This window comes from Bradyrhizobium sp. 199 (assembly GCF_023073355.1).
Classification (GTDB): Bacteria; Pseudomonadota; Alphaproteobacteria; order Rhizobiales; family Xanthobacteraceae; genus Bradyrhizobium.
Map to the genome: position 1 here is coordinate 343,668 of NZ_JADPJI010000008.1, position 56,772 is coordinate 400,439.

The following is a 56,772-nucleotide window of genomic DNA, read 5'->3' on the forward strand; positions in this document are numbered from 1 at the left end:
GCATGCTCCATGAACAGGTTCGGCGCGATGATCGGCACGCGGCTACTTGCCAGCGCGTCCTCCTCCAGCACGCCACGGGCGCCGCCCCAATGGTCGGTGTGGGTGTGCGTGAAAATGACGGCCGCAACCGGCCTCGAACCTCGATGCCTGAAATAGAGATCGAGCGCGGCGCGGGCACCCTCGATCGAGGTCAGGGTGTCGACGACGATGACGCCGTTGTCGCCCTCGATCAGCGTCATGTTGGCGATGTCGAGTCCGCGCACCTGGTAGACGCCGGGCACGACCTCGAACAGGCCGTGCTGCATGTTGAGCCGCGACTGTCGCCACAGGCTCGGATTGACCGTGGGCGGCGCCTCTTCAGTGGACAGGAAGCCGTAAGGCGCGAGACTCCAGACCGTCCGCCCCTGCGCGTTCGTGATCTCTGCATTCTCGATCGTGCCGAGAAAGCCACGCGCGGCATCATCGAAATCCCGCGTGTCGGAAAACGGCAGCGCGTTCAACATGGCTTGTTGCTGCGCGATGACAGAGGGTGTCGCGTCCTTGGGTTCGCTGGTGTGCTCGGTCATGCTTGCTCCTCCGCGAAGGTCTTCTCTTCCCTTCTCCCCTTGTGGGAGAAGGTGGCGCGAAGCGCCGGATGAGGGGTATATCTCCGCGAACGCAACGAGAGTTGGGCGAGCGGAGAGAGACCCCTCACCCGTCTCGCCGCTACGCGGCGAGCCACCCTTCTCCCACAAGGGGAGAGGGTTAAGCAGCTACATCCCAAGCAACCGCGGCAGCCACAGCGACAGACCGGGCCAATACGTCACCACCACGAGGAATCCCAGCATGGTGAGGAGCCATGGCCACACCGCGACCGTGAGTTCGGTGATCCCCATCTTGGCGATGCCCGAGGCGACGTAGAGGTTGAGGCCGACAGGCGGATGGCACAGGCCGACCTCCATGTTGACCGTCATCAGGATGCCGAAATGAATGGGATCGATGCCGAGCTTGATCGCGACCGGAAAAAGGATCGGGGCCAGGATCAGGATAATCGAGGACGGCTCCATCACATTGCCCGCCACCAGCAGCAGCAGGTTGACGAGCAGCAGGAAGCCGATCCAGCCCAACCCCAGGTCGATCATCCATTGCGCGAGCGCCTGCGGCACGTTCTCGTAAGTCATCAGGAAGGAGAAAAGCACGGCGTTGGTGATGATGTAGAGCAGCATCGCCGAGAGGTTCGCCGATGACAGCAGCACCCGCGGCACATCCCGCAGCTTCAGGTCCTTGTAGATGAACACCGCGACGATGAAGGCGTAGACCGCGCTGACAGCGGCAGCTTCGGTCGGCGTGAACAGGCCGCTGTAGATGCCGCCGATCACGATCACGATCAGCAGGATGCCCCAGATCGACTTGCGGAAAGCGTCGAAGCGTTGGAACAGCGTCGCTTTAGGCATCCGCGGATAGTCGTTGCGCCAGGCCCGATAGAATGTCGTTGCACCAAGCAAGGTGGCAAGCAGAAACCCCGGCACGATGCCGGCGATAAAGAGCTTGCCCACCGAGCTGTTGGTGGAGACGGCGTAGAGGACCATCGGGATCGACGGCGGAATGAGAATGCCGAGCGAGCCAGACGTCGTGATGACGCCCGCCCCGAACCGCTTCGGGAATCCTTGCGCGACCATCGCCGGGAGGATCACCGAGCCGATCGCCACCACGGTTGCGGGCGATGAGCCGGAGATCGCCGCGAACAGCGCGCAGGCGACCACCCCCGACAGCGCGAGACCGCCGTACCAATGGCCGACCAGCGAGGTCGCGAAGGTGATCATCCGCCGCGCCACCCCGCCATGGGTCAGGAAGTTGCCGGCGAGGATGAAGAACGGGATCGCCATGATCTCGAAATTCTCGATGCCGGTGAACAGCTTCAACGCCACCGATTCCGTGCGCACGTCGGTCAGTGCAAACATGTAGCTGAGCACGGTGAGGCCAAGAGCGATCGAGATCGGCATGCCCGTCAGCATCAGCGAGAGCAGCAGCGCGAACACGATGAAGACACGCAGGCCCTGCGGCAGCGTAACGACGTGGGCCGCATGGGCGAAGCACAGCGCGACGATCAGGACCGGAAGCAGCATCAGGATCCAGCCGAGCGGGCTGCGCTCGTCCCGGACGACCTGGGTGGGCGTGACCGGGGCCGGATGCACCGGGTCCACTTCGACGCCCTCGACGTCGGCCATATCGTGATGCGGCAGCTCACCGGTACGATAGAACGACCAGGCGACCTGCAGGAAGCGGAAACACATCAAGCCGGAGCCGAGCGGGATGGTGAGATACACCATCCACATCGGCGCTTCCAGATCGTTGGACTGCTGACCGGTCTGCCACATCTGGCCGACGAAGGCGGCGCCGAAATAGCCCACGATCGCGGTGAACAGCGCGCCGCACAGCAGGCCGAAAGTGATGACGCGGCGGCGCGATCCGCCGGGAAGGATATTGACGAGCACGTCGACGCCGACATGGATGCCGGTCCGCACGCCGTAAGCGGCGCCAAACTTCGCCATCCAGATGAACATGTAGATGCAGAGCTCCTGCGCCCAGGACAGGTCGAGCGCGGCAAGCCAGACGAACGCCGCGCGCGCCGGGACGGCCAGGAAAGCCATGTTGCGGGCTTCCGCCCATTTGGCGATGTCGATCGACAGCCCGGCGCCGTAACGGTGCAGCACGGCGACAAAGATGAGCGACGTCGCAGCCGCGATCATCGTCGCGATCAGCCATTCCTCGAGATGATTGAGAAAACGATTCAGCGCACGCAGCAACTTGGTTCCCCCAGCATTGGCTCGTCGGTTCGGATGCGAAACGGCCGGGAGTGCGATCACCCCCGACCGTTGCTATTGTTCTTATTCGGGCGCGGCCGTCAGTTCATCTTGACGTCGAGTTCCTTGGCGATGAGATCGAGCACTTCCTGCCCGACCCTGCCCTTTGCCCATTTGTAGGTCGGCTGCATCGCCTCCTGCCACGCCTTGCGATCGGCGTCGGTGAGGTAATGCAGGTTGGTCTTGCCGGTTTTCTTGATCTCGGCGAGCGCGTCCTCGTTCTCCTGGCGCGCGATCGAGTTGGTGTAGTCGGTCGCATCCGCCATCGCCTTGTCGAGCTGGGCGCGGATGTCGGGCGGCAGACCGGACCAGAATTTTGAGTTGACGATGACGGCATATTGCAGGTGCGCGTGATAGGACACCGTGATGTCCTTCTGCACCTCGTAAAACTTCTGCGTCAAATAGTTCGATGCGGTGTTCTCGCAGCCGTCGACCACGCCGGTCTGCAGCGCCTGGTAGACTTCGGAGAACGCCATGATCTGCGGGATCGTGCCGACCAGGCGGAAATACTGGTCGGCGACCTTGGATCCCGAGATGCGGAACTTGAGGCCCTGGAAATCCGTCGGTTTCATCAGCGGACGATTCGAGGAGACCATATGGAAGCCGTTGTCCCAATACGCGAGGCCGGTGATGCCTTTGGCCTCGAGCTTCTGGAATAGCCACTTGCCGATCGTGCCCTTGATCGCGTTGGAATAGGTTTGATCGTCCTTGAACAGCCAGGGCAGATCGAGCGCCTCGAACTCCTTGATCCCAAGGGGCGCGAATTTGGCGGTCGAGGGGGCAAGCATGTGCACCGAGCCGAGCTGCAGCGCCTCGATCTCCTCCTTGTCCTTGTAGAGCGTGGAGTTCGGGTAGACTTCGACCTTGACCTTGCCGTCGGTGTATTTCTCCGCGAGCTCCTTGAACTTCAACGCGCCCTTCCCCTTCGGGGTGTCGTTGGCGACGACGTGGCTGAACTTGATGATGATCGGAGCTTGGGCGTGTGCAATGGCAGGGGTCAAAACGAGCACGGCCGCCGCGATCGCGAGAAGCAGTTTACGCATGAAGACCTCCCCAACAACCTCGAAAACCGGGTTCTTTTTGTTTTGCAGGTCAGTAGTGGCAGCAATCCACAAGCCGAACAACTAGACCTAAGCCCAACCTGCCGCAGCCAAGCTAGCTTGACGAGTGCTGTCTACGCAACCCGGCCTCCGCGCCCGGCCACGGGAACGAGCGCTTATGTCGCATTGCGGCAGTGCATCAGCCTTTGCGCTGGGCAACCATGAAGAGACGGCGGAACGGGAATAGGGTCTGCCCCGCTGCATTCTTCGGATAAGCCTTCGCAACGCGCATCCCATAGGCGGCTTCGAACGCGATCTTCTCGTCGCCTGCGAGCACGTCGAGATAGCGCGTCAGCCAGGTCCCCTTGGTCCATTCCTTGACGGGGTTCTCGCCTTCGAGCACTTGCAGATATTCCGTCTCCCAGATGTCGATGTTGGCCGACATCGGCGCAAGAAGATCGTGATAGAAGGCCGGCCCCTCGACCGGCGGCGGCGTGACGAGGTGCTCGACCTTGGGCCGCCACGGACCATCGAGCGCGGTCTCGCCAATCAGGACATGCGAAGGCGCTGTAAAGTTGCGCGGCATCTGCACGGCAAGCATGCCGCCAGGCGCCACCTTCTCCATCGCCGCGGGAAACAGTGCCGCATGATCGGGCAGCCAGTGCAGTGCGGCATTGGAATAGATCAAGTCGTATTGCCTGGCCGGGCGCCAATGGCTGAGGTCCTGGTGCGACCATTCCACATCCGGCGCAGCCTTGCGTCCGGCCGCGACCATCTCGGCCGACCCCTCGATGCCGGACACGGCGGCATCCGGCCAGCGCTCTTTGATCAGTTTTGTCACGTTGCCGGCGCCCGCGCCAAGATCGGCGATCGCGCGCGGGCCAAAATCAGGAATTCGCATCAAGAGGTCAACAGCGGGCCGGAGCCGGTGACCGGAGAATTTCAGGTATTGCTGCGGATCCCAGACCATCATCCGACGCCTTTTCTTTTGATGTTTCCTTCGCCAGGGCTCTTGGTTACCACTGCTCATCCCGGTCGGGCAAATCACCCAGGCCGGGGACAGGGCAGGAATCGAACAGCAACAAGCAAAAGCAAATAAGTGAGCGTGTGACCATGGACCTCGGGCTCAAATCGAAAACCGCTGTTGTCACGGGAGCGAGCATCGGCATCGGCCGCGCCATCGCCAAGGGCCTCGCCGCCGAAGGCGTGCGCGTCGTCGGCGTGGCGCGGCGCACCGATCTGCTTGCCGAGTTGGTGCAGGAAGTAGGCACCGGGCTGATCACGCCGTTCGAGCAGGACGTCATGGCCAAGGACGCGGCGGAGAGGATCGCGGCCTTTGCGCTCAAAGAGCTCGGCCATGTCGACATCCTCATCAACAACGCCGGCGGCAGCCGGCCGCTGCCGGTCGATGCGCCCGACAGCAAATGGGACGAGGCGATCGCGCTGAACTTCACCAGCTACCGCCGCATCGCGCATGCGCTGCTGCCGCAGATGATCGAACGCAAATGGGGCCGCATCGTCAACATCACCGGCAAGTCCGAGCCGGAAGGCCTCAACGCCGCCTTTGCCGCCAAGGCCGCCGTGCACGCCTGGGCCAAGGGCCTGTCGCGCGAGATCGGCGAGCACGGCATCACCATCAACTGCATTCCGCCCGGCCGCATCATGAGCGAACAGATCCGCCGCAACTACGCGCCTGACTATCGCGAGCGCTTCGCGGAGGAAGAGATCCCGGTCGGCTATTGGGGCGAGCCGGAAGATCTGGCGGCACTCGCGGTATTTCTGGCCTCACCGGTGGCGCGCTACATCACGGGCACGGTGATCCCGGTGGATGGCGGATTGCGGAGGTATCAGTTTTAGACGCGCAATGGCTCAGGTTGAGGCGATTGGCCGGGGCGCGTTCACTCTCCCGCTTGCAGGAAAGGCACAGGCCGCCTGGAAGCTTGACTGCAACCATCCTTCGAGACGCCCGCCTACGGCGGGCCCTCAGGAGGAGGGGTGAGTACGCGGCTGCATTTCAACGAAGACCAATGCAGCTAAGCCTCGTCTTGAGGAGATCGCGAAGCGGTGGTCTCGAAGGACGGGCGCTAGCTCAGGCGCCGCTGAGACGTCATGTGCGATAGCCCTGCCCGCTCATCCGCGAGGAGCACACAGGCTGGCCTTTTGCGGCAGGTGCCACGTTAGCATCCTGCCAGTGTTTTGCCCGACGGGTCAACGTCATCGCAGCAGCGAATCTCGTCGCGGCGTGATTCGGAAATCCCTTATCGATCAAGGGGCTTTCTACTGTGCATGGGGTTGTTTTGGAGTTTTCTGTTTTTTGGTCATCGCTACCGAGAGTGGAAAATGATCGAGAAGCGGCTCGCCTGCTGCTCCCGGCCAGCCTTCGCGCATACACCGCATGCAAGCATATGCCTGTGGAAGGCGGCCGCGCCGTAGTACACGCCAAACGTCGCCTTCGCCGGAGCAATGCGCAAACGCAATGACAATCACGTTACCCGCCGCGGTGCGCGAGCCCGACCATCCCATTGCCGATGGCCTGCCGGCCGCACAGCGGCGCTGGGCGATCGCCGCGATCTTCACCGCGCTGGCAATGGCCTCGCTCGACACCGCGATCGCCAACATCGCCTTGCCTGCCATTGCCGCCGACCTGCATGTCAGTCCGGAGCAGTCGGTCTGGGTGGTCAATGTCTACCAGATCGCGCTGGTAGCGACGCTGCTGCCGCTGGGAGCGCTCGGCGAGATCGTCGGGCACCAGCGCATCTATCTGGGCGGCCTGATCCTGTTCACCATCGCCTCGCTGTTCTGCGCGGTGGCATGGTCGCTGGAGAGCCTGCTGGTGGCGCGCACGCTGCAGGGCCTCGGAGCCAGCGGCATCATGAGCGTCAACACGGCGCTGGTGCGTTTCGTCTATCCCGGAAGGATGCAGGGCCGCGGCTTCGGCCACAACGCCCTCGTGGTTGCGACCGCTTTCACCTTCGGACCCTCGATCGCATCGGCGATCCTGGCGCTCGGCCCGTGGCCGTGGCTGTTCGCCGTCAACATCCCGTTCGGCCTGGTCGCGATCGGGATCGGCTTTGCGATGCTGCCCAAGACGCCGCGTGCCGATCACGGCTTTGATTTCCTCGGCGCCATGCTGGCGTCGGCCTGCCTCGGCCTGTTCATCACCGGCATCGGCAGCGCCGCGCATAGTCTGTCGCCGGTGATCGTGGCCATCGAGCTGGTCTCGGCGCTCGCGCTCGGCTTCATCCTGACGCGCCGCCACGCCGATCATCCCGCGCCGATGCTGCCGATCGACCTGTTCGGCCGGCCGATGTTCGCGCTGTCGGCAGCGACCGCCGTGTGCTCGTTCGCGGTGCAGGGCCTCGCCTTCGTCTCGCTGCCGTTCTATTTCGAGGATGTACTTGGCCGCTCGCAGGTCGAGACCGGCTTCTTCATGACACCCTGGCCGCTGGTGGTCGGCATCATGGCGCCGATCGCGGGACGCCTTTCCGACCGCCACGCGGTCGGCCTGCTCGGCGGCATCGGCCTCGTTCTGCTCGGCCTCGGCATGGCGCTGCTCGCGACGCTTCCGGCCAACCCCGCCATTGCCGACATCATCTGGCGGATGGTGATCTGCGGCATGGGGTTCGGCTTCTTCCAGGCGCCGAACATGAAGGCGGTGATGTCCAGCGCGCCGCCGCATCGCAGCGGCAGCGCCTCCGGCATCGTCGCGACCGCGCGCCTGACCGGACAGACCACGGGAGCAGCACTCGCCGCTCTCTGCTTCGCGCTCGCTGGCCACGACGGCGCGACAGTGGCGTTGGCCCTCGGCGCCGGCTTTGCCGCGCTCGGCAGCGTGATGAGCTTCCTGCGGCTCGCGGTGAAGTAAGACGTCAGGCCAGCGGTCAGGCCGCCGTCACCCCAACAGCCGCCGCAAGGTCCGTGTTGTCGTCCAGCGCCGCCAAGCGGGCATCGATAGCTTCGATGACCTTGCGCGAGAACGGTCCGAGATGCGCATAGGCGGCGATCATCTGCACGGCGATGCGCGCCGACGCCGTGTCGCGCTTGGCGCAGTTCATGAAGGTTTGCCAGAGCGGCCCGCGCGCCTCGGGAAGGGCGGTGACCACCTTGTGAACCGTCTCCATCGCCCCGAGCCTGGCGCGGATATCGCCTTCGGCGAGGTCGTGGCGCTGCCTTGAACGGTCGAGCAGCGTCATCAGGCGGTCGACGCGCCCTGCATACGCAGCCGGGCTGTAGACGTGCTCCAGCACCCGCTTGTAGTCCATCAGGATGTCGCGGAGCGGACGCACCGGATCGAAGTTGATCCCGGCCGTGCACTGATCGGCGCCGATCGTCGGCGCCACATCGTGGCCCGGGTGGAGCCGGCCTTCGCGCTCCAGGCGGCGCGTGAGCTGCGTGTTCGGCAGCGCATAGAGCAGGCCGACCATGCTGACGGGAATCGCCGCCTCCTCGATGAAATCGATCATGGCGTCCGCCATCGCGACCTTCTCATTGTCGAAGCCGACGATGAAGCCCGCGGTGACGAGCATGCCGGCGGCGTAGATCTTGTGAATGCTCTCCGCGATGTTGCGGCGGGTGTTCTGCTTCTTTCGCATCGCGACGAGGGTGGCAGGATCCGGACTTTCGATGCCGACGAAGACGGCGAAGAAATTGGCCGCGCCCATCAGCTCCAGGAGCTCGGGATCGTCGGCCAGATTGACCGAGGCTTCGGTCGACAATTCGAAGGGATAGCCGTGCGCGCGCTGCCACTCGGCAAGCTGGGGCAGGAACAGCCGCAGCGACTTCTTGTTTCCGATGAAATTGTCGTCGACGAAGTCGAGATGGCCGCGGTAACCCATCGCGTAGAGGGTATCGAGCTCGCGCAGGATCTGCTCGTTCGTCTTGGTCCGGGGCACGCGTCCGTAGAGCTCTATGATGTCGCAGAACTCGCAGGTGAACGGGCAGCCGCGGGAATACTGCACGCCGAGATAGAGGTAGTCCTCGAACTTCAGCAGGTCGAAGCGCGGGACCGGGGTCTTGGTGACGTCCGCCTGGAACTTCGGCGCGGTGTAGACGCCGGACCGGACGCCGCTGTCCCAGGCCGCGATGAATTCGTCGATGACGCTCTCGGCCTCGCCGAGCACCCGAAAGTCGGCCCGCTCATAGATGTGGGGGCTCGAGGTGGGATCGGGACCACCGATGACCACCGGCTTGCCCGCTGCACGGCAGATTTCGATCAGGCGCAGCGTGTCGGCCTGCTGCGGCAACATGCCTCCGGTGAAGACGACGTCGGCCCAGGCAAGATCATCGTCGCTGAAGGGCGCTGTGTTGCAATCGATCAGCCGGACCGTCCAGCTCTCGGGCAGCATCGCGGCGACGGTGATCAGGCCCAAAGGGGCGGCCGGGCGCTTGACGCCGAGCACTTTGCAGGATTCGCCAAAGCTCCAGAAGGACTCTGCCGAGAACAGCGGATAGAGCATCAGCACGTTGCAGGGACTCGGCACGTTCATGGAACTCCTCTTGGCTTTGGCGCAGTGTAGCAAAGTGCCCTCGTCCTGTACCCCTGCAAAAAGGCCAAACTGTCGCCGCCAGCCCAGTCGTGATGGAAGTTTGGAACCGGCTTCGCAAGCGGATGTCGCCCCAAGCCGCGGATTGGCAGCCGCGGCCGGGCCAAATGGGGGTGAGGCAAAACATCGCGCCATGGTCTTGCCACGGCGCCGTTCAGCGCAGGGCCACCCCTCGGACTGTTGATTTGAAGAGCTCCAATTTGCACGACACAGTGCGCCCCTGAGTTCAATCGGTGGATTGGGCCAATCAGGGGACTGCGATGGCAAACCTAACAATCAACGGAAAAACCTTCACCCTCGACGTCGAGCCGGATACACCGCTGCTCTGGGCGATCCGCGAGAATGCCGGCCTGACCGGCACCAAATACGGTTGCGGCATTGCACAATGCGGCGCCTGCACCGTTCACGTCGATGGGGTGGCGATGCGCTCTTGCGGGGTTTCGGTCAGCGAGGCCGAAGGCAAGAAGATCACCACGATCGAAGGGCTCGCCTCGGGCGATACCCTGCACAAGGTGCAGGAAGCCTGGGTCGCCCAGGACGTGCCGCAATGCGGCTATTGCCAGAGCGGCATGATCATGGCGGTTGCGGCGCTATTGATCGAGAAGCCGAAGCCGACCGACGCCGATATCGACGAGGCCATCACCAACATTTGCCGCTGCGGCACCTTCCAGCAGGTGCGCGAAGCGATCCACACGATTGCAAGCGCGTAAGGATCCCCAACATGAACAAGCATGTTTCGCCGCGGCTGAACCGCCGCGCCTTCGTCATCGGCACGGCCGCAGTCGGCGCCGGTCTCGCAATCGGCCTCGACATTCCCTTCGGCGGCCCCGCCGTGGTCCGCGCGGCCGACGGCTCGCCGGAGATCGGTGCCTGGGTCGTGGTCAGGCCCGATGACACCGTCGTGATTCGCATCGCCCGCTCCGAAATGGGCCAGGGCTCGCTGACAGGCCTCGCCCAGCTCGTTGCCGAGGAGCTTGAATGTGACTGGACCAAGGTCACGACCGAATATCCGACCCCCGGCCAGAGCGTCGCGCGCAAACGCGTCTGGGGTGATTTCTCGACCGGCGGCAGCCGCGGCATCCGCTCCTCGCAGGACTATGTCCGCAAGGGCGGCGCCACCGCGCGCGTGATGCTGATCCAGGCCGCCGCCGAGACGTGGAAAGTGCCGGCCTCCGAATGCACGGCGGCCAACAGCGTCATTACCCATACGCCGTCGGGCAAGACCACGACCTACGGCAAGGTCGCCGAGGCCGCGGCGAAGCTGACGCCGCCGGCGGACGTCAAGCTGAAGGACCCGAAGGACTGGAAGCTGATCGGCAAGGGCGTGAAGCGGCTCGACACCGTCGACAAGACCACCGGCGCCATGATCTACGGCGCCGACGTCAAGCTGCCGGGCATGCTGAACGCCGCGATCAAGGACTGCCCGGTGTTCGGCGGCAAGCTGAAGAGTTTTGACGAAGCCAAGATCGCCGGCATGAAAGGCGTCAAGAAGGTCGTCAAGGTCGGCGATACCGCAGTGGCAGTCGTTGCGGACACCTGGTGGCACGCCAAGACCGCGCTGGAGGCGCTGCCGATCGTCTGGGACGAAGGCGACAACGCCAAGGTTTCCAGCGAGTCGATCGCGAAATGGCTGGCCGAGGGCCTCGACGACAAGCAACCGGCCTATGTCGGCAACAAGAACGGTGATGCCAAGGCGGCGATTGCCAGCGCGGCCAAGAAGGTCGAGGCCGTCTACAGCTATCCCTATCAGAACCACGCCACCATGGAGCCGATGAACGCCACCGCGCTCTACACGGCGGACAAATGCGAGGTCTGGTGCGGCACGCAGAATGGCGAGGCGGCGTTTGCGGCGGCGCTGGAGGCTTCCGGCCTGCCGGCCGAGAAGTGCGACGTACACAAGATGATGCTAGGGGGCGGCTTCGGCCGGCGCGGCCAGACCGACTATGTCCGTCAGGCGGTCCTGATCGCCAAAGAGATGCCGGGCACGCCGATCAAGCTGTTGTGGTCGCGCGAAGAGGACATGGCGCATGGCAGATATCACCCCATCACCCAGTGCAAGATGACCGGCGCATTCGACGCCAACAACAATCTGGTCGCGCTGCACTACCGCCTGTCCGGGCAATCGATTCTGTTCTCGCTCCGCCCCGAAGCGCTGCAGAACGGCATGGACCCGGCCGCATTCCAGGGCGTCGCCCAATCCGGCGAGGCGGCGTTCGGCTATTCGGTGCCGAACCTGTTGGTGGAGCATGCGATGCGCAACCCGCACGTTCCGCCCGGCTTCTGGCGCGGTGTCAACGTCAATCACAACGCCATCTACATGGAATGCTTCATGGACGAGCTGGCCCAGGCCGCAGGCCAGGACCCGCTCGAATTCCGCCGCAAGCTGATGGGCAATCATCCCAAGCATCTGGCGGTGCTCAATGCGGTCGCCGAGAAGATCGGCTGGGACAAGCCGGCGCCGCAGGGCGTTTATCGCGGCATCGCCCAGGTCATGGGTTACGGCAGCTATGTCGCTGGCGCGGCCGAAATCTCGGTGACTGACGGCAGCAAGATCAAGGTGCATCGTATCGTCGCCTCCACTGACCCCGGCTACGTCGTCAATCCGGCGCAGGTCGAGCGGCAGATCGCGGGCTCCTTCGTCTATGGCCTGTCGGCTCTGTTCTATGGCGGCTGCACCGTCAAGGACGGCAAGATCGAGCAAACCAACTTCGACACCTACAATTCGATGCGCATCAACGAGATGCCGCGTGTGGAATCGGTGATGGTGCCGAGCGGCGGCTTCTGGGGCGGTGTCGGCGAGCCGACCATCGGCGTTGCGGCGCCGGCCGTGCTCAATGCGTACTTCGCGGCGACGGGCAAGCGCATCCGTTCGGTGCCTCTGCGCGACCAGAACATCACCTTTGCCTAAGAGAGCGCTGCGGCTGCCACAATGGCAGCCGCAGCATTTTTCCGGACAAGACTCATGAATGTGCCGGTGACACGGCGGAATGCCGTCCTCGGCATCACCGTCGCGGCCACATCGCTCATCGCACCTTCGATCCTGCGCGCGCAATCCGCAGGCCGCATCGTCGTGGTCGGCGGCGGCTTTGGCGGCGCCGCCTGTGCGAGGGCGCTCAAACGCGCCGACCCGAGATTGCAGGTCACGTTGATCGAGCCGAACAAGACCTTCGTCTCCTGCCCGCTCAGCAATGCGGTGATCGCTGGCCTGCGCAAGATGGAGGCGCAGCAGTTCGGCTATGACATGCTCGCCGCCGAAGGCATTGCCGTGGTCGCTCAGGCTGCAACGGCCATCGACACGCAAAAGCGCAGCGTGACCGCGGCCGATGGCACGGCGTTTGGCTATGACCGCCTCGTGCTCTCGCCCGGCATCGACTTCCATCTCGAAGCCCTGCCCGGCTATGACGCCGCTGCATCGGAGAAGATGCCGCACGCCTGGAAGGCCGGCGCCCAGACGCTTTTGCTGCGCAAGCAATTGGAGGCGATGGCGGACGGCGGCACGGTCGCCATTGCAATCCCGGCCAATCCCTCGCGCTGCCCGCCTGCGCCTTATGAGCGCGCCAGCCTGATCGCGCATTATTTGAAGACGCACAAACCACGCTCGAAAGTTCTGATCCTCGATGCCAAGGATAATTTCTCCCAGCAACGGCTGTTCGAGACGGCCTGGAAGGAGCTCTATGGCGACATGATCGAACGCGTCGCGCTGTCGCAAGGCGGCCGCGTGACTTCGGTTGATCCGGCGACCATGACCATCGTGACCGAGTTCGGCAACTACACGCCCGACGTCGCCAATGTCATCCCGCCGCAGCGTGCGGGACGCATCGCCGAAATTGCGGGGGCTATGGACGCCACCGGCTGGTGCCCGATCGATCCCGTGTCCTTCGAGTCGAAGCTCGCCCCGAACATTCACGTCATCGGCGATGCCTGCCTTGGCGGCGGCATTCCGAAATCGGCATCCGCTGCAAGCTCGCAAGGCAAAGCCTGCGCCAGCGCAATCGTCGATCTCCTCGCCGCCCGCGCGCCGGAGGCCCCGCGGCTCGCGGGTGTCTGTTACAACACCGTCGCCCCCGGTTACGGTTTTTCGCTCGCCGGCAATTACCAGCCGAAGGGCGACATCTTCGCCGAGGTCGAGGGCGGCACGACCAGCCCGGTCGACGCGCCGCGCGATCTGCGGGCGCGCGAGGCCGCGGAGACGGAACGCTGGTTTGAAACCATCACGGCAGACACCTTTGGCTAGAGCATGATGAGACCAAGCTGTCGCCACCAACCCGGTGCGCCCCCTCCCCCGCGTGCGGGGGAGGGCTGGGGAGAGGGTGCATCCGCAATCGAGAACCCCCAAGGGGAAAGAGCCCTCACCCGGCGCTGCGCGCCGACCTCTCCCGCTTGCGGGAGAGGTAAGAGGAGTTCGTGGCGATGTCTTTCGTCTCACACACGATCGGTGATCGCCGCGCTGATCAGCGGCAGCCTCGCGGTAGTTTCCGTGGCGAAGGCCGATGAACTCCTGCCCTACAACATCTCGGGCGACGGCATTGCGGAATCACTCACGGGATCGCCCGGCGACGCCGCGCGTGGCCGCGCGCTGGTGCTCGCGCGCACGACGACCTGCATCCTCTGCCATTCCGGGCCGTTTCCGGAGACCCGGTTCCAGGGCGACCTCGCGCCCGACCTCACCGGCGCCGGGAACCGCTGGACGGCGAGCCAGTTGCGGCTTCGACTGGTCGATGCGTCACGTTTCAACGCACAGACCATCATGCCGGCCTATTATCGCAGCGACGGCCTCGTGCGCGTCGGACGCAACTTCGCCGACAAGCCGATATTGTCGGCTGCGGAGATCGAGGACATCGTGGCTTTTCTTGCAACGCTTCGCGACTAGGACTGTTCATGCCGCCCACGCGACGACAATTCCTGAGCCTTGCCGGAGGCGTCACCGCCGCCGGGGCGATACCGATCGTCACCCTGCATCCACTTCAGGCGACGCCCGCGACGCTTAATTCCGCGATCCGCAACGTCGTCGGCGAAGCACAAATTCGCAACGGCAGGGTGAAGCTCGACATTCCGCCACTGGTCGAGAACGGCAACACGGTGCCGATGACCGTGAGCGTCGCAAGCGCGATGACGGCTGATGACCACGTCAAGAGCATCCACGTCTTCAACGAGAAGAACCCGCAGCCGAACATCGCCAATTTCTATCTCGGCCCCTCCTCCGGCCGCCCGCAGGTCTCGACCCGGATTCGGCTCGCCGACACCCAGAAAGTGGTCGCGATCGCCCGCCTCTCCGACGACACCTTCTGGCAGATTGCCGCAGACGTGGTCGTGACGCTGGCCGCCTGTACCGAGGAGATGAACTGATGCCCGCGCTGATCAACGTTCCGGCAAAGGCCAAACGCGGCGGCGTCATCGAGATCCGCACGCTGACCTCGCACATCATGGAAACCGGCTTCCGCCATACCGTGGACGGCAAGCTGGTGCCGCGCGACATCATCACAAGCTTCACCTGCCGCTACAACGGCGACGAGATCTTTCGCGCCGATCTGTTTCCGGCGATCGCGGCCAATCCTTATTTGTCATTCTTCACGGTCGCTAAGGAGAGCGGCAAGTTCGAATTCGAATGGATCGGCGACAACGGCTATTCGTCCACCGCGTCGGCATCGATCATTGTCGAATGAGGGTTTGGCGCGCGATAGCAGCGGCGGCATTGCTCGCCGCGGCCCCTGCCCTGCTTGCCGGTGAAATCCCGATCGATGCGCGCCGGTCCGGCTATTCGTTCATGGGGCCCGACACGCGCGCGATGCAGGACGACGACACTTCAAATCCGGGCATGCTGTTCGTGCTCGAGGGCGAGGCGCTGTGGGGAAAGAAGACCGGCAATGCCGAGAAGTCCTGCGCGGATTGCCATGGCGATGCGCGCAGCAGCATGAAGGGCGTCGCGGCGCGCTATCCCGCCATCGACAAGGCGCTGGCGCGCCCGGTCACGCTCGACCAGCGCATTAATCGGTGCCGCACCAATCATCAACAAGCTACGCCTCTGCTTTACGAGAGCCGCGATCTCCTGGCGCTGTCCGCCTTCGTCGCCCATCAATCGCGCGGCGTCGCGATCAGCGCCGGCGACGATCCGCAGGCAAAGCCCTTCGTGGAGCAAGGCCGCGAGCTCTTCATGCAGCGCGAGGGCCAGCTCAATCTCGCCTGCACCAATTGTCACGACGACAATTTCGACAGGCGCCTCGCGGGCGCGCCGGTCACGCAAGGACAGCCGACTGGCTATCCGCTCTACCGGCTGGAATGGCAAACGCTGGGATCGCTGGAACGGCGGCTGCGCAGCTGCATGAGCGGAGTCCGCGCCCAGGCCTACGATTACGGCTCGCCCGAGCTGGTCGCACTCGAGCTCTATCTGATGTCGCGGGCGCGCGGCCTGCCGATGGAGACGCCGGCGGTGCGGCCCTGATCGTCGATTAGGGCTAGGCAGGCGTGGAACGGCCGCTAGTATCCCTCCCAAAGAAACTGAATCAGAGGGAGGACTCAATTGGCCAACCACACCATCTCGCGCCGCACGCTGCTAGCGGGTACCGCCGCGGCCGGCGCATTCGGCCTGACCGGTTTTCCGGCGCGCGCCGAGGTCAACTGGAAGAAATACGCCGGGACCAAGCTGGAGGTGATCCTCGCCAAGGGCCCGCGCGGCGACAACCTGCAAAAGAACATCAAGGAGTTCACCGAGCTCACCGGCATCCAGGTCGAATCCGAGCAGATCCCCGAACAGCAGCAGCGCCAGAAGGTCGTGATCGAGCTCACCTCGGGCCGGCCGAGCTTCGACGTCGTCCATCTCAGCTATCACGTGCAGAAGCGGCAGTTCGAGAAAGCCGGTTGGCTCGCCGACATGACGCCCTTCATGAAGGATCCGGCGCTGACTGCGCCCGATCTCGTCGAGAGCGATTTCTCGGCCGCAGGTCTGCAATACGCAAAGAACGACAAGGGCCAGATGCTGTCGCTGCCCTGGTCGGTCGATTATTTCATCCTCTACTACAACAAGGAGCTGTTCCAGAAGAAGGGCGTCGCTATCCCCAAGACGCTGGACGAGATGGTCGCGGCCGCCGAAAAGCTCACTGACGCCAAGGACGGCACCTACGGCTTCGTCGGGCGGGGCTTACGCAATGCCAACATGACGTTGTGGACCAACTTCTTCCTCAACTATGGCGGCGAATTCCTGGACGCCAAGGGCAACATCCTGACCGATGGTCCGGAAGCGGTCGCGGCGACCAAGCTCTATCAGACGCTGCTGACGAAGGTCGCCCCGCCCGGCGTCGCCGGCTTCAACTGGATGGAGTCGATGGCCTCGTTCACGCAAGGCAGATCCGCGATGTGGATCGACGGCGTCGGCTGGGCGCCGCCGCTGGAGGATCCCGCCGCCTCGCGCGTCGTCGGCAAGGTCGGCTACACCGTGGTCCCTGCTGGACCGAAGGGCCAATATTCGGCCACCTATGGCGACGGCATCGGCATTGCCGCCGGAAGCAAGAACAAGGAAGCCGCCTATCTGCTGTGTCAATGGGCGGTCTCGAAGCAGCAGGGCGCGCGGCTGTTGCAGTCCGGCGGCGGCGTACCGTTCCGCAACTCGATCCTGAACGATGCGGAGGTCCAGAGCGGCGTGAAGATGCCCAAGGAATGGCTGCAATCGGTGATCGATTCCGCCAAGATCAGCAAGCTGGGCCTTCCCGTCGTCATCCCAGTCGCCGAATTCCGTGATCTCGTCGGCGCCGCGCTGACCTCGACACTGTCAGGCGCCGATCCCGCGACCGAGCTGAAGAAGGCGCACGAACAGTACCGGCCGATCCTGGAGCGCAGCGAAAAGGCGTGAGTGCGTTGACACAATCGACTCCGGGTGCGGCACAGTCTGATGCCGCGCCGGAGATAGAGTTGCGGCCGCCGTCCTACTGGCCGTTCGTGGTGCCGGCGCTGGTCGTCGTGCTCGCGATCATCATCTTCCCGTGGGTCTTCACGATCTGGATGAGCCTGAACGAGTGGAAGGTTGGCTCGTCGACCACCTTCGTCGGGTTCTCCAACTATCTGCGGCTGACGAAGGATCCGCGCTTCATTGAGGCCATCGGACATACACTGGTCTACACCGCACTGTCCGTGCTGCTGCCGCTGGTGCTGGGCACCTTTGCGGCCGTGGTGTTTCACCAGAAATTCCCCGGCCGCGGCTTCCTGCGCGGCGTCTTCATCATGCCGATGATGGCGACGCCGGTGGCGATCGCGCTGGTCTGGACCATGATGTTCCACCCGCAGCTCGGCGTGCTGAACTATTTGCTGTCACTGGTCGGGATCCCCGCGCAGCTCTGGGTATTTCATCCCGCGACCGTCATTCCTTCGCTGGTGCTGGTCGAGACCTGGCAATGGACTCCGCTGGTTATGCTGATCGTGCTTGGCGGCCTCGCCGCCATCCCGAGCGAGCCCTATGAAAGTGCACAGATCGATGGCGCCAGTATCTGGCAGGTGTTCCGCTTCATCACGCTGCCGCTGATCATGCCGTTCCTGTTCATCGCCGGCATGATCCGCATGATCGACGCCGTGAAGAGTTTCGACATCATCTTCGCGATCACTCAGGGCGGCCCAGGCTCGGCGTCGGAGACGATCAACATCTATCTCTACAGCGTCGCCTTCTCCTATTACGACCTCGGCTACGGCTCGGCGATCGCGGTCGTGTTCTTCCTGCTGATCGTCCTGCTTGCGGCGGTGATGCTCTATGCGCGCCAGCGCATGCTATGGACCGAGATCGCGAGCGGAACATGACTCCGAGGCAAATCATCGGCAAGATCGGCCTGTGGTTCTCGGTGTTCGTCATCGTGTCGCCGGCAATCCTGTTCTTCCTCTGGATGGCGTCGCTGTCGCTCAAATTCGAGATCGACAATGCCGCCTATCCGCCGGTGTTCATTCCCGAGCATGTCGCCTGGAAAAACTATGCCGACGTGCTCGCCTCCAACCGCTTCCTGACCTATTTCATCAACAGCCTGGTCGTGACAGGCAGCGCGACGTTGCTTGCGCTGCTCGTGGGTGTCCCCGCCGGTTACGGCATCGCGCGGATGGCCGCGCACAAATCCGCGATCGTGATCCTGATCGCCCGTATCACGCCGGGATTGTCCTACCTGATCCCGCTGTTTCTGATGTTCCAGTGGCTGGGACTGCTCGGCACGCTGGTGCCGCAGATCATCATCCACCTCGTGGTGACGGTGCCGATCGTGATCTGGATCATGATCGGCTATTTCGAGACGACACCGCTGGAGCTGGAAGAAGCAGCCCTCATCGACGGCGCCACACGCTGGCAGGTCTTCCGCCATGTCGCCCTGCCGATCGCCAAGCCCGGCATCGCCGTCGCCTTCATCCTGGCCGTGATCTTCTCCTGGAACAATTTTGTGTTCGGCATCGTGCTGGCCGGACGCGAGACCCGCACTTTGCCCGTCGCCGTCTACAACATGATCTCGTTCGATCAATTGAGCTGGGGCCCGCTGGCGGCCGCCGCGCTCATCGTGACATTCCCGGTGCTGCTGCTGACGGTGTTCGCCCAGCGACAGATCGTCGCCGGGCTCACCGCAGGGGCTGTCAAGGGCGGGTAGCTATTCCGCGGGTGCCGCCGTCATCTCCGCATGCGGCATGTAGTTCTCGCTGGTTCGCCGGCTGAGAGCGTACAGGCCGGCGGCCATCACGGCGTAGGCGAAAGCGACGGCTGGCGTGACGCCGAACCCTCCGCCGATGCCGACGGCCTCGCCGTGCATGAAGCCGAAATAGGTCAGGACCGCACCGACCAGCGCGAAGCCCGATGCCTTCTCGAACTCGTGTTCGATGATGAAGACGCCGATCGCGCCCAGGATGAGGCCACCGAGGATGGACCCGCCGCCCATGATCTCGAGTCCGTGATAGAACACGCCCTGCTGAGGCAGCGCGGCGATCGCGGCCGCTTTCACTGCGTCGGCCTTGTCGGCGGCCATGCCGCCGACGGTTGCCGCCGCATTCATGGTCGAGGCCAGCACGGTGTCGACCTGGAGCTTGGCCCACGCGGCCAGATGCGGCGTCAGCGCCAGCACGATCGCAGGCGCGTGCTTGATCGGCGTGGTCTGGAACGCCTGAGCGCCGATGAGCATGCCGATGTAGAGCAGGATCGGCGAGATCGCGACGACGGGCACGAGCGCCAGCAGCACCGAGATGATGCCGAACCACGCCAGCACGATCACCATGATGCCGGTTGCGGCCGAGTAGCCGATGCGGCCGCCCATCGCCTTCCAGCCGGGATGGCCGATATAGACGGCGTTGATGAAGGGGTTGCCCATCAGGCAGCCAATCAGGCTGACGACGCCGTCGGCCGTGAGTACCCGCGTGGTCGGATATTCGTCGCCGGCGGCTTCCGCACTCTCGACATTGTCCATGGCTTCGACGAGGTCGTAGATGCCGAATGGGATCGCGGTGACGAGAATGATGCCGAGGAATTCGAAGCCGGAGAAGACGTAGCCCACGGCGGGAAGCGGCACCGAGAAGCCAAAATTGGCAAACGCTGCGCCAACACCCGCGATGCTCAATCCACCGAGGCCCAGCCCGAACAGGTTCGAGCCCCATGCGATGATCATGCCAACGGCGATGGCGATCAGGCCTGCGGGAATGCCGCGCGGATATCTCACGCCGCCGAACCAGCTCACCAGGATGATGGCGAAGCAGACGAGGCCGATCTGCGGCGTCATGTACATTTCCAGCGCCGGCCGCATCGAGATGAAGGTGACGGAGACGCCAGCGAGCGTGCCAAGCAGCGCCGCGCGCGGCGTGATCCTGCGAATGAACGGCGCAATGAAGCCGCCGATCATGAGGATGAAGCTCTGGAAAAACACCCAGACCAGGCCCGCGGACCAGCCCTTGAGCGGGTCACCGGTTTTCAGCGTGATCGGCAGCATGATGACGAAGGTGACGATGAACATATGCGGCACGCTGACGCCCGAGGGCAGCGCGCAGACATCGTTGCGGCCGGTCCTTTGCGCCAGACGGTAAGCGAGGTAGGCATAGTAGAAAGTCGAGAGGCACATCATCAGCCCGAGCGCGGGCAGGATGCGGCCGAACACCAGACTGTCCGGCATCTTCAAGACGAAGCGCAACAGTCCCGTGAGCACCAGCATGTTGACGAGAATGTTGGTGCCGAAGCCGAAAAACGCATTCCAGTCGCCCGACGTCCATAGTGCCGGCTTGAACCCGGACGTCTTGATCTCAGACTTGCCCGCGGTCCCCGTCAATGTGCTCATGATGTCACCCCTTTGGTCGAAGCCTTCATTGCCTCCAAGACTGCGGCTGAGGTTGCGACCCAGCCGAAGATGCCGCCCTGGGCCTTGATCATCTTCAGGCCCATCTCGTGAAACTCGGGGAAGTAGGACGCGCAGCCGTCCGACATGACGACGCAGCGGTAGCCGCGGTCATTGGCCTCGCGCACCGTGGTGTTGACACACACTTCGGTGGTGACGCCGCACACCAGCAGATTTTCGATGCCGTATTTCTCCAGCACGTCGGCAAGCTCGGTGGCGTAGAACGCGCCCTTGCCGGGCTTGTCGATCACGACCTCGCTGTCGAGCGGATAGAGCTCGGGAATGATGTCGTGGCCGGCCTCGCCGCGGATGAGAATGCGGCCCATCGGGCCGGGATCGCCGATGCGAAGGCTCGGCGCGCCGCGCTCGACCTTCGCCGGAGGCGCATCGGAAAGATCGGGCAGATGGCCCTCGCGGGTGTGGATCACCAGCATGCCGGTATCGCGCGCAGCCGTCAGCACCGCGCCGATCGGCTTCACCGCGCGCGCGAGCTGGCTGACGTCGTTGCCAAGCGTCTCGCCGAAGCCGCCCGGCTCCATGAAGTCGCGCTGCATGTCGATGATCAGAAGCGCGGTGGCGGTCCAGTCGAGCTCGATCGGCTCAGGCTCGGCGCTGATAACGCCCAATGTCGGCTTGCTTGAACTCAGCATGACACCCGCCCTCGCGAGAACTGTGCCAGGAGTTCTGCAAGCGCCGTGCCATTGTGTACAATTGCGGTGGCGCGTGGACGGCAGGGGAATTCGCAGCACGCTCAGAAACTTACGCGAAAAGCCGACGCCTGCTTATTCTCTGTGCGCCGGCTTTGCGACGTGCATTTGCTTAAAGGATGAGCGCCCTCCGCTCGTCATTCTGGGGCGACGCGAAGCGTCGAGCCCGGAATCCATCAGGCGCCAAGGCCCGCGGTAAAATGGATTCCGGGTTCGCACGACGCGCGCCCCGGGATGACGATGAGACTACCGCCCCGTCCCATACAGCTGCCGATACTCTTCCTCATACGGCGCATAGGACTCCTTCAGCGTCGCCATGTTGAGCAGCATGGTTGCCACCAACGTGCCCGCCTTGTCGAACACGCGCGTCTTGGCCCAGGCGCTTTCGGTGCGGCGGCTGCCGGAGAGCGCGACCACCTCGCGCTCGACCTCGTACTCTTCGTCGACGAACAGCGGGCCCTTCACCATCCGGATCTCCTGGTCGGCGAACAGGCCGACGGCCGGGCCTTTGGCGGGCAGCGGATCGTCCTTGGAGCGATACTGGAATAGCACGCTCAGCATCTCCATCGGAATGATGGGCTTGCGCCACGGATTGTCGGCGCTGGAGTAGTACGGCGAGCTCTCGGTGATGACAGCGAGCTTCTGCCGGAGGGAGAACGGATAGAGCTCGCCCATGATCTGGTCGAACGCCATCCGCACGGTCTGGCGCTTGCTGGTCTGCGCCACTTTCAGGTCACGCAGAATCACGGGATCGGCGAGCGGCTTGAGTTCGGCAAGGCGCGCTTCGAGCGCGGTCGCCGCGTACGGCTCGCCGACCGAGGCCGTGCCGCGCAGCACCTCGGTGCCGTCGCGCTTGACCATCTGGATCTGGCACTGGCGCGTAGCGGGCGACGGCTTTGACAGGATGGCCTGCACCTCCTCGCCTTCGTAACAGACGCTGCGGTAGTGCGCGGAGAGACATCCCGTTTCGAACCACGCCCGTCCCCATAGCCGTTCGCCAAGCGGTGCAAACTGGCTGAAATGGGTCGGCCCCTCGATCGTACCGCCCTTGAAGCCCAGCTTCTGGGCGGTGGCATCGTCATGGATCGAGGCGTGCGCGTCGTACGTTTGCGCCTGCAGCATCTGGCGCGGCTGCCGCCACGGGCCGATCAGCGCCTCGGCGCTCTCGGCGATCTCGGTGTCGAATGCGTTTGCAGTCATGGTGCTCTCCAATCGCAGCCATGACTAGCAGGAGCGCCACGGATGCGGCCAGCGATATTGACTTCGCCCGCCCATGCTCTTGACTGTCACAATTCGCGTCGCGCAGCCGCCTATCCCTCCCGCCGCGCAAACCCTGCGCCGAACAAGAAGACGAGGACTCCTGAAATGACGCTGTTGCAGGTCGAGCTGGACGATAAATACCGGCTCGAATCGAAGCGGATCTTCCTGTCCGGCACACAAGCCCTGGTCCGCCTGCCCATGTTGCAGCGCGAACGCGACCGGCTTCAGGGGCTCAATACCGGCGGCTTCATCTCGGGCTATCGCGGTTCCCCGCTTGGCATGTACGATCACGCCCTGTGGCGCGCGAAGTCGCACCTTCAGCAGCACGACATCGCCTTCGTCCCCGGACTGAACGAGGACCTTGCGGCGACCGCCGTCTGGGGCAGCCAGCAGGTCGGCCTGTTTCCCGGCGCCAAGGTCGATGGCGTGTTCGGCATCTGGTACGGCAAGGGGCCCGGCGTCGACCGCTCGGTCGATGCGCTCAAGCATGCCAATGCGGCGGGTACCTCGCGGAATGGCGGCGTGCTGGCGCTGGCCGGCGACGACCATGGCTGCCAGTCCTCGACGCTGGCGCATCAGAGCGAGCAGGTGTTCGCGGCGGCGCTGATCCCGGTGATCAATCCCGCGACGCTCCAGGACTATCTCGACCTCGGCATCGTTGGCTTCGCGCTGTCCCGCTTCTCCGGCTGCTGGGTCGGCTTCAAGGCGATCAGCGAGGCCGTCGAGAGCTCCGCCTCGATTGACAGCGATCCCGAACGCATCCGGATCAAGCTGCCCGATGATTTCGAGATGCCCCCCGGCGGCCTCAACATCCGCTGGCCGGATCCGCCGCTGGAGGCCGAGAGGCGCCTGTTCGGCCCGAAGATGGCCGCAGTGCAGGCCTTTGCCCGCGCCAACCAGCTCGATCGCATCGTGCTCGATTCAAAGCCGGCGCGGCTCGGCATCGTCGCGACCGGCAAGGCGTATCTCGATCTGCGCCAGGCACTCGCCGACTTGGGCATTACCGACAAGGGCGCGCAGGATCTGGGCCTTCGCATCTACAAGGTCGCTTTGACCTGGCCGCTGGAGGAAAGCGGCGCGAAACGTTTTGCCGAGGGTCTCCAGGACGTGCTCGTGGTCGAGGAGAAGCGCGGCTTCATCGAAGACCAGCTGATGCGCATCCTCTACAATATCGATGCATCCAGGCGCCCGACTGTCACCGGCAAGCGCGACGAAACCGGCGCGCCGCTGTTGCCGAGCGAAGGCGAGCTGACGCCGACCATCGTGGCGGGCGCGCTGGTGGCACGCTTGCGCAAGCTCGGCCATCACAGCCCCTTGCTGGAGCAGCGCCTCGCGCGCCTCGAAGCCTTCGACAACTCCGTCACGTCAAGCGCGCCGATCAAGCTCGCGCGCACGCCGTTCTTCTGCTCGGGCTGTCCGCACAACACCTCGACGCGCGTGCCCGAAGGCAGCCGCGCCATGGCCGGCATCGGCTGCCACGGCATGGCGCTGAGCATGCCGACCCGTCGCACCGATCTGATCTCGCATATGGGCGCCGAGGGGGTGAACTGGATCGGCCAGTCGCCCTTCACGACCGAGACCCACATCTTCCAGAATCTCGGCGACGGCACCTACACCCATTCCGGGTTGCTCGCCCTGCGCGCGGCATCGGCCGCCGGCATCAGCATCACCTACAAGATCCTCTACAACGACGCCGTCGCGATGACCGGCGGCCAACCGGCCGAAGGCGCGTTCAACGTCGCGCAGATCGCACATCAGGTCTGGGCCGAGGGTGTCAAGCGGCTCGCGATCGTCTCGGACGATCCCGGCAAGTACCCGCAAGGAAACTACTTCCCGCAAGGCGCGACCACCCATCATCGCCGCGAGCTCGACGCGGTGCAGCGCGAGCTGCGCGACATCAAGGGCCTCACGGTCATCATCTACGACCAGACCTGCGCCGCGGAAAAACGTCGCCGTCGCAAGCGCGGGCTCTATCCCGACCCCGCAAAACGCGCCTTCATCAACGAGCTCGTCTGCGAAGGCTGCGGTGACTGCTCGCAGGCCTCCAACTGCGTCTCGGTGCAGCCGCTGGAGACCGAGTTCGGCCGCAAGCGCCAGATCGACCAGTCGAACTGCAACAAGGACTATTCCTGCGTCGAAGGCTTTTGCCCGAGCTTCGTCACCGTGCACGGCGGCACGCCGAAGCGCATGAAGACGTCGGCCGTCGATTCCGGACAATTGTTCGCCGACCTGCCGCTGCCGCCCATGCGTGAGCTTGATCGACCCTACAACATCCTCGTCACCGGGATCGGCGGCACTGGCGTCATCACCATCGGCGCCCTGCTCGGCATGGCCGCGCATGTCGACCGCCGCGGCTGCTCGGCGCTGGATTTCACGGGCCTGTCGCAGAAGAACGGCGCGGTGATGAGCCATGTCCGCATCGCCCCGAAGCCGGAGGACATCTCAGCGGTTCGCATCACCACCGGCGGCGCCGATGTCATACTCGGCTGCGACATGATCGTCTCGGCGGGTCCCGCCGCGCTCAGCCGCGCCGAACGCGGCGTAACGAAAGCGTATATTAACGCCGATCTGCAACCGACCGCGAGCTTCGTGCAAAACCCCGATCTCGATTTCGAGATGGGCACGATGCAGACCGTGCTGCGCGACGCCGTCGGCGACAAGAATCTCGACATCATCGACGCGACGGGCGTTGCTTCAGCGCTGATGGGCGATTCTATCGCGACCAATCCCTTCATGCTCGGCTTCGCCTTCCAGAAGGGCGCGATCCCGCTGTCGCTGGAAGCCCTGCTCCGCGCCTTCGAGATCAACGGCGCGGCGATCGAGATGAACAAGCTTGCCTTCACCTGGGGGCGCCTTGCCGCCCACGATATGTCGCGGGTGCGCAGCGTGCTCCAGTTCAAGGACAGGGCATCAGCGCCGGTGAAATCGCTCGAAGACATCATCGCGACCCGCGCCGAATTCCTGACCGGCTATCAGGACAAGGCCTATTCCGACCGCTACGTCGCGGCCGTTGCCAAGGTGCGCATGGCCGAGAATGCGGCCTCGCCGGCGTCCACGGAGCTGACCGAGGCCGTCGCGAAAAACCTGTTCAAGCTGATGTCCTACAAGGACGAGTACGAGGTCGCGCGGCTCTACACCGATGGCAGCTTTGCGAAGAAAGTGTCGGAGAAATTCGACGGCGACTTCGCGCTGAAGTACCACCTCGCTCCGCCGATCTTCGCCAAGCGCGACAAGACAACGGGTCGTCTTCAGAAACAGGAATTCGGCGGCCGGATGATCCACGCCTTCCGCGCGCTGGCCAGGCTGAAGTTCCTGCGCGGCGGCGCGTTCGATCCGTTCGGCCGCACGGAGGAGCGCCGGACCGAGCGCAAGCTGGTCGAGGATTATCTCGCCATGATCGACCAGCGCATCGCGGGACTGAAAGCAGCGCAGATTCCGCTGCTGGCACGGCTCGCTCGCGTGCCGGAAACGATCCGCGGCTTCGGCCACGTCAAGGAAGCCAATATCAAGCTGGCGACCGCCGAGACGGCGCGGCTGCAAGCGGAGCTGGAGAACAGCCGCTTTGCGGCGGCGGCGGAGTAGCGCCCGGGCTATTGCCGCACGCACCGCTGTCATCGCGCGCGAAGGCGGGCGATCCAGACGCCGCAGCGCTCGTTGGAATCTCGTAGTCTCTGCACTACTGGATGCCCGCCTTCGCGGGCATGACAGTTGGGAAGATGGCTAGACCGGTGTCGTTGCGGCGTTTGTAGGTCTCATGCGCCGGTATCATGCGGCAAGGGTCGGGACGCGAGGCATGACACCGTCATATTCCGCCCGGACCGTCGAGCGCTTTATTTTTTGGACATGATCTTAACGGAAAACCGCTTCGCACTTTTCCGGATCATGTGCTGCGTTGCGGCTTGCGCTCGATCGGGTCGATGTCGATGGCCCGCAGGCGGCCGAGCCGCAGCACCTCCATGGCAAGCCGCCGGCCGATGCGATCGCGATCGAGCACGCGGATCAAATCGTCGACCCCGTTGATGCCGACACCGTCCAGCCTGATCACGACATCGCCCGGGAGCAGGCCCGCCTTCGCCGCCGGTCCATCCGGCTCGATCTGCGCGAGCAGCGCGCCCATCTTGTTCTCGACCCCGGCGAGCACCGCGTGCCGCCGAGGGACCGGTGCCGTCTGTCCGGCAACGCCGATATAGGCGCGGCGGACATAGCCGTGGCGGATGATCTCCGACAGCACGAATTGCGCGGTGTTGCTGGCAACCGCGAAGCAGATGCCTTGAGCACCGTTGATGATGGCAGTGTTGATGCCGATCACCTCGGCATTCGACGAGACCAGGGGACCACCGGAATTGCCGGGATTGAGCGCGGCATCGGTCTGGATCACGTCCTCGATGGTGCGGCCACTGACCGAGCGGATTGAGCGTCCGAGCGCCGAGACCACGCCGGCGGTCACGGTCGATTCGAAGCCGAGCGGATTGCCGATCGCGATCACGAGCTGGCCGCGACGCAAATTCTTGGAGTTGCCGAGCGCGGCATAGGGCAGATGCCGCGAGCCATTGGCCCGCAGCAGCGTAAGATCGGTGTCGGGATCGACGCCGAGCACCTGGGCCTCGCCGACATGGCCCTCGACGTCGCGCAGCCGGATCTCCCTGGAGGAGCCGACCACATGGCTGTTGGTGAGAACGAGTCCGTCCGGCGAGATCACGATGCCCGAGCCGAGCCCGCCGCGTTCGCGGCCGTTCGGCACTTTCGGCCCGGTCTCGACGCGCACGACGGCAGGGCCGACGCGGTCGGTCACGTCGATCACGGCATTGGAATAGGCGTCCAGCAAGGCCCGGTCGTCGACCGCAGCAGACGCTGTCGTTCGCGATGAGGGTGCGTCATCGACGATATCTGAGGTGAAGTCCAACATGGCAGGAGTCCTTGAGGCTCACAAAGATGGTGGCCTGTTCCCTGCCTCGCAAGGTGCCCGCCAGGGAGCGCAGGGCTTGGACTACCCAGATGGCTAGGGCGCCCGCCGCAGCGTGCCGCCCCTTGCCTTGACCGGGTCGAGCAGCGACCAGTCGCCATCTTCCAGCACATGCCCCTTGGGGAATGGGGCGCGCAGTTCGAGCCCGAGCGAGCCCAGCACCCGGTCATCACGGTAGTAGCATTGTAGCACGACACGGACGAGCGTTGCGGCGGCCGCGCCGCCATGCTTGCGAAACTCCTGCGCCACCGCATCGCGCCTGGGGGCATCGAGCTCGCCGAGCGGCCGACCTGCCAGCCGCGCCAGATGATCCAGCGCTGCCGCCACCAATTTGGTGTCACGGCCGAGCGTTGCCAGCATATCGGCCTGGATGGCGGGATCGTCGGCGCCGGGCACATTGTACTCGCCGCTGGCCGGAACGATCATCGCGGCGACGGTGCGGAGTTCATCGCGCTGCGCGCGCGTCAGTTGAGTGTCTGCGGACATGATGGCCTCAATCAAACAAATTGGCGAGGCGCTGCTTCATCTGGTCGGCGATGTACAGCGCGAGGGCCTGGATGGTGGAGGTCGGGTTCACGCCGCCCGATGTGACGAAGATGCTGCCGTCGACGATGAAGAGATTCTTCACATCGTGCGTGCGGCCCCATTCGTTGACGACGGAGCGCTCGGAGTCGGTGCCCATCCGCGCGGTGCCGAGCAGGTGCCAGCCGCCCCAGGGGATGGGCGAGTTGATGCAGATGTCGGTCGCCCCTGCCGTCTCGAGGATCTCCCGGCCGCGCGCCAGCGCATGCTCCATCATCTTGCGGCTGTTCTCGCTGATCGTGTAGTCGATCTTCGGGGCGGGAATGCCGTGGCCGTCCTTCAGCACCGGATCGAGGGTGACCTGATTATGCTCCTCGGGCAAATCCTCGCAGATCGCGGAGAAGCCTAAGCGATGGCCGTTGAGCTTGCGGAAGACGCGGTGATGGTCCTCGCCCCACGGCAGAATGCCCTTCTGCTCGCTGACGACAGCCTCGAACACCGGCCCTGCCCCGCGCACGAACTGCACGCCATAGCCGCGGACGAAGCCGCGCGAGGGGTCCGTGTCATACCACTCCTTGCTCCACAGGCAGGTCGGCGGCGCGCGGTTGGAGTCGGTCGGCTCCTTCACATAGCCGTAGATCTGCGCGTAAGGGTGGAACATCAGATTCTTACCGACGAGACCGGACGAATTGGCAAGGCCGTTCGGGAAGCGCGAGGACGCCGAGTTCAGCAGCAGTCGCGGCGTGCCGACGCCATTGCAGGCGATGATGACGACATGCGCGGGCTGGAACTGCTCGACGCCGTCGTTGTCGTAATAGACCACGCCCGAAGCCATGCCGTTCTCGTCGGTAGTGATCTCGCGCACGCGGCAATGGGTGCGCAGCTCGACGCCGGCGCGGATCGCATGCGGCCAATAGGTGATGTCGGTGGAAGACTTTGCGCCCTGCGCGCAGGCCGGCGTGCAATGGCCGAGATTGATGCAACGGGCCCGGCCCTCATAATCCATCGTCGCCACCGTCGTGTCCGACGGCCACCAGTGCCAGCCGAGCTTATTCATGGACTTGCCGATGATGGCGCCGGACAATCCGAGCGGCTGCTGCGGCATCGGCGGATACGTGAGCGGCGAGAGCGGATCGCCCGAAAGACCGGACGTGCCCATCATGCGGTCGTTCTCTTCGAAGAATGGGGTCAGCGCGTCGTAGTCGATCGGCCAGTCGTCGGCGACGCCGTCCAGTGTCTTCACCTTGAAATCGGAGGGATGCAGCCGCGGCCAGTGCGCGGTGTACATCACCGTCGAGCCACCGACGGCGTTGTAGTTGACGACTTTGATCGGCGAATTGTCGTCGTTGATCGGGTAGTCCTCGGGACGACCGCGGACGTTCGGGCTGGACGACCACTCACCGTAGAATTTCGCCTCCCAGTCCCGGCCCGTGCTCGGATATTCCGCCGGGTTCATCCAGCCGCCCTGCTCCAGGCAGAGAATGTGCATCTTGGTCTCGGCCAGCGACCACGCCACCGCAGCGCCCGAAGCGCCGGCGCCGATGATCAGGACGTCCACGGGGTCTTTCATCGCAACCTTTTCCTCCCGCCCTCGCCGCTTTCCGGGCGATTCGGCCTGCACAGTTGGCAAGGCCTCCGAACGATAGGATCAGAGCGGGCGGGGAGTAAAGCCGCGAGGCCGGAATGTCGCACCTCGCAGGATGCAGACCATTGGTAACGCCACATCCGGATGCTAGGAACAGGCGACCGAGCCATCGATAGCGAGACCGCATGTCCTTCCGAAATGTTTTTGCCGCTACCCGGGCTTTTGCGCTCGTTGGGTTTTTCGCCTTGTCCGGATTCCTGGCGTCCTCCGAGCCGGCTTCCGCGCTGACCGCCGCCGCGAATGTCCGCGACGGCAACTCCATCCAGCTTGGCGATGCCACCTATCGGCTCGACGGCGTCGATGCGCCCGAGCTGGACCAGGTCTGTATCGATGATCACGCCGATCCCTGGACCTGCGGCATCGAGGCTCGCGATCAGCTGGCCAAACTGATCGGCAAGCGGGCGGTGCGCTGTGACGATGTCGGGCCGGAAAAGAGTTTTGGCAAGCGGCACCGGGCGATCTGCACGGCGGAGGGCGACAAATCGACTTTGAACGAACAGCTGGTCAAGCTCGGCTTTGCTATCGCGCGGGAGCCGATCAAGGCGAACGTCAAGTCGGCCGCGACCGAAGCCAAGACAGCCGCCGCGGGAATCTGGAAGGGCTGCTTTGTTGCACCGCAAGACTTCCGCGCCGGCAAGAAGGATGGCGCGCTGCTGGGCGCTGCCTGCCGCCAGGACCGGGACAAGGAAATCCGCGCAGTGCTGTTCCCGGACGAGCTGACGATGCCGCCGAGCTGCAGCATCAAGGGCAAGCTCGCGGTGCGCGCCCGCGTCACCGGCAATATCGGCATCTATCATCTGCGGGGCTGCCCGAGCTATCCGGCGACCACCAAGCCGGACCGCTGGTTCTGCTCGGAGGACGACGCCCAGGCGGCCGGATTCCGCAAGGCCTATAATTGCCGCCGCCCAAAGTGAGCAAGTCGTTCACGCACCCGTGAGTGGTAGTCCGAGACCGTATTGATCCGGAATTGAACTTCACGGGGCGTTGCCGCATTCTATGCGGACGCAAGCGCTTGCGCGTGCGTTTCCTTGGCAGCAATCCGGCTCAGGCCCGATTGCCTTGCTTGGGCGTTTCCTCCCTAGACTTGGGCCGCTTGTCACCACAAGCGGCTCTTCTTTTTGTGCGGTGCTGCAAGCCAGATCCGTCATGACAGGGCCCGTCCTGGCCATGATGGCGTAACGAAGTCAGCGCATCGCGGCGCATCGTCCCGCGCTATTGGCGCATCATGATCTGGTCCATCGGCGGCATGTTCGCGTTGAGATGCGCCATGATCCAGACCGACCCTCCGACCACCAGGAAGACGACGAGAAGCCCGAAGGCGAGCGCCAGCACGTTGTTGGTGTTGTCGGGTCCGGTGGTGATGTGCAGGAAGAACACCAGGTGCACGCCCATCTGCGCGATCGCGAGCACGATCAGCGCGACGGGGATGGATGGCTGCCAGACCAGATCGGTACCGGCGATGAAGAACGACGTCGCCGTGAGCAGCAGCGCCAGGACAAGGCCAACCACGTAACCGAGGATGCGAGCGCCGACACTGTGTTGCTCTTCGTCACCCGGCGCGAGATCGTGCCCGGCCGGCATATGCGTCTGATCGCTCATGTGCCACTCCCAAGCAGGTAGACGACCGAGAACACTGCGACCCAGATGATGTCGAGCGCATGCCAGAACAGCGCAAAGCACATCATCCGGCGCAATATGTCGGCCCGAAAGCCTTTTGCGAACACCTGGGCCGTCATGGTGAGCAGCCACAACACGCCGGCCGAGACATGCAGGCCGTGGCAGCCGACCAGCGAGAAGAACGCGGTCAGGAACGCGCTGCGCGACGGGCCATAGCCGCGCACGATGAGATCGGCGAATTCGCGGAACTCGAGGACGAGGAATATCAGCCCAAGCACGCAAGTGACGGCCATGCCGAGATAGAACCAGAACCGGTTGCGCACGTCGGCGGCGATGCTGGCCATGCCGCAGGTGAAGCTCGACAAGAGCAGGCAGACCGTCTCGATCGCGACATTCCCCTGTTCGAATATCTCAGAGCCCTTCGGTCCATCGGCGGTCTGGCCGACCAGCACCGCATAGGCTGCAAAGAAGCAGGAGAACATCACGATGTCCGAGAGCAGGAAGATCCAGAAGCCGTAGGCGGTCACGATCCGCTTCGGCGCGGGTCCCGGGTGTTCGATGACGACACCGATGTGATGGGGATCGGCATGGGCGTGGCCAGCTGTCGCGGTCATCGTCATCAGACTGTCCCCGCCATGCTGACAAGGCCGCGCCGCTCCTCGACATTGACGCGGTCTATCGCCGCGACCTCCTCGGCCGGGATGACGTACTCGTCGTGGTCGCGCCAGGCGAACACGACGAAGGTCGCCCACGCGCCCAAGCCGCCCAAGATCACCATCCACCAGATATGCCAGATCAGTGCAAAGCCCATGAGGGTGGCAAAGAACGCGCAGACGAATCCGGTCGGCGAATTCCTGGGCATCTCGATGTCCTGATATTCGGGCCTATCGGCATCAACGGATTGCTGCTTGGCACTGGCCTTGATGTCCCAATAGGCGTCCTCGCCACGAACATCCGGATTGAAGGCAAAATTGAACACGGGCGGCGGCGACGAGGTTGCCCATTCGAGCGAGCGACCGTCCCAGGGATCGCCAGTGCGGTCGCGCAAGGCCTCGCGGTTGCGGATGCTGACCACGAGCTGCACGATCTGGCAGATCACCCCGATCGTCAGCACGGCCATGCCAACGGCCGCGACGATCATCCAGGGCCGCCACGCCGCGACGTCATAATGCTGCATCCGCCGGGTCATGCCGAGCATGCCGGCGATGTAGAGCGGGACGAAGGTGATGAAGAAGCCGAAGAAGGTGAACCAGAACCCGGCCTTGCCCCAGCGTTCGTCGAGGCGGAAGCCGAACGCCTTCGGGAACCAGTATTCGAAGCCGGCGAAGGCGCCGAACAGCACCCCGCCGATGATGACGTTGTGGAAATGCGCCACCAGGAACATGCTGTTGTGAAGCATGAAGTCGGCCGGCGGCACAGCGAGCAGGACGCCCGTCAATCCGCCGACGATGAACGTCACCATGAAGCCGACCGACCACAGCATCGGCGTCTCGAAACGGATGCGGCCGCCATACATCGTGAACAGCCAATTGTAGATCTTCACGCCGGTGGGTATCGCGATGATCATGCTGGCGATGCCGAAGATGGCGTTCACGTCGGGGCCCGCGCCCATCGTGAAGAAATGGTGGAGCCAGACCATGAAGGAGACGACGCAGATTGCCATGGTCGCGAGCACCATGGAGCGATAGCCGAACAGCGCCTTGCCGGAGAAGGTCGACACCACCTCCGAGAAGATGCCGAACGCCGGCAGCACCAGGATGTAGACCTCCGGATGGCCCCAGGCCCAGATCAAATTCATGAACATCATGACGTTGCCGCCGGCCTCGTTGGTGAAGAAGTGAAAGCCGAGGTAGCGGTCGAGCAAGAGCATCGCGAGCGTGGCGGTGAGGATCGGAAAGGCCGCGACGATGAGCAGGTTCGAGGCCAGCGTGGTCCAGCAGAACATCGGCATGCGCAGATAGTTCATGCCTTTGGTACGCAGCTTCAGCACGGTGGTGACGAGATTGATGCCGGCCACCAGCGTGCCGACGCCGGATATCTGTAGCGACCAGGCGTAGTAGTCGACGCCGACGCCCGGTGAATAGGACAATTCCGACAACGGCGGAAAGGCCAGCCAGCCGGTGCGCGCGAATTCGCCGATGACGAGCGAGAGATTGACCAGCAGCGCGCCGGTCGCGGTCAGCCAGAAGCCGACCGAATTGAGCGTCGGGAACGCGACGTCGCGCACGCCGAGCTGGAGCGGCACGACGAGGTTCATCAGCCCGATCACGAACGGCATTGCCACGAAGAAGATCATGATGGTGCCGTGCGCCGAGAAGATCTGGTTGTAGTGCTCCGGCGGCAGATAGCCCTGCGACTGATAGGCGACCGCCTGCTGGATCCGCATCATGATGGCGTCGCTGCCGCCGCGCAGCAGCATGACCGAGGCTAGCAGGATGTACATGACGCCGATCCGCTTGTGATCGACACTGGTGATCCACTCGTGCCAGAGATAGGGCAGGTGTCCCTTCGCCACGACCCAGATCAGCACCGCGAGGATCGCGATCAGCACCACCGCGCCTGCGATGAGCGGAATCGGCTGGTCGAACGGAATGGCGGACCAATCGAGCTTACCGAGCATCATGGCCTCCACTGTGAGTCGGGCCCGCTTCGGATGCGAGCTCCGGCCCAGGACCTGGCGGAATGTGCTGTGTCGCGATCAGGTCGAACAGGCGCGGGTCTTCCAGACGATAGGTCGGCCTGCCCTTCTCGACGCCCTGCTGCATCAGCTTCTTGTAGTTGTCTTCGTTCAATACGGCATCGGTCTTCGCCGTGCTTGCCACCCAATCCGGAAACGCGAGCGGCGAGATCACGTTGACGTCGAACATCATGTCGGGAAAACCATCGCCGGAGAAATGCGCCGACAATCCTTGCAGCTTGCCTTCATTGTCGGCGCGCAGGTTCAGCTTCGTCACCATGCCGTTCATGGTGTAGATCATGCTGCCAAGCTGCGGGATGAAGAACGTGTTCATCACGCTGGACGACGTCAGCTGAAAATTCAGCTCGGCGCCGGCAGGCACCGTCAGCGTGTTGACTGTTGCAATGCGCTGATCCGGATAAATGAACAGCCATTTCCAGTCGAGCGAGACTGCCTGGATACGGACCGGGTTGCCAGTGCCCGGCACCGGCGCTGCGGGATCGAGCTGGTGCGAGCCGATCCAGGCGACCCCGCCGAGCAGAATGACAGTGAGCGCCGGAATGGCCCACACCACCATCTCGACCCGGCCGGAATAGACGAAGGCCGGTTGAAACCGCGCGCGCGGATTGGAGGCGCGAAACCAGAACGCGAAGGCCAATATCGCGAAAATGGTGGGCACCACGATCACGAGCATGATGAAGACGGAATCGACCAGGATGGTGCTGTTGGCCGCAGCCACAGGCCCTTGCGGATCGAGCAGATTCATCGGCAAGCCACTGGCGGTTGGGAAGCCCCGGGACAGAGCCTAGCGCGGGAAAGGCTCCGCAACAAACGCCGCGACCTCGGAACGGTTCCTGGGCCGCAAGGGGCAGCCATGCAGGACGGGCCGGCCGCAACATGCAATTCCATGTCATGTCAATGACATGAACGCAGGGGACCGCCCTTCTATCCGCGCAGGGCCGTTGCTAATCTGCACGAAAATAATGGGATGAACAGGATTCCAGCCGGGGAGTGAAATGAGATGCGCTTGAAGGACAAGGTTGCGATCGTCGTCGGCGCCGGACAGAGCCCCGGCGAAGGCATGGGCAACGGCCGCGCCACCGCGCTGACCTTCGCGCGCGAGGGCGCCAAAGTTTTGTGCGTCGACCATCACCTGGAATCGGCGCAGGAAACGGTTGCGATGATTGCCGCAACGCAAGGCACCGCCGCGGCCTTCAAAGCCGATGTCACCAAGTCGGCCGACATCAAGGCGATGGTGACGGATGCGCAATCGCGCTGGGGTCGGATCGACGTGCTGCACAACAATGTCGGCGTCAGCCTTGCCGGCGGCGATGCCGAGCTGCTGCAACTGACCGAGGAGGCATTCGATCGCGTCGTCGCCATCAATTTGAAGAGCTGTATCCTCGCCGCCAAAGAGGTGATCCCGATCATGCGCGCGCAGCGAAGCGGCGCCATCATCAACATCTCCTCGATGGCGGCGATCACGACCTACCCTTACGTCGCCTACAAGGCGACGAAATCAGCGATGATTGCCTTCACCGAACAGCTCGCCTACCAGAACGCCGAATACGGCATCCGCGCCAACGTCATCCTGCCCGGCCTGATGAACACGCCGATGGCCGTCGATACCCGTGCCCGCGAATGGCACAAGACCCGCGCCGAGGTCGAAGCCGAACGCGACAGCAAGGTGCCGCTGCGCAGGAAAATGGGCACCGGATGGGACGTCGCGAACGCCGCGCTGTTCCTGGCGTCGGATGAAGCGGACTTCATCACCGGCGTGACGCTGCCGGTTGACGGCGGGGCGAGCGTGAGGCGCGGGTAGGTCGACGCGAGCCCAGTGCTTCTTCCCTTCTCCCCTTGTGGGAGAAGGTGGCGCGAAGCGCCGGATGAGGGGTTACATCCACGAACTAAACTGGTGAAGCGACTCGCGGATAGGACCCCTCACCCGTCTCGCCGCTATGCGGCGAGCCACCCTCTCCCACAAGGGGCGAGGGTGCACCTTCATGGCCGCACGCTTGTCACCCGCCAGATCGTGCCGTTGCCATCTTCCGAAACCAGCAGCGATCCATCCTTCGCAACCGCTACCCCCACCGGCCTGCCCCACACTTCGCTATCACTCACCACAAACCCCGTGACGAAATCCTCATACTCCCCGGCCGGCTTGCCATCTCTCATGCGGATGCGGATCACCTTGTAGCCGGTTCGCTTCGACCGATTCCAGGAGCCGTGCTCGGCGGCGAAGGCGTCGCCCTGGTACTCGAGCGGAAACTGCGCGCCTTGATAAAACGTCATGCCGAGCGAGGCCGAATGCGGCTGAATCAGCACGTCCGGCACCGTCACCTTGTCCTTGAGGTCCGGCCGCGCGCCGGCGTGGCGCGGATCCTCGTTGCCGCCAATATAGAACCAGGGCCAGCCGTAGAACGCCCCCTCCTTTACGCTGCTGACGTAATCGGGCACCAGATCGTCGCCGAGACCGTCGCGTTCGTTGGTCGAGCACCAGGGCAGTCCGGTCTGCGGCTGGATCGCAAGGCCGACGCAATTGCGGATGCCGGTGGCGTAGATCTTGCGGTCCTTGCCGTCGGGGGTGAACGCAAGGACCGCGGCGCGCTCGGTCTCGCTGGCCCAGGTCGCGCCGAGCGGCTGCGCCTTCGACCAGGCCTCCATCCCGCCCGGCGGGGTGCCCATGCCTTCGGCGACGTTGCTGAGCGAGCCGACCGATACCAGCATGCGCTTGTTGTCAGGCGTGAAGACGACGTCGCGGGTGGAATGGCCGCCGTCATGCGGCAGGCTTGCCACGATCGTCTCGGCCTTGCCGCGCGCCTTGAGATCGCCGGCCTGATAGGGAAAGCGGACGACGCTGTCGGTGTTGGCGACATAGACCCATTGCGGATTGTCGCCATTCGGAAAGAAGGCGATGCCGAATGGCTGCCTCAACCCGGTCGCAAACACCTCGTTGGTCGCGACCTTGCCTCCCTCGCCTGCGCGCAGGACGCGGATGCTGCCGGCCCGCGTCTCCGCAACAAACACGTCGCCGTTCGGCGCCACCCTGATGATGCGCGGCGCGCGCAGGCCTTCGGCGAAGAGCTCGATCCTGAATCCTGCCGGCACCTGAAGCTCCGCGTCCGGCGGACGCGGCACCACGCGTGACGAACTCGCCACGGACCGCGTCGCTCCGGGCTTGATCAGATCCTGCGGCCGAATCAGCCTGACCGTACCAGGCTTGTCGGCCCGCCAATCGCCATAGGCATCCTTACCCTGGAGCACCGGCTCGGCCTTGGCGCCGGTCGCAACCAGCAGTCCCGCGGACATCGCTACAAACAATATTCTGCTTTTCACGTTGTCCTCCCGGACTGCAGTCTCGAACATTGACACCAATGCGGCAGGTCGAAGCGCTGCCGCATCCCACGTCAGCTGATGCCCGCACGATGTGCATCAGGCGCAACCCATCGTACTGGAAAACATCGTGGATAGGTGCGACACATTGGTAGAGCGGGGTTGCGGTCATCAAAGCTGCGGCATCGCTGTCGCAATTGTCGGGATGATCATGTGGGGATCCATCATATCGGAATGGGCGAGCCTGCTACTCCGCTGGCTGCATGTGGTCGCCGCGATCGCCTGGATCGGCAGTTCCTTCTACTTCATTGCCCTCGATCTCGGCCTCCGATCAAGGAGTGACCTGCCCGACGGCGTGCAGGGCGAGGCCTGGCAGGTCCATGGCGGCGGCTTCTACCGGATCATGAAATATCTGGTGGCACCTAGCCAAATGCCGGACGAGCTGACCTGGTTCAAATGGGAGGCCTATACCACCTGGCTGTCCGGCTTCGCGTTGATGGTGGTGGTTTATTATCTCGAGGCCGATTTGTTTCTGGTCGACAGGTCGGTCCTCGACCTCACGTCATTCCAGGCCGGGCTGTTCAGCTTCTTTAGCCTCGCGCTGGCGTGGCTGCTCTATGAGGCCGCCTGCCGCACCGGGCTTGCGCAACGAGAGCTGCCCTTCGCCATCGGCGGCTATCTGTTCCTGGTCGCGCTGACCTATGCCTTCACCCATGTGCTGAGCGGACGCGGCGCCTTCAACCAGATCGGCGCGATCATCGGCACCATCATGGTCGCCAACGTCTTCGCGCTGATCATCCCGAACCAGAAAAAGATCGTGGCCAGCCTGATCGCGGGACAGGCGCCCGATCCGAAGCTCGGCAAGGCCAGCAAGGAGCGCTCGATCCATAATAATTATCTGACGCTCCCCGTGGTCGTGCTGATGATCAGCAATCACTATCCTCTGCTCTACGCCACCCGCTTCAACTGGATCATCGTCGCCATCATCCTGGCGCTCGGCCCCGTGATCCGGCACTTCTTCAACGAACGGCATGCCGGGCGCACATCGCCCTGGTGGGTGTGGGGCGTGGCGGCAATGGGTGTGGTCGCGATCCTCTTCCTCTCCGCGTCCGGCCCGCGCCAGGTGAAGACAGGCGCACTGCGGCCGCCGCCGACGCTCGCCAATGTCGAGGAGATCGTGACGTCCCGCTGCAGCATGTGCCACGCGGCCGAGCCGGTCTGGGCCGGCATCGTGACCGCGCCGAAGGGCATTTTGCTCGATGCGCCCGAGCACATCGATCGCAACATCCGCCTGATCGGCCGTGTCGCGGCCTGGTCCAGCGCGATGCCGCCGGGCAACATCACCGAAATGACCAGCGAGGAGCGTGCGATCCTTGCCGCCTATATCGAGCAGGCGCGCTGACGGCACGCGCGTCGAACCTGCATCTCGCGGAATGAAATTCCACATCGCCTGTCGATTAGAAAATGACTCGACCGCCTATCCGGCGTAGACAAGACCTCCGGTCGCCGGTGCGGCCTGAAGTCAGCTTGCATTCGCGGGGAAAGAACAGTGGCCCTCAACAACGTCATCGGTATCGACCACGCCGTAATCATGGTGCAGGAGCTCGACAAGGCGGCCGAAAACTATCGGCGGCTCGGTTTCGCCGTCTCCCCGCGCGGCACGCATAGTGCGCATATGGGCACCGGCAACTACACCATCATGTTCGACCCCGACTATATGGAGCTGCTTGGCGTGCTCGTGGCCACCGAGCACAACGCGCCGGCGCGCGCGTTCCTGGACAAGCGCGGCGAAGGTATCGAGCGCATCGCTTTCACCGCAGTCGATTCCGCCGCTGGCGCCGAGGAGATCCGCGCGCGTGGCCTGACGCCGATCGGCCCGACCGATTTCGAGCGGCCGGTGAGGCTGCCTGATGGCACCGTCTCGGCGGCAAAATTCCGCACCTTCATGTGGCCGACCGCGGAAGCGCCTGGCGGCGTGCGCATCTTCGCCTGTCAGCACAAGACCCGCGAAACGGTGTGGATTCCCGAACTCATGAAACACGCCAACGCAGCCAAGCGGATCAAGCAGACGCTGATCGCAACGCCCGATCCCGCACCGGAAGCCGCGCATCTGGGACGGCTGATCGACCGTGAGCCGAAGACCGAAGCCGATGGCGCGGTTACGGTGCCCTCCGGCGGCGACCGCGCCGACTTCGTCTATTTGACGCTGGACCAGCTCGCCAGGCGCTATCCCGGCGTGCCGCTCGCCGGGCTGTCCGAGCGTGGCGGCGCGGGGTTGGTGCTCGTCAGCGCCGACCTCGCGGCAACCGAGAAGGCACTGGGCTCGGTGGCCGTGCGCAGTGGACCTGCGATCTGCGTGCCACCCGCCAAGGCCAACGGCACCCTGCTCGCCTTCATTGCCAGCTGATTTGAACCAATTCTTCAACGCCTGCTTATCCAGCGGCCTTAGGGCGCTTGCCGGCCGCCTTGCCTTGCTGCTGCGAGGAAGATTCCGTCGGCGCATCGAGGAAGACGACGGGCGTGCCGCGCTTGACGTTCTCGCCGATCACGCGCACGTCCCAATTGGTCAACCGGATGCAGCCGTGTGAGGCGGATTTGCTGACCTTGTCCGGCTCCGCCGTCCCGTGAATGCCGTAGCCCTGCGCCGACAGCCCGATCCAGTACGATCCCACGGGGTTGTTGGGACCGGGCTTGATCTCAAATGGCCTTTTGGATTTTACGCTCTTGAACTTGTACTCCGGATTGTAGTGGTAGGTCGGCTGCTCATGGGTGCCGGTGACCTTCAGCGTCCCCGCCGGCGTCGGACGATCCGGGTTGCCGATTGACGCCGGATAGAACGCGACCAGACGACCGGAGGCCTGGTAAGCCTTCAGCGTCGCGTGCGTCTTGTCGATCTCGATCCGGACGATGCGCGGAAGCTCCCGTCGCACCGGCAAATTGGCCACGACAATTGTCTCGCCGGCTTTGTCGAACGCCTTTCCCGGATTGAGCTCCTTCAACAGCTCTTCGCTCATGTGAAATTTTTCCGCGAGCCCTTCGAGCGGACTGGTGTAGCTCAGCGCCTCCAGCGACTTCATGTCATCGAGCCTGGCCGGCAGCTTCTTGAGGAATGGTCCCTTCACATCTGCGTCGGTGATCTTGTAGTCGACGAGGACAGGACCTTCGCTCGCTGCGTTCAGCTTGTCCCAGAGTTCAGGGGCGATCGTCTTGTCGAATCCGACACCGTTCTGCTCGGCAAACGCCTTGAGCGCCTTCTGCGCGTTTTCGCCGAGCTTGCCGTCGATCTGGCCGGGAGAGAATTGCGCACGGTCGAGCAAAATCTGAAGCTTCGTCACCGGCGCGGTGATCTTGTCCGCAGCCGGCTGCTTTTCGGGACGCGCGGCGTCGTTCACCGCTCTCGCATCGAGATTGCCTGCGAGCGCCGGGCAAATGAACCACAGCGACATCACCGCGCTAAGCATCCATCGCATCATGATCGTCCCAAACAATGATCCAAAAATCCGCGGGCAGTTTATCTTTGGGAACACCGTAGTAACACCGAAGGAACCGACCAGACCGCAGCTTTGCCGCAATCGGAAGGTTAAGAACTTCCTATCGCCGGCTCATCGCTGGCCGTTCATCCCACCGTTCGAGGTTGTCCCAGCAAATGCGATTCGTCGTCGCGGCTTGCGCCGCGTTCCTGATTCTGATGTGCGACCTCGATCCGTCGGCATCGCGGCAAACATCAACTATCGAAACCGCCGTTCTCAAGAACACTCATGCCTCGTCACTTGTTCCTGTGGTCGAGCTCTTCCTTGCCAGCGTGCAGGCCATCGAGCTCGCCAACGCACGCGCGGCTTATGAGGAAACCATCGAGCCGCCGCGCGCGGCCGAACCTGTCGCCGAGGGGCCGGTTTCACCGACGGACAAATTCTGCCGCGCGCTTCGCGCGGCTGCCGAGGCCAGTGGCATTCCCGTGCCCTTCTTTGCTCGCCTGCTGTGGCAGGAGAGCCGCTTCAAATCCAACGAGGTCAGCCACGCCGGCGCGCAGGGCGTGGCGCAGTTCATGCCCGGAACCGCCGCCGAAGTCGGGCTCGACGATCCCTTCGATCCGATGAAGGCGCTGCCGGCATCGGCGAAGTTCCTGCGCAAGCTGCGCGATGATTTCGGCAATCTCGGTCTGGCGGCGGCAGCATATAATGCCGGCCCCGGCCGCATTCAGAAGTGGCTTTCCAGAGAGAGCGAGCTGCCGCGAGAGACGCGCGACTATGTCCGCATCATCACCGGCACCAGGGCCGAGGACTGGACCGAGCGCTCCGAGGCGCTTGCGATCCGGATCGACCTGCCGCGCGAAGCGCCCTGCGAAGGTTTTGGCAGTCTCTCCAAGACAAAGGACGTGGCCTGGGTTCCGGTCAACCTGACGCCCTCGGCCGCCAGCATCATTCGCAAGGCCGAACAGCTCGCTGCGCGCCAACCGACGAACCGCGCGCGCAAGCGGTTCGCGATTATGCTTCGGAAGAATGCCACGCCCCATGGCAAGGCACACAGCATGATCGCGGCGCGCGCGGCCGGCAAGAGCGCGAAGGCCCGCGCCGTTCGCCTCGCATCACGCGAACGGCCGTCGGGTTAAATGTTCGGAGCCACCCGCTTGAGTGGCTCCGACATCTATTCCCGCTAGTCGATCTCCTCGATCACGCGACGCTCGCCGGGTTCAATGACGTAGGTCCGGCTGTCGCGGTGGATGTAGCGGTATTCCCGCAAGTCAGGCGCGTCCCGATAGACCGTGCTCGGGAATTCCTCCACCTCCACGCTCTCGGGCACACGGTCGCCGACGCGGATACCGGTGCGTGCCGTAGTCCCGGTGGTCCGCGCCTCGCTGCGCTCTTCGGTGCGGGTCTTCGCGTGCCTGCGGATCACGTCGCGATCGCGATCGGAGAACTTGCTGGCACTGCGCTCGCGCGTGGTCGTCGTCGTTGTCGCGGTGGATTGCCCCGAATACGGCAGCACCGTCACGATCTTGTACGTGGCCGGATCGACCACGACGACCTGATCCTTCACCAGCGCAAAGCTGTAGCCGCGATATTGCGGCACGATCTCGACGACGTCTGGCGGCAGTGTCGAGAGCTGTACGTCGCGCGGCACCACGGTGCCGACATTCAGCGAGAAATTAACGCTGGTCACGGGCCGGACATTCAGGCGCGAGATCGAGGTGCTGATCCTGGTCTCCTGCTGCCGGTTGAGGTTGACGTCGGTCTGGGCGGCCGCCTGTGAATTGGTCCCGGTACGCTCGCCCTGGGCCTGATTGCTGACGGGCGCATTCGGCGCCTGCTGAGCCTGGTTGGTTCCGGATGCAGCGGGCGCCTGCTGGGCCTGATTGCTGTTGGCCGGCGGCGGATTGGACCGATCCTGCGCCTGGTTCGTGTTCGCCGGCGGGGGATTGGTGCTCTGCTGGGTCGTGGGCGGGTTGCCGGCCGTGTTCGAGCTTGCCGTTCCGCTCTGCGGCCGCGAATTGTCCGTGCTGTTGGCGGCATTGTTGGATGTGCCGGATCCGGAATTGGCAGCCCCGGATGAGGGCGCGGTGCTCTGCGTCGTCTGGGCCGAGTTTCCTGTCGCCGGTGATTGCTGCGGCTGCGATGTGGTCTGCTGCTTGTCAGCCGCAGACGGCGCAGCGGTGGACGGCGCCGTGGAATTTGATTGGGATTGCGGTGTCTGATCGGGCTTCGTGGTCGTGCTGGGCGATTGCGCAAAGGCGCCGTTCGCCAGCACCAGCCCTAATGCGGTGGTTGCCAACAGGCGGATCATGGTTCACTCCCTTTTATCAGATGAACGTTGGCTACTAACCTGCCCTAAAACGGCCGGTTCCACTTTTTCCCGATAGAAAGGCGAACCGCTTCCGCCCGGAACCTGCAATGCCATCGAAGAGTGCCGGGATCATCGCCTATCGCAAGCGCCGGACGCTCGAGGTTCTCCTCGTTCATCCCGGAGGGCCGTTTTGGCGCAACAAGGATCTCGGCGCATGGTCGATCCCGAAGGGCGAGTATGCGGAGGGAGAAGATGCAGAGACTGCCGCACGGCGTGAATTCGCCGAAGAGCTTGGGCTTGAGCTGTCCCAGCCGCTGACCGCGCTGGGTCAGGTCAAGCAGCGCGGCGGCAAGCTCGTCACTGCATTCGCGGCCGAGCTCGAGGTCGACGTGCGCAGCGTTCGCAGCAATACGTTCGAGATGGAATGGCCGCCACGGAGCGGAAAACGGCAAGTTTTCCCGGAGGTCGATCGTGCCGACTGGTTCACGCTCGAAGTGGCGCGGGACAAGATCAACGCAGGACAACGCCCGCTGCTCGATCGGCTGGAGCAGCTGGCGGGCGGCGAATAGCGCCTCGTTCCTGCTTGCGCTCGCCGACCACTCTCACTCCGCCTTGATGTTCGCCGCCGCGACGACTTCGGCGAGCTCCCTGGTCTCCTTCGCGATCTTGGCCGCGTAATCGGCCGGGCTGAGCACGCTGACCACACCCTGCGAGCCGAGCTTCTCCTCGACCACCGGATCCTTGGCGGCCGCGACAATCTCCCGGTGCAGCGTCTCCAGGATCGGCGCCGGCGTCGACTTCGGCATGAAGAAGCCGACCCAGAACGAGATGTCGAAGCCGGGGTAGCCCGCTTCCGCCACGGTCGGCACATCGGGCAGCGCCGGCAGCCGGTCGGCCGACGAGACCGCGAGCGCGCGCAGCTTGCCGGCCTTCACCAGTGGCACGGCGGAGAGCGGATCGAACACCGCCAGCACCTCCTGCGCGAGAATGCCGACCTCGGCGGCCGAACCGCCCCGATAAGGCACGTGGATCATCTTGATCCCGGCCTTCTCGCTGAGCAGCTCCATGGCGAGATGGGCAAGGTTGCCGTTGCCGCCCGAGCCGTAAGCCAGCGCACCGGGCGTGGCCTTTGCAGCGGCGACGAGATCGGCCATGGTCTTGATATCGGCCGTCTTGGGATTCTCCGGATTGACCACGAGCACGAGCGGCGCCGACACGACGGTGGTGAGCGGCGCGAAGTCGCCTTGCGGGTCGTAGCGGATGTCCTTGAACAGCGTCTTGTTGAGCGTGATGGTGGACGAGTTGCAGGCGAGCATGGTGTAGCCGTCGCCTTCCGCACGCGCGACGCCCTCGGCGGCGATCATGCCGTTGGCGCCGGCGCGGTTCTCGACCACGAAGGGCTGCCCGAGCTTGCTGCCCAAGCGATCACCGATGAGGCGCGCGACGACATCGACCGGACCGCCGGCGCTGAAGCCGACCATGACCTTGACCGGCCGCACCGGGTATTTCTGTGCGATGGCCTGCGTCGACAGCGCAGAGGCGCACAATCCGGCGATGACTGCCAGCAGGCGGGCGGTTCGTTGCATTGGCTCTCTCCCCAGACCTCATCGCGTCGCTTGTGCATGCTTGTTGGTGCGACGGGTGTGGAAATCATGAATAGCGGCCGCGCCGGATTTCGCAATCGCGTTTCCGCGGAGGCAATTCCGCCGCACGGCAGGTGCGGGCCGCACCGAAACAAAAGCGCGAAAACAACCCCATGCACAGTAGCCGGCCCCTGTCGAAACAAGGGCTTACGCAACGCATTGATTTCGGACTTTCGAAATTCAATTTGACTCGTCGGGCAACACACTGGCATATTGGCACCATCGCGACATTCAACCCTCGTCTATTTCGCCCGTCCATGGGACGAGACGAAGCGGATTCGCGTAAGCCCCTCATCAACATCTGAAAAATCGCAAGCGCCGCACGGCAGGTGCGCGGGCCGGCCTCGCACCGCGAGCCCTCGCGCCTGCACGGCCCAAGGAGACATCGACATGACGACAGCCCTGACACGCAACAGCACGACGCCCGTCGCAGCATACGATCGCAGCATGTCGAGCCCGCGGCTCAAGCTCACCCGACGACGCATCGTGATCCAGCATCCCGACTCGCAGGCCGGCGAACGGATGCTGGCCGAGGCACTCGGCGCCGTCGACCGCGACGCGCTGCACGGCATCCTCAAGCAATTGATGAAGGCCAGTGTGATCCTGCAGAAGCCCGATGAAGCCAATCTCGCCTTCATGGTCTCGATGATGAAGAGCATCGCACCCAGGGATTCCCTCGAGGCCATGCTGACGGCACAGATGGTATCCGTTCACGTGGCCACAATGCGCTCCGCCTGCCGCCTTGCTTTCACCGAGGACGTCTCGCAGCAGGAAGGCATCACACGCGCATTGACCCGGCTGGCCCGCACCTTCGCAGCCCAGATGGAGGCCCTGAACCGTCATCGCGGCAACGGCGAGCGTCAGATCACGGTGCAGAATTTGTCGGTGCAGGATGGCGGCAGGGCAATCGTGGGCAACGTCACGCAGCATGCGAGCGTGAGCGTCGCCGACACGAGCACCGCGATAGACGCGGGAACGGCCCCGTTCCGCGAAGCCGGCGAATGCGAACACGACCGGGCCCAGGTGATGCAAGACGCCACGGCATGAGCGCCGATCACATCCGCAACACGAGCGCGATGTCGGCGAGCCCGCGCTGCGGCGCCGGCACGCGCGGCGGCCTTCCCTGCCGCGCGCCGGCCCTGCGCGGCAAGCTCCGCTGCCGCATGCACGGCGGCGCCGCGGGATCAGGCGCGCCGTCGGGAAATCGCAATGCCCGAAAGCATGGCGCCTTCACACGGGAGCGGATCGCGGAGCGAGAGGCGATCCGGACGCTGCTGGGCGAGGCGGGAAAGCTGCTGGGGGAGATGGAAGCACTGCAACATCGAGGCTTGGCCACACCGCCGGCTCGCCACCTGAAGGGCTATAGCGCGATGCGATCAGGATGAATCGCCATCGCGCTTTAGGTTGTTGTTTAAGAATGATTCTTTTCGGAAAACCGCTGCGCACTTTTCCGGATCATGCTTTAGTGCGGCGGGTTCGCCGGATCGACGGCAGAGTTCTGCAGCCCCGCCTCATCCAGTGCCTGGGCAATCTGCTTCGCCAGCAGCTTGGCTTCTTCGGTCCCGATTTGTGCGTCGGGATGTCCTTTGAAGAACGCGCAGATAGTCGTGGCGATGATGGTATTTACCTGGTGCAGATCAACCATTTGATGCCCACGAAGTTGCGAGCAGCTTCACCCGATGGGGTGCGCATCGGCCCTGATAATGGAGTGCGGTCAACGCAAGCCAAGGAATGAAAGAATGGCCGCGATCACAACGACTAGTCCTACGAGGTAAATCAGGCCGTTCATCGCAATGCTCCTTTTCGGTGGGAGGACTGATTTATCCGGGGGTCGTGAGTCCGCCCTTGGCGCCGCACTGGTCATCGAGCTCAAGCTTTTCGAGCTGAACTTCTTTCTCTATGGCCGTCAGAGAGTTACCGATTTTGTCGACGATCCTGACCAAATCGGCATCGGAGATCTTAAGCCGCTTTCGAACGGACTTTACCTGACTTGCGTTCGCAAGATCGAGCGTTGCGCGAATGACCCGTGGCGGTCTTGAGCACAGCATGAGCAGGTCTCCTGACCAGGGTAAGCGCGATGGCGTCCCACTTGTTCCGATGCTCACCAAAGCGCGCGGCTTAAGAACGGAGTGAGCAAAGTGCGATGATCATCGCGATCAAGCGGGGCGGGACACTTCGACCCGGTCCGAGGGCGCGGATACAAGCGTAAGTTGATCCACGCGGCCTGCCATCAGTCCTGCCTAGGCCAATCGCGCTGCGCAAATCGACAGCGGCAGGTCCGCCGGTGTCATCCTCGCGGCAGTGTTGCCACGCCTCGAACGGTTTCGAAGCTGGCAGGTTGCAACGCGGCTCGTCTCTCCGCGATAGCATTAGTCAAGAGGTCAAGCACCAGCCCGAATGCCGCGAGTTCCTCTTGCTCGATAGCGCCGTCGTCGTAGCATTCGAGGGTTTCGGCGATGATGAGGTCGGCCTCACGCTGCAGGCCAAGAAGTTCCTGATTGGACTCCGCTGCCCGCGCGCTGGAAACCATCGCCAGAATTCTCGCGCGATGGCTGGTGTTGTCCTCTCTTTCGTCGCGGTTCAAATAGCGGCGCAACCAGGCGGCGGCCGAGCCGACGCCGGAGAGAAGCAGAAGCCCGAACCAGAAGTAGTCGCCGTACCGGTCGAGAAAGGTGCGTTCGTTGCCGTCAATGACGGCCGCCGCTCCCCGGTGTACCGGCAGCTCCGTGTCCTTCTCGAGGTCCGGTTTTGTGATATGTGCGGCGCCGGGAACCTGCCTGGCAATCGCTTGACGGACGGCAAAGAGCTGTCGGAAAAATGCGGCGACCGTCGCTTCAGACAAGCTCTTTCTGGCCACGATGAGGTGGCTCACGCTGAGCGTCTCAACCTTGTCACCCGGCCAGGCCGGATCCGCGTTGAAGACGCTGGGTGGAATTTCCTCGGATTCATACCGCGGATGCCTCAAGGCGATCGCTTCAGATGTCTCGACGGCGAGAAACTTCGGCTCGCCCCGGGTCCGCGCCGTTGCAGCGACGGCGTCCGCCGTGATTTTGCTGTCAAGTGGCCCAACCGCCATGAATGCATCGAGGCTCGGATCGCGCGCCAGTTCTTCGATCTGATCCGTGCCAAAATGCGTCACCGTGACCTTCCCGACCTCCACCCCGGAGGCGCTCAGGATGACCCGCAGCAGCGCGGCGTTGACCGGGGTCCGCCCGATCACGCCGACACGTTTCCCGGCGAGATCGGCGATCTCCTTGATTTTCGGCGACTGCTTTCTTTTCGAGCCCTTGCCGGCAAGTCCAGACGGTGCCCAGAGCACAGCGAAGTTCTTGCGCACGACGGCGACGGTCTGCGCCTCGGCGGGCATGTCCAGATCGCCGCGGCCGACGGCGAGGTCGGCCTTGCCCGCCCCAAGCAGGGCGAGAGACTCCACCGCCCCGTCGGTTTTGATCGGAAGCAGCCTGATACTCCGGCTTTCGCTTCCGAAGGCGTCTGCCATTGCTTGAACGACCTTGTAGTCGTCGCTGCCCGGCGGGCCAACGGCGATCCGGAGGATGTCCGGCCGCAATGCATAATAGAGCGCGCCCGCCGCGGCGCCGAAGACAAGAAATCCTACCGCGAGAGCCGAGAGCAAGGAATTGCTCCTTCTCCGCTCTCGGCGGGCCGCGTCACCAGTCGTCTGACTTGTACTTTCGGACGAAGACATTGGCCGCCAACAGATGCAGGTGCTTCCTGCCTGGCAGGATACCACGTTTTCCTGGGTATAACTTCCCAGCGGACGTCCTGGTTAATAAGCGCCGTCTGAGGCTGCAATACGCCAGCCAGCCCTGGGGCCATAAGGCCGGCAGCACTTGGCAAACGCCTCCTGATTGCCGGCGCCTATCTTTGGTCTTGAGCACGGCGATCGAGAGAAGCCACAATTCGGAATGAGGGGGTCCCGCTGCCGCCATTGGCGGCCGCGCTGCCATCATGTACGCCCATCCGAAAATCATCTCGGGACGGACGCCTCATGACGACCGCCGGCACCGACGACGCGGGCACCGCCACTCGCGCGCTGATCTTTGCGCTGCTAGCGCTAGCGTGCGGCCACATGCTCTCCACCCTGCTGCGCACCATTCCGGCGGTCAGCCTCGATCTTATGGCGGCGGATTTCCGCATCGAGCCGCAGGCGCTGGCGAGCCTCACCTCGATCTATCCGTTCGCCTTTGCCGCGGCGCAGATTCCGGTGGGAGCTGCGATGGACCGGTTTGGCGTGCGACCGGTGTCGCTGAGCCTGCTTGCGGGAACCGTGATCGGCGCCATCGCCTCGGGATTTGCGACCGGCGCTGCGAGCTTTGCGGTCGGGCAGTTCATGCTGGGGGTTGCCACCTCGGGCATGCTGATGTGCCCGATGACGCTGGCGGCCAAGCAATTGTCGGCGGCGCGGTTTGGACTGTGGTCGGGCGCGATCCTCTCGATCGGCAATATCGGCATGCTGCTGTCGGCAAGCCCGCTCGCCTTCGTGGTCGATGCTTACGGCTGGCGCGCCGGGTTCTGGCTGTCCGCCTTTGGCGGGATCGCGGTGGCGCTCGCGGTATTCGCGCTGGTGCCGAGCCCGCCGGCCGAGCACAAGGACGCGTCCTCTCCGCTATCGCAGATGATCGAGGTACTCAGGCTCGGCCTCTCGCGCCCCCTGCGCGGTCTCATCGCATTGGCGCTGGTGTCGCTGGCGACCTCTCTCGTGCTGCGCGGCCTGTGGGGCGGCCCGTGGCTGATGCAGGTCAAGGACCTGTCGCGGGTGGAGGCCGGCAACCAGCTCGGCGCATTCACGCTGGCGATGATCATAGGCCCGCTTCTCATCGGCATGATCGACCGCAGGCTCGGCCGCCGCCGCGCGCTGGTGGCGGGCACGCACATGGTCGGCGCGCTGCTGGTGGTGCTGATGGCGCTCGGGGCGCCGCACTATGCGGTGTCGGCCCTGTTCGGCGTGCCGGTGATGCCGCCGCAATACGACCTCGTGCTGTTCGTTCTCATCGGCCTGGCGACGTCGGCGCAGCCGCTGCTGTTCGGCATGTCGCGTCAGCTGGTCGACGCGCAAACCACCGGCAAGGCGCTTGCGGCCGTGAACCTCGCCTTCTTTCTCGGCGCCGCCTTGATGCAGTCGGTGACAGGCGCGGTTGCGGCGCTCGCCGGGCTGGCGGCCGTGCTGCTGTTCATGGCCGCGATGCTGGCGTTCGGCGTACTGATGTTTTTGACTTACACCTCGCCGCGTTCGTAGGATGGGTAGAGCGACAGCGAAACTCATTATGAGCTCGCACGCGGTCGATGGGTTTCGCTGCGCTCTACCCATCTTACGCCTGAAGGAATGAACTCCATGCCTGTCGACACCAAAGCCGCCACCGACCGCCTCATGCGCTTCCTCGCCGTGGAGGGCGTGACCGGACAGGAGGCGGCGATCGGGCGTGAGCTCATGGCCGCGCTGAAGAAGAGCGGCGTGCCGGCAAAGGCGATCCGGCTTGACGACGCCAACAGCCGCATTCCGGTGCCGACCGAGACCGGCAATCTCATCGTCGACCTGCCCGGCCGCGGCGCGCTGCACAACCAGCCGCGGATCATGTTCATGACGCATATGGACACCGTGCCGCTTTGCGCCGGTGCCAAGCCGAAGAAATCAGGCCGCAAGATCGTCAACGAAGCCAAGGCCGCGCTCGGCGGCGACAACCGCTGCGGCTGCGGCGTGCTGGTGACGCTGGCGGCCGAGCTCGCCAGGCAGAAGCTCGATCATCCGCCGATCACGCTATTGTTCTGCGTGCGCGAGGAGAGCGGGCTCTATGGCGCGCGCCACGTCAAGCTGGACGAGCTCGGCTCGCCGGTGATGGCGTTCAACTATGACGGCGGCTCCGCCTCCAACGTCGTCATCGGCGCGGTCGGCGCCGACCGCTGGACCGTCGAGATCTTCGGCCGCGCCTCGCATGCCGGCGTCGCGCCGGAGCGCGGCATCTCCTCGACCATGATCATGGCGCTCGCACTTGCGGACGTGAAGGCCGGCGGCTGGTTCGGCAAGGTGGTGAAGGGAAGGCAGCAAGGCACCAGCAATGTCGGCCCCGTCACCGGCGGCGAAGGCCGCCCGGCGGGCGATGCCACCAACGTCGTCACCGACTACGTGCATGTGCGCGGCGAATGCCGCAGCCATGACGGAAAATTCTTCAAGGAAATCACCAAGGCCTACAAGGCCGCGTTCGAGAAGGCGGCCAAGAAGGTCACCAATGCGCAAGGCAAGTCCGGCAAGATCAAGTTCAAGGCCGAGACCGACTATTATCCGTTCCGCATGAAGGACAGCCAGCCTGTCATCAAGCGCGCGGTCGAGGCCGTCTCAGCAGTCGGCGGCACTCCGAACGTCCGCACCGCCAATGGCGGCCTGGATGCCAACTGGATGGTTCGTCACGGCATTCCGACCGTGACATTCGGCGCCGGCCAGAACGAGGCGCACACGATCGACGAGTGGATCAATCTGGATGAGTATGATCGGGCCTGCGCGCTGGCCGTGCAACTCGCGACGATGCGGTGAGTTGCGTTTGTAAGCAAAAAGAAAAAGCAGGGAGCAAACATGCCACACATCGCAAATATCGAGACGGGTTTCTACCGGATCCCCCTCCCCGTCACGCTCTCCGATTCCACCCACGGCGAGATCGCGGCGTTCGAGCTGATCACCTGCCGCATCCGTGATGCCGAGGGCGCCGAAGGCGTCGGCTACACCTACACGGTGGGGCGCAATGGCGGCGCTGTCGCCGACATTCTCAAGCGCGAGATTCCGCCGCTGATCGAGGGCCACGAGGCCGACAACACCGAAGCCGTCTGGCACCATGTCTGGTGGGCGCTGCATTATGGCGGCCGGGGTGGGCCGGTGGTGCTGGCGCTCTCCGCGCTCGACATTGCGCTGTGGGATTTGAAGGCGCGGCGCGCCAAGCTGCCACTCTACCAGTTGCTCGGCGGCTTCGACGCGCGCGTGCCGTGCTATGCCGGCGGCATCGATCTTGATCTCTCCGTCGATGCGCTGCTCAAGCAGACCGACGGCAATCTCGACAAGGGATTTCGCGCCATCAAGATGAAGGTCGGCCGGCCCGACCTGAAAGCCGACGTCGCGAAAGTCTCCGCGATGCGACAGCACCTCGGCGATGGTTTTCCGCTGATGGCGGATGCCAACATGAAATGGACCGTCGAGGAAGCCATCCGTGCGGCCCGCGCATTCGTTCCTTACGACCTCACCTGGCTCGAGGAGCCGATCATCCCCGATGACGTTGCCGGCCATGCCCGCATCATGCAGGAGGGCGGTGTGCCGATCGCGGCGGGCGAAAATTTGCGCTCGCTGTGGGAGTTCAAGAACTACATCGCCAACGGCGCGGTGTCCTATCCCGAGCCCGACGTCACCAATTGCGGCGGCGTCAGCGCCTTCATGAAGATCGCGCGGCTCGCGGAAGCGTTCAACCTGCCCGTCACCAGCCACGGCGCGCATGACATCACCGTGCATCTGCTCGCGGCCTGCCCGAACCGCTCCTATCTGGAGGCGCACGGCTTCGGGCTGGACAAGTACATCGAGCACCCGCTGGAGCTTCAGGACGGCAAAGCGCTGGCGCCGGATCGGACCGGCCACGGCATCAGCTTCGACTGGAGCGGGCTGGCGAAGCTGGCGACGTAACGCTGGCCGTCATGGCCGGGCTTGCCTGGCCACGACGGCGTGGTGAACCGCTTTGCCGCACGCGAGGCGTTCTGACATGGCGGATGCAGCAGCCAGATAATCCGCTATGGTGACGGCAGAAATCATCGAAAGACGCCCATCTTGACCCCCGAGTTGCACCAGAAACTGACCCAGTGGCGCCGGCACCTGCATGCGCATCCCGAACTGTCGCTCCAGGAGAAAGCCACAGCCGCCTTCGTGCAGGACAAGCTCACCGAGCTCGGCATCCCCTTTGAAGCTGGCATCGGCGGCCACGGCATCGTTGCGACGCTGACGCGAGGGTCTGCCCAGGGCCGCGTCGGACTGCGCGCCGACATGGACGCGCTGCCGATCACCGAAGACACTGGCCTGCCCTACGCCTCCAAGACGTCAGGCGTGATGCATGCCTGCGGCCATGACGGACACACGGCCTCGCTGCTCGGCGCCGCCGCGATGCTCGCCGCTGACACCGACTGGAGCGGCACGGTCGACTTCATCTTCCAGCCGGCGGAGGAAGGTTTTGGCGGCTCGCGCGCGATGGTCGCGGCCGGACTATTCGACCGCTTTCCGATGGATCGGGTGTTCGGGTTTCACAACTGGCCGGGCCTTGCCGCCGGCACCATCGCAGTGCATGACGGCGTGGTGATGGCGTCCGGCGGGCGCGTCACCATCACCATCGAAGGCCATGCCGGTCACGCCGGCATGCCGCATCTGACGCGCGATCCGGTGGTGGCGGCGGGCCATCTGATCGTGGCGCTGCAATCGATCACCTCGCGCAGCGTCGATCCGCTCGACACCGCCGTGCTCTCGCTCTGCACCATCGAAGGCGGCACCGCGCCGAACCAGATCGCCGGACGCGTGACCATCCGCGGCACGCTGCGGTACCACCGCGACGGCGTCAAGGACGTCATCCTCGACGGGATCGCGCGGACCTGCGCGGGGATCGCGACGAGTTTTGGCGTCAAGGTCAGGCCCGAGATTGTCATGGGCGTCGGCGTCGTGATCAACACGCCTGATGAGGCGGGCCTGGCGCGCATCGCCGCGGCGAAAGTCCGGGCCGAGGTGCGCCGCGACCTCGCGCCAAGCATGGCTGGCGAGGATTTTGCCCACTATCTCCAGCAGCGGCCGGGCGCCTTCGTCTGGATCGGCAATGGCGAATTGCGCGACGGGGCCGAGTTGCACGGCCCACGCTATGATTTCAACGACGCCATCCTGCCGGTGGCATCGAGCTGGATGGCCGAAGTGGCAAAGGCGGCGTTGGCGTCGAACTAAAGCGCGATACGATCAGGATGAATCGCCATTGCGCTTCAGGTTGTTGTTTAAGCATGATCTTTTCGGAAAACCGCTGCGCACTTTTCCGGATCATGCTTTAGCTCACGAGATCTCGCGCGGCAGCTTCCAGCCCGGCCGGGGCTCGAAAGCCTCCTCGACGCGCGCGACGTGATATCCCTCCGGGAGAAGCCGGCCGCCCTCCTCGTCCGCTACGGGAACGTCGGTCACCAGCCCCTCGATCAAGGCGGCCTCCCACACCTCTTTCTCGGTGGGAAAGGGATCGCCGATCTGCTTGTTGCCTTCGAACAGCGCGTACATCGGTTCCGGTCCTGCGTTGATCAAGCTCACGAGCAACGTATCGGCGGCACGGACGTTCCTTCCGGCAAATGGCAACGGATGGCACGTGAAACATGGCGCGCGTTCTGATCGGCACCTCCGGCTGGCACTACGATTCCTGGCGTGGCCCGTTCTTTCCGGAGGGCGTGACGCTGAAGGAGCAGCTGCGCTACTACGCCGGACAGTTCGACACGACGGAGCTGAACGGCGTGTTCTACCGCACGCCGACGCCCGAAGCGGTCAAAGGCTGGCGCGAGCAGACCGGCGGTGATTTCGTCTTCGCCTGGAAGGCGTCCAAATTCATCACGCACTGGAAGCGCCTGTCGGAGCGCTCCGTCAACAGCCTCGAGCTGCTGGAGGACCGCATCTCGCGGCTCGGCGGCAAGGCCGGCCCGATCCTGTTCCAGCTGCCGCCGCAATTCGAGGCGAACGCCGACCGCCTCGGCGCCTTCTTCAAGCTGTTGTCGCGGAAACGGCGTTACAGCTTCGAATTCCGCCATCCGAGCTGGTATCAGCCGCGCATCTTGCGAATGCTGGCGGACGAGAACATCTCGCTCTGCCTGTCCGACCATCACGATGCGCCGGCGCCCTGGAAGCGCACCGCGGATTTCGTCTATGTGCGCGGACACGGGCCCAGCGGGCGCTATCACGGGCACTATACCAAGGCCACGCTGGCACAATGGGCAAAGCGCATCAAATCCTGGAAACGGCAGGGCTGCGACGTCTATGTCTATTTCGACAACGACCAGAAGAGCGCAGCGCCAGCCGACGCGCAGGCATTGAAGCAGTTGCTTTAGATGACACCGCCCTGCCGAAGCGCCGCGATCGCAGCCGCATCATAGCCGAGCTCGGCGAGAACGAGATCGGTGTGCTCGCCGAGCGTCGGTGGGCGGCTTACGATTTCACCCGGCGTTTCCGACAGGCGGACGGCGGCACGCGTCACCGGCGCGGGCTTCGGCAGGCCGGGATAATCGACGTCCTGCATGAAGCCGGCGGCGCGAATGTGCGGATGATCCAGCGCCTGTTGCGGTGAGAGCACGGGCCCGGTCGGGATCATGGCTTCGCCCAGTGCATCGACGGCCTCCTGTGTGGTGCGCTCGGCGCACCACCGCGCCATCCGCTCGCTGATGACGGGGCCGTTGTTGCCGCGGCTGATATCGTCGGCAAAGCGCGGATCGTTCAGCCACACCTCCTCCTCGCCCATGAGCCTTGCCCAGCGCTTGAACAGCGGATGTCCCGTGACCTGGCAGAGCACCCAGCCGTCCCTCGTGCGGTAGATGTCGGCCGGCGCAGCGGTCTGGCCGAGATTGCCTGTCGGGACGCGGTTCACGTTGATCACCGCCTGCTCGATCAGCGTCGCATTGGTGAAGGACAGCGCGGTCGCGAGCAGCGCACCCTCGACGATCTGCCCGCGCCCGGACCTGCCGCGCTCGATCAGTGCGGCGAGCGTGCCGAACGCGCAATGCAGCGCGGTGCCGAAATCGACCCAGTTCACCGCGGCGCGGTACGGCGGATCCCCGGTGCCCGTCATGTAGACCGACCCCGACATGACCTGCCCCACACCGTCGAAGCCGACGCGATCGGACCACGGCCCCGGCCCGCCGAATGCGGTTGCCGTCGTCAGGATGATGTCAGGCCTGATCGCCTTGAGCGACTCGTAGTCGAGCTTCATCGCGCGCAGGGTCTGCGGCGGCAGATTGGCGACGACGACGTCCGCGGTCGCAACCAGGCGGCGCATCACCTCCTGCCCTTCCGGCTTCATCGGATCGAGCGTGACGCTCTTCTTGTTGCGATTGACCTGGAGGAACAGCGCGCCTTCGCCGCCTTCGCCCACCGGCGCCACGAAGCGATCCTCGCTGCCGTCGCGCTTTTCAACGCGGATGACCTCGGCGCCGAATTCGGCCAGCAGGGTCGCGCAATAGGGGCCCGCAATGTAGCGCCCGAAATCGAGGACGCGCACGCCCTCCAGAACTCCCCGCATCGATCCCATCCCTGATGTTTTGGAGAGATTACAGGGAACGGCTGCCACGGCAAGGTGGGACGTGGGACCGGACTGGAGAGCTGAAGCGCCGGGCTTGAAGTCAATGCGGCCAGTCCTAAGTTTTGATGGTGCCGGGCCCGCGTGTTCGGCGAAACGAAACTGCTGAGAGGATTCGGAGTCCGCACTCCGCGGACGCTTACTCGAGGGAAGTCACATGAGAAAGCTTGCTCTTGCAATCGCCGCGGCGGCAACGCTCCTCATCGGAACGGTTGCGCCGGCTTCGGCCCACTGGCGAGGCCATCATCACTGGGGCGGTCCGGGCGTCGGTCCTGCCGTCGCGCTCGGCCTGTTCACCGGCGCGCTAGCCGCCGCAGCTGCACCTCCGGTCTATTACGAGCCGGTCTATGGCCCGCCACGCTATTATTACGGGCCCCGATATTATCGAACGGTCCGTTATTATCCGCCGGCATACCCCTACTGGTACCCCTGGTAATCTCGCTTAAGGCCCGGCCCTTGGCCGGGCCTTATCCGCGCGTGTCCCTCGCCGGACGCCAGGAACGGAAGGCAGGGGGAAAAGTTCTGCCGATACGACGCA

At 64.1% G+C, this 56,772-nt stretch carries 50 protein-coding genes and 1 pseudogene (1 of these 51 cut by a window edge); 27 read left to right on the plus strand and 24 right to left on the minus strand.

What is annotated here, in order from left to right:
* The 5 genes and pseudogenes from IVB28_RS24020 to IVB28_RS24040 all read right to left on the minus strand — a co-directional run.
* On the minus strand, positions 1–566 hold the beginning of the coding sequence (locus tag IVB28_RS24020; protein ID WP_247529493.1) for an alkyl sulfatase dimerization domain-containing protein. It extends 1,363 nt beyond the left edge of the window; 566 of the gene's 1,929 nt are visible here — the first part of the coding sequence; its start codon is at positions 564–566; the stop codon falls past the left edge of the window.
* A gap of 186 nt (positions 567–752) precedes the next feature.
* The gene (locus IVB28_RS29525) at positions 753–2,033 is read right to left on the minus strand and encodes a TRAP transporter large permease subunit (protein ID WP_247530153.1); all 1,281 of its coding nucleotides are present in this window, start codon (positions 2,031–2,033) and stop codon (positions 753–755) included.
* A gap of 219 nt (positions 2,034–2,252) precedes the next feature.
* Positions 2,253–2,729 (minus strand): annotated as a pseudogene (locus IVB28_RS29530) (TRAP transporter small permease subunit); the annotation flags it as partial.
* A gap of 155 nt (positions 2,730–2,884) precedes the next feature.
* Positions 2,885–3,886: a DctP family TRAP transporter solute-binding subunit gene (locus IVB28_RS24035; RefSeq protein WP_247529495.1), complete on the minus strand. Its 1,002-nt coding sequence runs from the start codon at positions 3,884–3,886 to the stop codon at positions 2,885–2,887.
* Positions 3,887–4,082: 196 nt separating this feature from the next.
* On the minus strand, positions 4,083–4,853 hold the full coding sequence (locus tag IVB28_RS24040) for a methyltransferase domain-containing protein (RefSeq protein WP_346730769.1): 771 nt from the start codon (positions 4,851–4,853) through the stop codon (positions 4,083–4,085).
* A gap of 143 nt (positions 4,854–4,996) precedes the next feature.
* Between IVB28_RS24040 and IVB28_RS24045 the strand changes: the two genes are divergently transcribed.
* Positions 4,997–5,740 carry an SDR family oxidoreductase gene (locus tag IVB28_RS24045; protein WP_247529497.1) on the plus strand — a complete coding sequence of 248 codons (744 nt, stop codon included), beginning with the start codon at positions 4,997–4,999 and terminating at the stop codon, positions 5,738–5,740.
* A gap of 619 nt (positions 5,741–6,359) precedes the next feature.
* A complete protein-coding gene (locus IVB28_RS24050) occupies positions 6,360–7,748 on the plus strand; it encodes an MFS transporter (RefSeq protein WP_247529499.1) in 1,389 nt (462 codons plus the stop codon).
* A 16-nt stretch (positions 7,749–7,764) separates the two neighbouring features.
* On the opposite strand, the gene IVB28_RS24055 is transcribed toward IVB28_RS24050, so the two are convergent.
* Positions 7,765–9,369 (minus strand): B12-binding domain-containing radical SAM protein, encoded by a 1,605-nt coding sequence (locus IVB28_RS24055; protein ID WP_247529501.1) that lies wholly within the window; start codon positions 9,367–9,369, stop codon positions 7,765–7,767.
* A gap of 317 nt (positions 9,370–9,686) precedes the next feature.
* Here IVB28_RS24055 and IVB28_RS24060 point away from each other — a divergent pair, with 317 nt between their 5' ends.
* The 10 genes from IVB28_RS24060 (at position 9,687) to IVB28_RS24105 (ending at position 19,025) form a co-directional block, all read left to right on the plus strand.
* A complete protein-coding gene (locus tag IVB28_RS24060; RefSeq protein WP_247529502.1) occupies positions 9,687–10,136 on the plus strand; it encodes a (2Fe-2S)-binding protein in 450 nt (149 codons plus the stop codon).
* Positions 10,137–10,147: 11 nt separating this feature from the next.
* Positions 10,148–12,334, plus strand: a complete 2,187-nt coding sequence (locus IVB28_RS24065) for a molybdopterin cofactor-binding domain-containing protein (protein WP_247529503.1) — start codon at positions 10,148–10,150, stop codon at positions 12,332–12,334.
* Between the two features lie 54 nt (positions 12,335–12,388).
* Positions 12,389–13,660: an NAD(P)/FAD-dependent oxidoreductase gene (locus IVB28_RS24070; protein WP_247529504.1), complete on the plus strand. Its 1,272-nt coding sequence runs from the start codon at positions 12,389–12,391 to the stop codon at positions 13,658–13,660.
* Positions 13,661–13,903: 243 nt separating this feature from the next.
* Positions 13,904–14,296: a sulfur oxidation c-type cytochrome SoxX gene (gene soxX / locus IVB28_RS24075; protein ID WP_247529505.1), complete on the plus strand. Its 393-nt coding sequence runs from the start codon at positions 13,904–13,906 to the stop codon at positions 14,294–14,296.
* An 8-nt stretch (positions 14,297–14,304) separates the two neighbouring features.
* Positions 14,305–14,772 (plus strand): SoxY-related AACIE arm protein, encoded by a 468-nt coding sequence (locus tag IVB28_RS24080; protein ID WP_247529506.1) that lies wholly within the window; start codon positions 14,305–14,307, stop codon positions 14,770–14,772.
* Positions 14,772–15,089, plus strand: coding sequence for a thiosulfate oxidation carrier complex protein SoxZ (soxZ, locus tag IVB28_RS24085; protein ID WP_247529507.1), 318 nt, complete (start codon positions 14,772–14,774; stop codon positions 15,087–15,089). The genes IVB28_RS24080 and soxZ overlap by 1 nt, the downstream gene beginning before the upstream one ends.
* Entirely contained in the window at positions 15,086–15,865 is a 780-nt protein-coding gene (soxA, locus tag IVB28_RS24090; RefSeq protein ID WP_247529508.1) for a sulfur oxidation c-type cytochrome SoxA, read from the plus strand. The genes soxZ and soxA overlap by 4 nt, the downstream gene beginning before the upstream one ends.
* 78 nt (positions 15,866–15,943) lie before the next feature.
* Complete coding sequence (locus tag IVB28_RS24095) at positions 15,944–17,269, plus strand: sugar ABC transporter substrate-binding protein (protein WP_247529509.1); 1,326 nt, start codon at positions 15,944–15,946, stop codon at positions 17,267–17,269.
* 5 nt (positions 17,270–17,274) lie between these two features.
* On the plus strand, positions 17,275–18,204 hold the full coding sequence (locus IVB28_RS24100; protein WP_247529511.1) for a sugar ABC transporter permease: 930 nt from the start codon (positions 17,275–17,277) through the stop codon (positions 18,202–18,204).
* On the plus strand, positions 18,201–19,025 hold the full coding sequence (locus IVB28_RS24105) for a carbohydrate ABC transporter permease (protein WP_247529513.1): 825 nt from the start codon (positions 18,201–18,203) through the stop codon (positions 19,023–19,025). Before IVB28_RS24100 ends, IVB28_RS24105 begins: the two co-directional genes overlap by 4 nt.
* Here the strand turns inward: IVB28_RS24105 and IVB28_RS24110 are convergent, their stop codons facing one another.
* From IVB28_RS24110 to IVB28_RS24120, 3 genes are all read right to left on the minus strand, one after another.
* The gene (locus IVB28_RS24110) at positions 19,026–20,690 is read right to left on the minus strand and encodes a regulator (RefSeq protein ID WP_247529514.1); all 1,665 of its coding nucleotides are present in this window, start codon (positions 20,688–20,690) and stop codon (positions 19,026–19,028) included.
* Positions 20,687–21,397, minus strand: coding sequence for an isochorismatase family cysteine hydrolase (locus tag IVB28_RS24115; RefSeq protein WP_247529516.1), 711 nt, complete (start codon positions 21,395–21,397; stop codon positions 20,687–20,689). The genes IVB28_RS24110 and IVB28_RS24115 overlap by 4 nt, the downstream gene beginning before the upstream one ends.
* A 303-nt stretch (positions 21,398–21,700) precedes the next feature.
* Positions 21,701–22,654: a hypothetical protein gene (locus IVB28_RS24120; protein ID WP_247529517.1), complete on the minus strand. Its 954-nt coding sequence runs from the start codon at positions 22,652–22,654 to the stop codon at positions 21,701–21,703.
* Positions 22,655–22,819: 165 nt separating this feature from the next.
* Between IVB28_RS24120 and IVB28_RS24125 the strand changes: the two genes are divergently transcribed.
* Positions 22,820–26,296 carry an indolepyruvate ferredoxin oxidoreductase family protein gene (locus IVB28_RS24125; RefSeq protein ID WP_247529518.1) on the plus strand — a complete coding sequence of 1,159 codons (3,477 nt, stop codon included), beginning with the start codon at positions 22,820–22,822 and terminating at the stop codon, positions 26,294–26,296.
* A 298-nt stretch (positions 26,297–26,594) separates the two neighbouring features.
* Here the strand turns inward: IVB28_RS24125 and IVB28_RS24130 are convergent, their stop codons facing one another.
* From IVB28_RS24130 to IVB28_RS24140, 3 genes are all read right to left on the minus strand, one after another.
* Positions 26,595–27,620, minus strand: coding sequence for a trypsin-like peptidase domain-containing protein (locus tag IVB28_RS24130; RefSeq protein WP_247529519.1), 1,026 nt, complete (start codon positions 27,618–27,620; stop codon positions 26,595–26,597).
* 93 nt (positions 27,621–27,713) lie between these two features.
* On the minus strand, positions 27,714–28,163 hold the full coding sequence (locus IVB28_RS24135; RefSeq protein WP_247529520.1) for a hypothetical protein: 450 nt from the start codon (positions 28,161–28,163) through the stop codon (positions 27,714–27,716).
* 7 nt (positions 28,164–28,170) lie between these two features.
* Positions 28,171–29,769, minus strand: coding sequence for a GMC family oxidoreductase (locus IVB28_RS24140; protein ID WP_247529521.1), 1,599 nt, complete (start codon positions 29,767–29,769; stop codon positions 28,171–28,173).
* A 200-nt stretch (positions 29,770–29,969) separates the two neighbouring features.
* Between IVB28_RS24140 and IVB28_RS24145 the strand changes: the two genes are divergently transcribed.
* Positions 29,970–30,758 carry a thermonuclease family protein gene (locus IVB28_RS24145; RefSeq protein WP_247529522.1) on the plus strand — a complete coding sequence of 263 codons (789 nt, stop codon included), beginning with the start codon at positions 29,970–29,972 and terminating at the stop codon, positions 30,756–30,758.
* 298 nt (positions 30,759–31,056) lie between these two features.
* Here IVB28_RS24145 and cyoD read toward each other — a convergent pair whose 3' ends face one another.
* The 4 genes from cyoD to IVB28_RS24165 are packed head-to-tail and all read right to left on the minus strand — an operon-like array spanning position 31,057 to position 34,904.
* The gene (gene cyoD / locus IVB28_RS24150; protein ID WP_247529523.1) at positions 31,057–31,443 is read right to left on the minus strand and encodes a cytochrome o ubiquinol oxidase subunit IV; all 387 of its coding nucleotides are present in this window, start codon (positions 31,441–31,443) and stop codon (positions 31,057–31,059) included.
* Positions 31,440–32,081 (minus strand): cytochrome (ubi)quinol oxidase subunit III, encoded by a 642-nt coding sequence (locus IVB28_RS24155; protein WP_247529524.1) that lies wholly within the window; start codon positions 32,079–32,081, stop codon positions 31,440–31,442. Before IVB28_RS24155 ends, cyoD begins: the two co-directional genes overlap by 4 nt.
* Positions 32,081–34,081 carry a cytochrome o ubiquinol oxidase subunit I gene (gene cyoB, locus IVB28_RS24160; RefSeq protein ID WP_247529525.1) on the minus strand — a complete coding sequence of 667 codons (2,001 nt, stop codon included), beginning with the start codon at positions 34,079–34,081 and terminating at the stop codon, positions 32,081–32,083. The genes IVB28_RS24155 and cyoB overlap by 1 nt, the downstream gene beginning before the upstream one ends.
* Entirely contained in the window at positions 34,071–34,904 is an 834-nt protein-coding gene (locus IVB28_RS24165; RefSeq protein ID WP_247529527.1) for a cytochrome ubiquinol oxidase subunit II, read from the minus strand. Before IVB28_RS24165 ends, cyoB begins: the two co-directional genes overlap by 11 nt.
* Before the next feature lie 255 nt (positions 34,905–35,159).
* Here IVB28_RS24165 and IVB28_RS24170 point away from each other — a divergent pair, with 255 nt between their 5' ends.
* Positions 35,160–35,960, plus strand: a complete 801-nt coding sequence (locus IVB28_RS24170) for an SDR family NAD(P)-dependent oxidoreductase (RefSeq protein WP_247529528.1) — start codon at positions 35,160–35,162, stop codon at positions 35,958–35,960.
* Between the two features lie 179 nt (positions 35,961–36,139).
* On the opposite strand, the gene IVB28_RS24175 is transcribed toward IVB28_RS24170, so the two are convergent.
* Entirely contained in the window at positions 36,140–37,474 is a 1,335-nt protein-coding gene (locus IVB28_RS24175) for a sorbosone dehydrogenase family protein (RefSeq protein WP_247529529.1), read from the minus strand.
* Positions 37,475–37,682: 208 nt separating this feature from the next.
* Here IVB28_RS24175 and IVB28_RS24180 point away from each other — a divergent pair, with 208 nt between their 5' ends.
* Positions 37,683–38,873, plus strand: coding sequence for a urate hydroxylase PuuD (locus IVB28_RS24180; protein WP_247529530.1), 1,191 nt, complete (start codon positions 37,683–37,685; stop codon positions 38,871–38,873).
* A gap of 147 nt (positions 38,874–39,020) precedes the next feature.
* Positions 39,021–39,878 (plus strand): VOC family protein, encoded by an 858-nt coding sequence (locus IVB28_RS24185; RefSeq protein WP_247529531.1) that lies wholly within the window; start codon positions 39,021–39,023, stop codon positions 39,876–39,878.
* Positions 39,879–39,903: 25 nt separating this feature from the next.
* Here the strand turns inward: IVB28_RS24185 and IVB28_RS24190 are convergent, their stop codons facing one another.
* Positions 39,904–40,944, minus strand: a complete 1,041-nt coding sequence (locus IVB28_RS24190) for a L,D-transpeptidase family protein (protein ID WP_247529532.1) — start codon at positions 40,942–40,944, stop codon at positions 39,904–39,906.
* A 173-nt stretch (positions 40,945–41,117) separates the two neighbouring features.
* On the opposite strand from IVB28_RS24190, the gene IVB28_RS24195 reads away from it, so the two are divergent.
* Positions 41,118–42,080, plus strand: a complete 963-nt coding sequence (locus IVB28_RS24195) for a lytic transglycosylase domain-containing protein (RefSeq protein ID WP_247529533.1) — start codon at positions 41,118–41,120, stop codon at positions 42,078–42,080.
* A 44-nt stretch (positions 42,081–42,124) separates the two neighbouring features.
* Here IVB28_RS24195 and IVB28_RS24200 read toward each other — a convergent pair whose 3' ends face one another.
* Positions 42,125–43,252: a DUF1236 domain-containing protein gene (locus tag IVB28_RS24200; RefSeq protein WP_247529534.1), complete on the minus strand. Its 1,128-nt coding sequence runs from the start codon at positions 43,250–43,252 to the stop codon at positions 42,125–42,127.
* A gap of 107 nt (positions 43,253–43,359) precedes the next feature.
* Between IVB28_RS24200 and IVB28_RS24205 the strand changes: the two genes are divergently transcribed.
* A complete protein-coding gene (locus tag IVB28_RS24205) occupies positions 43,360–43,821 on the plus strand; it encodes an NUDIX domain-containing protein (RefSeq protein ID WP_247529535.1) in 462 nt (153 codons plus the stop codon).
* A gap of 33 nt (positions 43,822–43,854) precedes the next feature.
* Here the strand turns inward: IVB28_RS24205 and IVB28_RS24210 are convergent, their stop codons facing one another.
* Complete coding sequence (locus IVB28_RS24210; protein WP_247529537.1) at positions 43,855–44,838, minus strand: tripartite tricarboxylate transporter substrate binding protein; 984 nt, start codon at positions 44,836–44,838, stop codon at positions 43,855–43,857.
* A 447-nt stretch (positions 44,839–45,285) separates the two neighbouring features.
* Here IVB28_RS24210 and IVB28_RS24215 point away from each other — a divergent pair, with 447 nt between their 5' ends.
* Positions 45,286–45,942, plus strand: coding sequence for a hypothetical protein (locus tag IVB28_RS24215; RefSeq protein ID WP_247529539.1), 657 nt, complete (start codon positions 45,286–45,288; stop codon positions 45,940–45,942).
* Positions 45,939–46,280, plus strand: a complete 342-nt coding sequence (locus tag IVB28_RS24220) for an HGGxSTG domain-containing protein (RefSeq protein WP_247529541.1) — start codon at positions 45,939–45,941, stop codon at positions 46,278–46,280. Before IVB28_RS24215 ends, IVB28_RS24220 begins: the two co-directional genes overlap by 4 nt.
* A 77-nt stretch (positions 46,281–46,357) precedes the next feature.
* On the opposite strand, the gene IVB28_RS24225 is transcribed toward IVB28_RS24220, so the two are convergent.
* Positions 46,358–46,540 (minus strand): hypothetical protein, encoded by a 183-nt coding sequence (locus IVB28_RS24225; RefSeq protein WP_247529543.1) that lies wholly within the window; start codon positions 46,538–46,540, stop codon positions 46,358–46,360.
* A gap of 642 nt (positions 46,541–47,182) precedes the next feature.
* Positions 47,183–48,601, minus strand: a complete 1,419-nt coding sequence (locus IVB28_RS24230; protein WP_247529544.1) for a TAXI family TRAP transporter solute-binding subunit — start codon at positions 48,599–48,601, stop codon at positions 47,183–47,185.
* Between the two features lie 303 nt (positions 48,602–48,904).
* Between IVB28_RS24230 and IVB28_RS24235 the strand changes: the two genes are divergently transcribed.
* The 4 genes from IVB28_RS24235 to IVB28_RS24250 all read left to right on the plus strand — a co-directional run bounded on the left by IVB28_RS24235 (position 48,905) and on the right by IVB28_RS24250 (position 53,860).
* On the plus strand, positions 48,905–50,152 hold the full coding sequence (locus tag IVB28_RS24235) for an MFS transporter (protein WP_247529547.1): 1,248 nt from the start codon (positions 48,905–48,907) through the stop codon (positions 50,150–50,152).
* Between the two features lie 96 nt (positions 50,153–50,248).
* The gene (locus tag IVB28_RS24240) at positions 50,249–51,442 is read left to right on the plus strand and encodes a M20/M25/M40 family metallo-hydrolase (RefSeq protein WP_247529549.1); all 1,194 of its coding nucleotides are present in this window, start codon (positions 50,249–50,251) and stop codon (positions 51,440–51,442) included.
* 39 nt (positions 51,443–51,481) lie between these two features.
* Entirely contained in the window at positions 51,482–52,570 is a 1,089-nt protein-coding gene (locus tag IVB28_RS24245) for a mandelate racemase/muconate lactonizing enzyme family protein (RefSeq protein WP_247529551.1), read from the plus strand.
* Positions 52,571–52,711: 141 nt separating this feature from the next.
* On the plus strand, positions 52,712–53,860 hold the full coding sequence (locus IVB28_RS24250; protein WP_247529553.1) for an amidohydrolase: 1,149 nt from the start codon (positions 52,712–52,714) through the stop codon (positions 53,858–53,860).
* Positions 53,861–53,962: 102 nt separating this feature from the next.
* Here IVB28_RS24250 and IVB28_RS24255 read toward each other — a convergent pair whose 3' ends face one another.
* Complete coding sequence (locus IVB28_RS24255; protein ID WP_247529554.1) at positions 53,963–54,178, minus strand: hypothetical protein; 216 nt, start codon at positions 54,176–54,178, stop codon at positions 53,963–53,965.
* Between the two features lie 92 nt (positions 54,179–54,270).
* Here IVB28_RS24255 and IVB28_RS24260 point away from each other — a divergent pair, with 92 nt between their 5' ends.
* Positions 54,271–54,993, plus strand: coding sequence for a DUF72 domain-containing protein (locus IVB28_RS24260; RefSeq protein ID WP_247529555.1), 723 nt, complete (start codon positions 54,271–54,273; stop codon positions 54,991–54,993).
* On the opposite strand, the gene IVB28_RS24265 is transcribed toward IVB28_RS24260, so the two are convergent.
* Positions 54,990–56,177, minus strand: coding sequence for a CoA transferase (locus IVB28_RS24265; protein ID WP_247529556.1), 1,188 nt, complete (start codon positions 56,175–56,177; stop codon positions 54,990–54,992). The two genes, IVB28_RS24260 and IVB28_RS24265, sit on opposite strands and share 4 nt — an antisense overlap.
* 214 nt (positions 56,178–56,391) lie before the next feature.
* On the opposite strand from IVB28_RS24265, the gene IVB28_RS24270 reads away from it, so the two are divergent.
* Positions 56,392–56,670 carry a hypothetical protein gene (locus IVB28_RS24270; RefSeq protein ID WP_247529557.1) on the plus strand — a complete coding sequence of 93 codons (279 nt, stop codon included), beginning with the start codon at positions 56,392–56,394 and terminating at the stop codon, positions 56,668–56,670.
* Positions 56,671–56,772 lie beyond the last annotated feature (102 nt).

Excerpts from the sequence above, each read along its gene's own strand:
- IVB28_RS24035 (WP_247529495.1), bottom strand. The coding sequence starts at position 3,886 with ATGCGTAAACTGCTTCTCGCGATCGCGGCGGCCGTGCTCGTTTTGACC.
- IVB28_RS24040 (WP_346730769.1), bottom strand. The coding sequence starts at position 4,853 with ATGGTCTGGGATCCGCAGCAATACCTGAAATTCTCCGGTCACCGGCTC.
- IVB28_RS24045 (WP_247529497.1), top strand. The coding sequence starts at position 4,997 with ATGGACCTCGGGCTCAAATCGAAAACCGCTGTTGTCACGGGAGCGAGC.
- IVB28_RS24050 (WP_247529499.1), top strand. The coding sequence starts at position 6,360 with ATGACAATCACGTTACCCGCCGCGGTGCGCGAGCCCGACCATCCCATT.
- IVB28_RS24055 (WP_247529501.1), bottom strand. The coding sequence starts at position 9,369 with ATGAACGTGCCGAGTCCCTGCAACGTGCTGATGCTCTATCCGCTGTTC.
- IVB28_RS24060 (WP_247529502.1), top strand. The coding sequence starts at position 9,687 with ATGGCAAACCTAACAATCAACGGAAAAACCTTCACCCTCGACGTCGAG.
- IVB28_RS24065 (WP_247529503.1), top strand. The coding sequence starts at position 10,148 with ATGAACAAGCATGTTTCGCCGCGGCTGAACCGCCGCGCCTTCGTCATC.
- IVB28_RS24070 (WP_247529504.1), top strand. The coding sequence starts at position 12,389 with ATGAATGTGCCGGTGACACGGCGGAATGCCGTCCTCGGCATCACCGTC.
- IVB28_RS24080 (WP_247529506.1), top strand. The coding sequence starts at position 14,305 with ATGCCGCCCACGCGACGACAATTCCTGAGCCTTGCCGGAGGCGTCACC.
- soxZ (WP_247529507.1), top strand. The coding sequence starts at position 14,772 with ATGCCCGCGCTGATCAACGTTCCGGCAAAGGCCAAACGCGGCGGCGTC.
- soxA (WP_247529508.1), top strand. The coding sequence starts at position 15,086 with ATGAGGGTTTGGCGCGCGATAGCAGCGGCGGCATTGCTCGCCGCGGCC.
- IVB28_RS24105 (WP_247529513.1), top strand. The coding sequence starts at position 18,201 with ATGACTCCGAGGCAAATCATCGGCAAGATCGGCCTGTGGTTCTCGGTG.
- IVB28_RS24110 (WP_247529514.1), bottom strand. The coding sequence starts at position 20,690 with ATGAGCACATTGACGGGGACCGCGGGCAAGTCTGAGATCAAGACGTCC.
- IVB28_RS24115 (WP_247529516.1), bottom strand. The coding sequence starts at position 21,397 with ATGCTGAGTTCAAGCAAGCCGACATTGGGCGTTATCAGCGCCGAGCCT.
- IVB28_RS24120 (WP_247529517.1), bottom strand. The coding sequence starts at position 22,654 with ATGACTGCAAACGCATTCGACACCGAGATCGCCGAGAGCGCCGAGGCG.
- IVB28_RS24125 (WP_247529518.1), top strand. The coding sequence starts at position 22,820 with ATGACGCTGTTGCAGGTCGAGCTGGACGATAAATACCGGCTCGAATCG.
- IVB28_RS24130 (WP_247529519.1), bottom strand. The coding sequence starts at position 27,620 with ATGTTGGACTTCACCTCAGATATCGTCGATGACGCACCCTCATCGCGA.
- IVB28_RS24135 (WP_247529520.1), bottom strand. The coding sequence starts at position 28,163 with ATGTCCGCAGACACTCAACTGACGCGCGCGCAGCGCGATGAACTCCGC.
- IVB28_RS24140 (WP_247529521.1), bottom strand. The coding sequence starts at position 29,769 with ATGAAAGACCCCGTGGACGTCCTGATCATCGGCGCCGGCGCTTCGGGC.
- IVB28_RS24145 (WP_247529522.1), top strand. The coding sequence starts at position 29,970 with ATGTCCTTCCGAAATGTTTTTGCCGCTACCCGGGCTTTTGCGCTCGTT.
- cyoD (WP_247529523.1), bottom strand. The coding sequence starts at position 31,443 with ATGAGCGATCAGACGCATATGCCGGCCGGGCACGATCTCGCGCCGGGT.
- IVB28_RS24155 (WP_247529524.1), bottom strand. The coding sequence starts at position 32,081 with ATGACGATGACCGCGACAGCTGGCCACGCCCATGCCGATCCCCATCAC.
- cyoB (WP_247529525.1), bottom strand. The coding sequence starts at position 34,081 with ATGCTCGGTAAGCTCGATTGGTCCGCCATTCCGTTCGACCAGCCGATT.
- IVB28_RS24165 (WP_247529527.1), bottom strand. The coding sequence starts at position 34,904 with ATGAATCTGCTCGATCCGCAAGGGCCTGTGGCTGCGGCCAACAGCACC.
- IVB28_RS24170 (WP_247529528.1), top strand. The coding sequence starts at position 35,160 with ATGCGCTTGAAGGACAAGGTTGCGATCGTCGTCGGCGCCGGACAGAGC.
- IVB28_RS24180 (WP_247529530.1), top strand. The coding sequence starts at position 37,683 with ATGTGGGGATCCATCATATCGGAATGGGCGAGCCTGCTACTCCGCTGG.
- IVB28_RS24190 (WP_247529532.1), bottom strand. The coding sequence starts at position 40,944 with ATGATGCGATGGATGCTTAGCGCGGTGATGTCGCTGTGGTTCATTTGC.
- IVB28_RS24195 (WP_247529533.1), top strand. The coding sequence starts at position 41,118 with ATGCGATTCGTCGTCGCGGCTTGCGCCGCGTTCCTGATTCTGATGTGC.
- IVB28_RS24200 (WP_247529534.1), bottom strand. The coding sequence starts at position 43,252 with ATGATCCGCCTGTTGGCAACCACCGCATTAGGGCTGGTGCTGGCGAAC.
- IVB28_RS24205 (WP_247529535.1), top strand. The coding sequence starts at position 43,360 with ATGCCATCGAAGAGTGCCGGGATCATCGCCTATCGCAAGCGCCGGACG.
- IVB28_RS24210 (WP_247529537.1), bottom strand. The coding sequence starts at position 44,838 with ATGCAACGAACCGCCCGCCTGCTGGCAGTCATCGCCGGATTGTGCGCC.
- IVB28_RS24215 (WP_247529539.1), top strand. The coding sequence starts at position 45,286 with ATGACGACAGCCCTGACACGCAACAGCACGACGCCCGTCGCAGCATAC.
- IVB28_RS24220 (WP_247529541.1), top strand. The coding sequence starts at position 45,939 with ATGAGCGCCGATCACATCCGCAACACGAGCGCGATGTCGGCGAGCCCG.
- IVB28_RS24225 (WP_247529543.1), bottom strand. The coding sequence starts at position 46,540 with ATGGTTGATCTGCACCAGGTAAATACCATCATCGCCACGACTATCTGC.
- IVB28_RS24230 (WP_247529544.1), bottom strand. The coding sequence starts at position 48,601 with ATGTCTTCGTCCGAAAGTACAAGTCAGACGACTGGTGACGCGGCCCGC.
- IVB28_RS24235 (WP_247529547.1), top strand. The coding sequence starts at position 48,905 with ATGACGACCGCCGGCACCGACGACGCGGGCACCGCCACTCGCGCGCTG.
- IVB28_RS24240 (WP_247529549.1), top strand. The coding sequence starts at position 50,249 with ATGCCTGTCGACACCAAAGCCGCCACCGACCGCCTCATGCGCTTCCTC.
- IVB28_RS24245 (WP_247529551.1), top strand. The coding sequence starts at position 51,482 with ATGCCACACATCGCAAATATCGAGACGGGTTTCTACCGGATCCCCCTC.
- IVB28_RS24255 (WP_247529554.1), bottom strand. The coding sequence starts at position 54,178 with ATGTACGCGCTGTTCGAAGGCAACAAGCAGATCGGCGATCCCTTTCCC.
- IVB28_RS24260 (WP_247529555.1), top strand. The coding sequence starts at position 54,271 with ATGGCGCGCGTTCTGATCGGCACCTCCGGCTGGCACTACGATTCCTGG.
- IVB28_RS24265 (WP_247529556.1), bottom strand. The coding sequence starts at position 56,177 with ATGCGGGGAGTTCTGGAGGGCGTGCGCGTCCTCGATTTCGGGCGCTAC.
- IVB28_RS24270 (WP_247529557.1), top strand. The coding sequence starts at position 56,392 with ATGAGAAAGCTTGCTCTTGCAATCGCCGCGGCGGCAACGCTCCTCATC.